The sequence below is a fragment of the Pseudomonas sp. FME51 genome (assembly GCF_014897305.1).
Genome location: NZ_JABUYN010000007.1, coordinates 113,636 through 171,306, shown reverse-complemented (window position 1 = coordinate 171,306; position 57,671 = coordinate 113,636). Strand labels below are relative to the sequence as shown.

Sequence of the window (57,671 nt, the reverse complement as noted above, 5' to 3'; positions counted from 1 at the left end):
GCACCCTGGCAGTCGGCGGCATTCTGGTATATGCCACCTGCTCGGTACTGCCGCAGGAAAACACCCAGCTTATCGAAGCTTTTCTGGCGCACCAATCCGGCGCTCGGCAGCTGCCCATCACCGGTGATTACGGTCTGGAGCAGCCTGCCGGACGTCAATTGCTGCCCCAGCCGGACGGTCATGATGGCTTCTATCTGGCCAAACTGTTGAAGGTCTCCGCCAGTACACCGGCGAGTAGCTACACTGAAGCGGATAACAGGGAAGACGCATGAAAATTATCATTCTTGGCGCGGGTCAGGTCGGTGGCAGCCTGGCTGCCGAACTGGCCAGCGAAGCCAATGACATCACCGTGGTGGATACCGATACGGGGCGCTTGCGGGCGCTGAGCGATCGCCTGGATATTCGCACGGTGCAAGGCCGCGGCTCGCTACCGACGGTGATGCGCCAGGCTGGGGCAGATGACGCCGACATGCTGATCGCTGTGACCAGCAGTGACGAAACCAACATGATCGCCTGCCAGGTGGCCTATACCCTGTTTCGCACCCCCACCAAGATCGCCCGTATCCGCGAGTCGGCTTATCTGGTTCGCGGCCAGCTGTTCCAGAACGAGGCCATTCCGATCGATGTGCTGATCAGCCCCGAGCAGGCCGTCACCACCTATATCAAGCGCCTGATTCAGCACCCCGGCGCGCTGCAGGTACTCGATTTTGCCGGGGGCAAGGTGCAGCTGGTGGCGGTGCGCGCCTACTACGGTGGGCCGCTGGTGGGCCAGGAACTGCGGTACCTGCGCCAGCACATGCCAGGCGTGGAAACCCGCGTGGCGGCGATTTTTCGCCGCGACCGACCGATCATCCCTCAAGGCGATACCATCATCGAAGCCGATGACGAGGTGTTCTTCATTGCTGCCTCGCAGGATATCCGTGCGGTGATGAGCGAGTTGCGGCGGGTGGAAAAACGCAACAAGACCATCATGATTGCCGGTGGCGGCAATATCGGTGAACGCCTGGCCGAAGCCACCGAAAGCAGCTATCGGGTAAAGATCATCGAAAACAACCGCGCCCGTGCCGACTATCTGTCGGAAAACCTGGAGCAGGCCATCGTGCTTTACGGTAGCGCCTCGGACCGCGAGCTGCTGGTCGATGAAAATATCGAGGAAGTCGATATTTTCATCGCGGTAACCAACGATGACGAAGCCAATATCATGTCATCGATGCTGGCCAAACGTTTGGGGGCACGCCGGGTGATGGCACTGATCAACAATCCGGCCTACGTGGATCTGGTACAGGGCGGGCAGATCGATATCGCCATCTCACCATCTCAGGCCACCATAGGCACCTTGCTCGCCCATGTGCGTCGCGGCGATATCGTCAATGTGCACTCCCTGCGCCGTGGCGCCGCCGAGGCCATTGAAGTGGTCGCCCATGGTGATGCCCGCTCGTCCAAGGTGGTTGGCAAGGCGATCAACGAGATCAAGCTGCCGCCGGGGACCACCATAGGTGCGGTGGTGCGCAAAGAGGAAGTGTTGATTGCCCGGGACACCACCATCATCGAGTCTGACGATCATGTCATCTTGTTCGTGGTCGACAAGAAGCACATTCGTGATGTCGAGCGGTTGTTCCAGGTCGGTCTGACCTTCCTCTGACTTTCTATCCGGACAGGTAGCGCAGCGCATGCAGTATTCCCAGATCCAGCGCATTCTCGGCATTCTGTTGATGCTGTTCTCCTGCAGCATGCTGCCTGCAGCGGCTGTCGGCCTGCATTATGGCGAGCATGCTCGTGAAGCCTTTCTGGTGGGTTTCGTCATTACCCTGTGCGTCGGCCTGCTGGTGTGGTTGCCGGTGCGCAAGCGACGTAATGAACTGCGCACCCGCGACGGCTACCTGATCACGGTATTATTCTGGCTGGTACTGGGACTGTTCGGCGCGGTGCCGCTATATCTGCTGGACATGCCCGACCTGACCGTAGCCGATGCGGTGTTCGAGTCCTTCTCCGGCCTCACCACTACCGGGGCCACGGTGATTACCGGGCTGGATACTCTGCCACGCTCACTGTTGTTCTACCGCCAGCAGCTGCAGTGGTTCGGCGGGATGGGCATCATCGTGCTGGCCGTGGCCATCCTGCCCTTGCTGGGTGTCGGCGGCATGCAACTGTACCGCGCAGAAATGCCCGGCCCGCTGAAGGACAACAAGCTGACCCCGCGCATTGCCGAAACCGCCAAGGTGCTATGGTTCATCTATACCGGCCTGACCCTGGCCTGCGCCGGTGCCTATTGGCTGGCCGGGATGTCACTGTTCGATGCCATCGGGCATAGTTTCTCCACCGTGGCTATCGGCGGTTTCTCCACCCACGACACCAGTATCGGCTATTACGATAGTCCGCTCATCGAACTCATTTGCATGCTGTTCATGGTCATCTCGGGAATCAACTTCGCCCTGCATTTCACTGCCTGGCGATTCCGTTCGATCAAGAGCTACTGGCAAGACTCCGAGTGCCGCAGCTATCTGCTGATTCTCGTCGGCCTGTTCATTATCTGCAGCATAATGCTGATCTATTTCCAATATTACGATATTGCCTCGTCGATCCGCTTTGCGGCTTTCCAGACAATTTCCATCGCCACCACCACTGGCTTCGCCGTGACCGACTTTGCCTCCTGGCCGTCAGTGCTGCCGTTCATGCTGTTGTATGCCAGTTTTGTCGGGGCCTGCGCCGGCTCCACCGGTGGCGGCATGAAGGTCATCCGGGTGGTCCTGGTGTTCAAGCAGGGTGTGCGCGAGATCAAACGACTGCTGCATACCAACGGTGTGTTTCCGGTCAAGCTGGGAAGCTCGGCGGTGGGTGATCGGGTGGTGGAAGCGGTGTGGGGTTTCTGCTCGGTGTATGTGTTCACCTTTGCCGTACTGTTTCTACTGCTGCTCGGCACTGGGCTGGACTTCGTTACCGCTTTCTCCGCATTGACCGCGTGCATGAACAACCTGGGGCCAGGGCTGGGCGATGTGACAGCGCACTATGGTGATATGACGGCGACGGTCAAATGGATTCTCAGCTTCGCCATGCTGCTGGGCCGGCTGGAAGTCTTCACCCTGCTGGTATTGCTGACGCCGATGTTCTGGCGGCGCTGAATCAATCTTCGTCGAGAAAGGCCAGGCCCACGCCCTCACCGGCAACGACGCGCTGGATTACCATGCGCAGAACGGGCGCCTCGATCGGCATGTCCTGCACCTGCCCGGTGACCTCATCACCGACTGCCAGCGCTGCCAGATCCGGATGTTCGATGAACACACCGCCGTCGGACAGATCCTTGGTCTGGGCGGTCAGCGAGCCGAAGGCAGGGTGGCTGATCTTGATCCGGCATTTCATCATCGTCCGTGGATATTGCCGTTGGTTGCTCATAGCTTACATTCCTTGTCTTCAAGACTGTTTCAATACCATTTCTTCTCGCCGGCGGGGCGCTTCTTGAAGCGCTTCATGGTCCACATGTACTGGCTGGGCCAGCGCCGCACATAACCTTCAATGGTCGCGCTCATGGCGGCCACCGCGACGTTCTCGTCTTCACTGTAAAGCGCCTCGGGCGCCCGCTCCACTATCACCTTGAAACCACTGTGATCGGGCAAGCGTACGCAATGCAGGAACACACCATTGGCCGATCCGCCCTTGAGCAGGCCGGGAACGAACTTGCTGGTCAATGCCTGAATACCGAAGAAAGGTACGAACAGGCCGCTTTTCAATGCCGGTTCGGGGTCCGCGGGAATACCCACAGCGCCGCCCCGACGCACCTCACGCATGACGCTGATGATGCCTTCCCGAGTGGAGGCGGCCACCTTGTTACCCAGCTGGGTACGCTGCTTCTGCAGCAACTCGTCCACCGCTTTTTGCTTGGGCGGACGGTAAAAGATGATCGGAGAGCATTTCAGGCAGTACCAATGGTTGAGCACTTCCCAGTTGCCCAGGTGGCTGGTGATACCGACCAGCCCCTTGCCTTCGGACAGCGCCTCATCCAGTAGATGCTCGCCCTCCACCTCCTTGATAAGCGCCACGGTTTTCTGTGGGCTCCACATCCAGGCGCAGGCACTTTCGGCGAAGCTGCGGCCGATGTTGAGCAGGGTTTCACCAACCAGTTTTTCCCGCTCCACCTCCGACAATTCCGGCAGGCAGTGGGCGAAGTTGATGCGTACCACCTCACGCGAACGGTTCGGCAGCTTCCACATCAGCCAGCCGACAAAGGCGCCGAGGCGCTGCGCCACACCGAACGGCAGCAGCGAAAACAGCTTGAGAAAACCCACTACAAAAGCGCCTTTGAGCCTTTCCACTCACCACACTCCAGCATTTGAAAACGCCATTGTAGCCTGAGCGCTGGCATCATCCCAACGGTGACGGACAGCTCCACAATTCCACCACCGGTCGCAGCGGGCTCGGCGCGCCCAGCCAATCGGCCAGCGGATGGCAGCCAGTGCCGGTACACAGCTGATAATCACCCGCCGCCGGTGCACTGCTGCGCCCCAGTCGCAAGGGCTGCAGGGCGGGCAGTTGCGGCCGGTAGTGCCAGCTGCCATCCCTCAGCACCGCGTCCTCAGGTATTTCCATCCCCGCGCCACTGCCGCGCACTCTGGCCTCGCGCAATAGCAGACCGGTGGCGTCAATCTGATAGTCTTCTTCCCAACGTATCTTCTCGACGCTGTGATCCCAGGCCAGCGTGAACTCGGCCAATGGCAGCTGCGCCCAGATCACCCCAGCCAAGCCAAGACACAGGGTATTCATGCTGCAGCGGTCATGGCGCGACGTGCACGCCACCAATGCTGCGCCACGAAGACGGCGCCCAACGCGAAACCCAGTTCATCACTGATCGGCAACGCCAGAATCATCAGACCACCCGCGACAAAACCCAGCGGCATTTCCCACCACCTCATGCGCTGCATGAAATAACCGGTGAAAACAATGCCCCACAGGCCGATCGCAAAGGCCGCCTTGAACAGCATGTAAAGCGTCGCTGCCCAGTCACCGCCCTGCATCATCAGCGCTGGATTGTAGACGGCCATGAAGGGCACCACGAAACCGGCCACGGCGATACGTATCGCCCACATGCTGATCTTCAGTCCACTGGCACGGGCGATCGGCGCAGCAGCGAAGCAGGCGAGCGCCACGGGTGGCGTCAGGTCAGCCATGATGCCGAAATAGAACACGAACATGTGCGACACGATCAGCGGTACGCCCAGATCCAGCAGCGCCGGCGCGGCAATGGAGCTGGTGATGATGTAGTTCGGAATGGTCGGAATACCCATGCCCAACAGCAGACAGGTCAGCATAGTCAGCAATAGCGACAGGAACAGATTGTCCTGGCCGATCGCCAGAATATAGCCAGCAAAGGTCGAGGCCACCCCGGTCAGCGAAACAATGCCGATGATCACCCCCACCAGCACACAGGCAATCCCCACAGGAATCGCATGACGCGCCCCTTCCACCAGCGCGTGCAGGCAGATCAGCAAAGTATCGCGGCCACCCTTGATGAACCAGCAAGCCGCCATCAGTACACCGATGACACCGAAGATCACGCCAATGCCCAGCTGAAAGAAGCCGGCGCAGAGCACCCCGAGGGCCATCCAGAAGATGATCCGGATGGCAGTGGACGATACGCGCAAAATCAGCGCCGAACCGAGGATTACGATCGCCGTCAGTGCCAGGCCGATGGTCCCGGCAAACATCGGCGTGCGCCCGGAGAACAACAGCCAGATCAGCACTGCCAGCGGAATCAGCAGGAACCAGCGCTGCTTCACTGCAGCCCAGGCACTGGGGCATTCGTCTTTCGGCAGGCCATTGAGTTTTGAGCGGCGTGCCTCAAGGTGCACCATCCAGAATACCGAGCCAAAATACAACAGCGCTGGCAGCAAGGCCGCCTTGGCCACCTCGACGTAAGGCATGTTGATGGTTTCGGCCATGATGAAGGCCACCGCGCCCATCACCGGTGGCATGATCTGGCTGCCCATGCTCGATGTCGCCTCGACCCCCCCGGCAAATGCCGAGCGATACCCGAAACGCTTCATCAGCGGGATGGTGAACTGGCCGGTGGTCACCACGTTGGCCACGCCGGACCCGGTGATGGTGCCCATCAGCGCCGATGACACCACCGACACCTTGGCCGGTCCGCCGGCCTTGTGCCCGAACAGGCCCATGGCAAAATCAGTGAACAGACGGATCATCCCGGCCTGTTCGAGGAACGAGCCGAACAGGATGAACAGGAAAATATAGGTGGCTGACACATAGGTCGGCGTGCCGTACAGCCCCTCGGTGCCGAAGGACAGCTGATTGACCACCTGGTCCAGATAATAGCCGCGATGGGCCAGGTCGCCCGGCAGGTGATTGCCGAACAAGCCATAGGCAAGAAACAACCCGCAGATGATCGGCAAGGCAATGCCCATTACCCGCCGCGCCGCCTCGAAGACCAGTGCGATCAAGGTAATACCGACCACCATATCGGTGGTCGTCAGATCACCCGAGCGCTGGATCAGATCCGCCTCGAAGTACCACTGGTAGCCAAAAGTCGCCATGCCCGCCAGCCCCAGCACCCACGCCAGGGGTTGCCAGGGACGCGCATTGCCACGCAGTGGATAACTGAGATACACCAGCAACAGCAGAAAACCCACGTGCCCGGCACGCAACACCTGGGTGGATACCGGATGAAAGGCAGCGGTGACAATCTGATAACAGGAAAACAGCAGAGCCACATAAAACAGGGCTCTGGGCCAGTCGGCGGGGCTCGCACTGAGCCCCCGATCTTCACTCATGAGCTACTCCCGTGCATTGCCGAGGCTTATTCCAGAACGCCAGCTTCTCGATAGAACCGTTCAGCCCCCGGATGCAACGGAATCGGCAGGTTGCCCGCCGCGGTCTCCAACTTGATCGCCTTGGCTGCAGCATGGGCATTACCCAACGCATCCAGGTTGTCGAAGATCAGTTTGGTCATCTGGTAGGCAATATCCTCGGGCACCTTATCGTGGCTGACCAGGATATTGGTAATGGCGACAGTGGGCACATCCTCCTCCTGACCGTCGTAGGTACCGGCTGGAATCACCCCGGGCTGATAGGCCGGATTGTTGATTTTCTGCACCACCTCTTCCGGAATCGCCACGAAAGTTACCGGCATGGTGCTGGCCAGATCACGAATGGCGGCCATGCCCAGACCAGACGACTGCAGCGTTGCATCCAGTTGCCGATTCTTGATCAGCTCGACGGATTCGGCGTAGGGCAGGAACTCGACGCGGCGCATGTCGTCGTAGCTCAACCCCGCTGCAGCAAAGATCGCCCGGGCATTGAGCTCAGTACCGGATTTGGGTGCGCCAACCGAGATCCGTTTGCCCTTGAGATCCTCCAGCGTCTTGATACCGGATTCTTCACTGGCCACCACCTGGATGTAATTGCTGTACGTGCCGGCAATCGCGCGCAGACGTTCAAGCGGCGCCTTGAAGCCGGCGTCCTCCACGCCATTCCAGGCATCGGCCACCGAGTCACCGAGCGCAAAGGCCAACTCACCACGGCCGGCTTGCAACAGGTTGAGATTCTCCACCGAAGCCTTGGTCGCCTGCACTGAGGGTTTGGCCTCGTCGATCTGGTTATACAGCTGCGAGATGGCCACCCCGATGGGGTAATACACTCCACTGGTGCCCCCGGTGAGGACATTGATATAGGTCGGCGCAGCAAACACCGCGGCACTGGCGGTCAGCGCCGCGGTAGCGGCCAGCAGACCCAAACGTTTGGTCAGTTGCATGGATGGTCTCCATCGTTATTGTTGTTCAACGGTGGAAGTCCCACCGCCCAATTCCGCGTAGCGGAAACAATTCAGAGTATGGTCCATAACCATACCGGTCGCCTGCATGAATGCATAACAAATTGTCGGCCCGACAAAACTGAAACCGGCTTTCTTCAGTGCCTTGCTCATGGCCTGAGCCTGCGGCGTGATCGCGGGCACCTCGGCATGACTGGCAAAATGGTTGATCAGCGGCCGGCCATCGACAAACTGCCAGAGCCAGGCCGCCGGGTCGGTCCGCTCCACCAGGCTCAGCCAGGACCGGGCATTTTGCCTTGCAGCCTGGATCTTCAGCCGATTGCGAATGATGCCCGGATCCTGCATCAGTGTCTGCAGATCGGCATCGCTCTGCGCCGCCATGAATTGCACATCGAAACCGCAATAGACCTGCCGATAACGCTCGCGCTTCTTGAGTATGGTGATCCACGACAGCCCTGCCTGGAACCCGTCAAGCAGCAGTTTCTCGAATAACCGCTGCGCATCGTATTCCGGCACGCCCCATTCATGGTCGTGGTAGTGCTGATAGACGGGGTCAGAAGAGCACCATTGGCAGCGGGTTATGTCATTGCGTGAGGGGCTCAATGTGCCACTCCTGATTGTCGATCGAAGTGGGTTTTATACTCTGCATGGCGATGAAAGCCAACGCTGCAGAAAGACCCCGTTTGCATTTGCCGGGGCGCGGTAGCGTAAGATGGGGCATCCATTTTCAACGCGGAAGTGATAATGCCAAGACAAGTCGTCAACGTTTCAGTGAGCCCCCGGGGCAGTCTGGAAATCCTGTCCCAGCGTGAAGTCCAGAATTTGAGTCAGTTTGGCTCGGGCAGTACTTATCAGCTGTTCCGCCAGTGTGCGCTGGCGATTCTCAATACCGGTGCCCGCGTCGATAACGCCAAGACCATTCTCGAGGCCTATGCCGATTTTGAAGTGCATATCCATCAGCTTGACCGCGGCGTCAGCCTGGAGCTGCGCAATGCGCCGGCCGATGCCTTCGTCGATGGGCACATGATCTCCAGCACCCGGGAAATGCTGTTCAGCGCCCTGCGCGATATCGTCTATACCGAAAGCGAACTGCGCAATCAGCGAGCGGATCTGAGCAACTCGAATGGCATCACCGATTATGTATTCCACCTGCTGCGCAATGCCCGCACCCTGACGCCCGGCGTTGAGCCGAAGATGGTGGTGTGCTGGGGCGGCCATTCGATCAACACCGAAGAGTACAAGTACACCAAACGCGTCGGCCACGAACTGGGCCTGCGCAACCTGGACATCTGCACCGGCTGCGGACCCGGAGTGATGAAGGGCCCGATGAAGGGCGCGACCATTGCCCACGCCAAACAGCGAGTGACTGACGGTCGCTACCTGGGTCTGACTGAACCGGGCATCATCGCCGCCGAAGCGCCTAACCCCATCGTCAATGAGCTGGTTATCCTGCCGGATATCGAAAAGCGTCTGGAAGCCTTTGTCCGGGTCGGGCATGGCATCATCATCTTTCCGGGAGGTGTGGGTACGGCTGAAGAATTCCTCTATCTGCTGGGAATTCTGCTGCATCCGGACAACAGCGAACTGCCGTTCCCGCTGATCCTGAGCGGGCCGAAGGAATCAGCAGGCTATCTGCAGCAACTGCATGAGTTCGTAGGTGCCACCCTGGGTCCAGCGGCGCAGGCGCGCTACGAGATCATCATCGAAGATCCGGTGCTGGTCGCTCGCAAGATGAAACAGGGATTGGCTGAAGTAGAGCAGTTCCGCCGCGAGCGCAGCGATGCTTTCCACTTCAATTGGCTGCTGAAGATTGAGGAAAGCTTCCAGCGGCCCTTCGATCCGACCCATGAAAACATGGCCAATCTGGAGCTGCGCCGCAGTACGCCACCACATGAACTGGCTGCCAACCTGCGCCGGGCGTTTTCCGGCATCGTCGCCGGCAACGTCAAGGACAAGGGTATCCGCCTCATCGAACAGTATGGGCCTTACGAGATCCATGGCGATCCGGAAATCATGCAGCCACTGGAAGCATTGCTCACTGCCTTTGTCGAGCAGCAACGGATGAAACTGCCCAACGGCTCCGCCTACCAGCCTTCCTACCGCGTCGTCAGCTGATCCCTCGCGGCCCCTGTCGGGGCCGCGGACCAACAATTATCCGGCCGCGCTGTATGCCTTCCCGTCGGGATTGTATACTTCGCCCTTTCTTCACAGTTGACCGGTGAAAACGTGACTCAGACAAATCCCGCCGCCCAAACCTTTCAGGGCCTGATCCTTGCGCTGCAGAACTACTGGGCGCAGCAGGGCTGCGTATTGCTCCAGCCCTATGACATGGAAGTAGGTGCCGGCACTTTCCATACCGCGACCTTCTTGCGCTCCATTGGCCCGGAAAACTGGAACGCGGCCTATGTTCAACCCAGCCGCCGCCCGGCTGACGGCCGCTACGGCGAGAACCCCAACCGTCTGCAGCACTACTACCAGTTCCAGGTGGTGCTCAAACCGAATCCGGACAATATCCAGGAGCTGTATCTGGATTCGCTGCGCCATATCGGCATCGACCCATTGGTACATGACATCCGCTTCGTGGAAGACAACTGGGAATCGCCGACGCTGGGCGCCTGGGGTCTGGGTTGGGAAGTCTGGCTGAACGGGATGGAAGTCACTCAGTTCACCTACTTCCAGCAGGTGGGCGGTATTGAATGCTACCCGGTCACCGGTGAGATCACCTACGGTCTGGAGCGCCTGGCCATGTACCTGCAGGGCGTGGATTCAGTCTACGACCTGGTCTATTCCGACGGTCCGTTCGGCAAGGTCACCTATGGCGATGTGTTCCACCAGAACGAGGTAGAACAGTCGACTTACAATTTCGAGCATGCCAACGTCGAAAAACTGTTCGAACTGTTCAGCTTCTACGAAAGCGAAGCCAACCGGCTGATCGAGGCTGAGTTGCCCCTGCCAGCCTATGAAATGGTGATGAAGGCGTCTCACACCTTCAACCTGCTGGATGCCCGCCGCGCGATCTCCGTGACCGAACGTCAGCGTTACATCCTGCGCGTGCGGACTCTGGCTCGCGCCATTGCCCACAGCTATCTGCATGCCCGCGCCAAGCTCGGCTTCCCCATGGCCAGCCCCGAATTGCGTGATGAAGTACTGGCCAAATTGAAGGAGGCCGAATAATGCTGGCTTTGGATTTTCTGGTTGAACTGGGTACCGAAGAACTGCCGCCCAAGGCTCTGAAGCGTCTGGCCGAAGCGTTTCAGGAAGGCGTGGAAAAGGGTCTGAACGAGGCCGGTCTGCAATATCAGTCGGCACGTTACTTCGCGGCCCCCCGGCGTCTGGCGGTGTTCGTCGAGCAATTGGCAACACAGCAACCTGACCGCACCAGTCAAATGGACGGCCCGCCACTCAAGGCGGCCTTTGATGCCGAGGGCCAGCCGACGCAGGCCGCGCTGGGTTTTGCCCGCAAATGCGGTGTCGAACTGAGTGAGCTGGACCAGAGCGGTCCACGTCTGCGCCATGTACAGAGCATTCCCGGTCAGGCTTCCGCCGACCTGCTGCCGGCCATTGTGGATAACGCCCTGGCCGCGCTGCCGATTCCCAAGCGCATGCGCTGGGGCGCCGGCAAGACCGAATTCGTGCGCCCGACCCAGTGGCTGGTAATGCTGCAGGGCGACAGCATGATCCCCGGCGAGATTCTGTCCCAGCAGGCGGGTCGTACCTCCCTGGGCCATCGCTTCCATCATCCCGGCGAGGTGCGCATCAGCACCCCAGCCAGTTATGCCGATGACCTGCGCCAGGCCCATGTCATCGCCGATTTCGCTGAACGCCGCGAACTGATTCGTCAGCGGGTGGAACAGCTGGCCAGCGAACAGCAGGGCACCGCGATCATTCCCGATGACCTGCTGGACGAAGTGACCGCGCTGGTCGAATGGCCGGTACCGCTGGTGTGCAGCTTCGAGGAACGCTTCCTCGATGTACCCCAGGAAGCGCTGATTTCCACCATGCAGGATAACCAGAAGTACTTCTGCCTGCTGGATGCCAAAGGACGTTTGCTGCCACGCTTCATCACCGTGGCCAATATTGAAAGCAGCGACCCGGCGCAGATCATTTCCGGTAACGAAAAGGTGGTTCGCCCCCGTCTGACCGATGCCGAATTCTTCTTCCAGCAGGACAAGAAACACTCGCTGGAACAGAACAATGAGCGACTGGCCAATGTGGTATTCCAGGCGCAGTTGGGCAGCGTGTATGACAAGGCCGTCCGGGTTTCCCGCCTCGCCGCCTTCATTGCCGAACGCATTGGCGGCGATACGACCAACGCGGCACGTGCCGGTCTGCTGAGCAAATGCGATCTGGCCAGTGAAATGGTCGGTGAGTTCCCTGAGCTGCAGGGTATCGCCGGCTATTACTATGCCCGACACGATGGCGAAGCCGAGGATGTGGCGCTCGCGTTGAATGAACAGTACATGCCGCGCGGTGCGGGTGCAGAGTTGCCGAGCACGCTGACCGGCGCAGCGGTGGCCCTGGCCGACAAACTCGATACCCTGGTCGGCATCTTCGGTATCGGCATGCTGCCCACCGGTAGCAAAGACCCCTATGCATTGCGCCGCGCTGCGCTGGGTGTACTACGCATCCTCATCGAGAAGCGGTTGGAACTGGATCTGCACGCAGCTCTGGAAGCCGCCATTGCGCAATATGGCGACGCAGTAAAAAACGAAGGTCTGGTCGACCAGGTACAGGACTTCATCTTCGACCGCCTGCGTGCGCGCTATGAAGACGAAGGCATCGATGTGGCTGTGTATCAGTCAGTGCGCGCCGTGCACCCTGACTCGCCGCTGGATTTCGATCAGCGCGTACAGGCAGTCCAGGCATTCCGTCGCCTGCCGGAAGCCGCTGCCCTGGCCGCCGCCAACAAGCGGGTGTCGAATATTCTGGCCAAAGCTGACAGCGCGGTGCCAGCCACAATCGAGCCGACGTTGTTGAACGAGACCGCGGAGAAGACCCTGGCCGACGCCGTGCTGGTGGCCGAGGCCAAGGTTGCCCCCTTGGCTGCTGACCGTCAGTACCGCGCCACACTGGAACACCTGGCCTCTCTGCGCGAGCCGGTGGATGCGTTCTTTGACCAGGTACTGGTCAACGCTGAAGATCCACAGGTCAAAGCCAACCGCTATGCGTTGCTGGCCCGTCTACGCGGTCTGTTCCTGGGCGTCGCTGACATCTCGTTGCTCGGATGAAACTGATCATTCTCGACCGCGACGGGGTCATCAACGAAGACTCCGACGCCTTCGTCAAATCAGTGGATGAATGGATCCCCCTACCGGGGTCCATCGATGCCATCGCCCGACTGAGCCAGGCCGGCTGGACGGTGGCCATCGCCACCAATCAGTCCGGTCTGGCACGCGGCTATTTCAGCGAGCAGACATTGCAGGCCATGCACCAGCGGTTGCGTGATCTGGTCACCGAGCAAGGCGGAAGGGTGGACCTGATACGGCACTGCCCGCATGGCCCGGATGATGGCTGCGATTGTCGCAAACCGCTGTCCGGCCTGTTTCAACAGATTGCCGCGCATTACGCTGTTGCTCTTGATGGCGTGCCAACGGTTGGCGACAGTCTGCGCGACTTGCAAGCCGGTGCGGCGATGGGCTGTCAGCCCTATCTGGTACGTACCGGAAAAGGTCGGATGACCGAAGGTAAAAGTCTGCCTGCCGGTACCCGTGTGTTTGATGATCTGGCCGCCGTGGCCAGTTACCTGCTGGAATCCTGATCCATGTCTGTGTTGATGGTCCTGCGCGTCACCCTGTTCTATCTGCTGCTGTCCGCCAGCGCCGCCGTATGGGGTCTGCTGATGCTGATTATCGCTCCGTTTCTGCCATCCCGTATGCGTTTCAAGCTGGTACTGGAATGCTGGTGCCGCTTCGCTATCTGGCTGACCCGCTGGATGGTCGGTATTCGCTATGAGGTTACCGGTCTGGAGAACATTCCCGATCAGCCCGGTGTCATCCTGTCGAATCACCAGAGCACCTGGGAAACCTTCTTCCTGCAACAGATCTTCCGCCCGCAAACACAGCTGATCAAAAAGGAACTGCTGTACGTTCCCTTCTTCGGTTGGGCCTACGCGCTGCTCAAACCCATCGCCATCAATCGCAGCAAGGCGCGTAGCTCTCTACAGCAGCTGAACCGCATCGGTGGCCAACGCCTGCGGGATGGCATGTGGGTGCTGGTGTTCCCTGAAGGCACCCGGGTGCTGCCTGGCAGCCCGATCAAGTTCACTCGGGGGGGCAGCGCCCTGGCCTGCGCCAACAACGCTCCTGTGGTGCCTGTGGCGCACAATGCCGGTGAGTTCTGGCCTCGCAACGGCTGGGGCAAGCGCCCCGGTACGGTACAGGTAAGAATCGGACCGGCAATCTATCCCAAGGGTGCGGACCCACGCTCCATCGTCGAGGTCAACAAGCAGGCCGAAGCCTGGGTGAACAAGGCGATGCAGGAAATGCAGCCCCGCTGAAGCAGAACGCATGAAAAATCCCCGGCAGATCACTCTGACCGGGGATTTTTTATGGCTGAAAGATAGGCAGGAAAAACCCTATTCTCCTGCGTCATCCAGATCGAGGATAACCGGAGGGTTATACGGCTCGTAGCGCTCGGTACAAGTGCTGGCGTTAACCAGTTTCGTGTGGCCCCGCTGATATAACCCGTAGCCCTCATGGATATGGCCGAAAACCACCGCCTTCAGAGATAACTCATCAATCCGCTCAAGGAGATCCCGGCAGCCCACATTGCGGCAAACCATATCTATATCAACCATATCGCCAAACCCTTGTGGCGGTCCGTGGGTGATGAGCACATCGGTAGCTTCCGGAATCAGCGCCCAGGCATCGTGAAGCGGCTGCCCGCGGTCGAGCATGAAGGCCCAGTCCATAAAGGCCGGCGTCCAGGGCGAGCCCCAGAACCTGACACCTTCAATCTCGACACCGCTGTCTTCCAGATAGATCGCATTGCTCAAGGTTTCCCTGGCCAACTCCGGAGTGTCCTGAAACGCCCAGTCATGGTTGCCGGCAATCACTATCTTGTAACGGTGAGGCAAGGTCCCCAGCCAGTTGTTGAGATCCTCAATATTACCCAGCGTGCCTTGGCCCAGGCTGTCTCCAGCATGAATCAGTACATCCCCATCCGGGATGTGCGGGATACCCCAATGCAGGCTGTGGGTGTCGGATATGCATACGAGCTTCATTTTTGTTTCCTTAACAAAAAGGCCCGATAAAAACGCTATCGGGCCTCTCGTCTCGCACGGATCAGCCGTTTAACCTTGGCTGAACCTCTTAACCTGAAAAAACTACACGTCCAGGTTCGATACCGCCAGTGCGTTACGCTCGATGAATTCGCGGCGGGGTTCCACGTGGTCGCCCATCAGCGTGTTGAAGATCTGGTCGGCGGCGATGGCGTCGTCGATGTTGACCTGCAGCATGCGGCGGTTTTCGGGGTCCATAGTGGTTTCCCACAGCTGGTCGGCGTTCATTTCACCCAGCCCCTTGTAGCGCTGGATGGTATGCCGACGTGCCGTTTCGTTCATCATCCATTCCATGCCTTCCTTGAAGAACTTGATCGGCTTCTTCTTCTCGCCACGCTGCATATAGGCACCGTCTTCCAGCAGGCTTTGCAACTTCTCACCCAGGTCGGCCATGCTACGGTAGTCATTACTGGCGAACAGATCACGGTTGAAGGTGATATAGCTGGCCTGACCGTGGGAAATGGTTTCCACCTCGGGCAGCCACAACTGACGCTCCTTGTCCTCGCGCAGACTGACGGTATATTCTTGCCCCGATCGCTCTCCGCTTTTCACCATATTTTCAAATGAAATCAACCAGTTAACCATAAACTCATGGTCCGCCAGGTTTTCCCTGGACAAGCGCGGCAGGTAAATGAAGTGTTCCATCAATTCCTGTGGGTAAAGACGGCCGAGTCGTTTGAGCGTCGCCATCACTCCACGGTATTCATTCACCAGACGTTCCAGACCTTCCCCGGTAATTCCCGGCGCGTGTTCGTTCACATACAGATAAGAATCTTCCAACGCGGATTGGGTGAGATAGTTTTCCAGGGCATCATCATCCTTCAGATATTGCTCCTGCTTACCCTTTTTGATCTTGTACAGCGGCGGCTGGGCAATGTAGATGTAACCTTTCTCGATCAATTCCGGCATCTGACGGAAGAAGAAAGTCAGCAAGAGCGTCCGGATGTGTGCGCCGTCGACGTCAGCATCGGTCATGATGATGATGTTGTGATAACGCAGCTTCTCGATGTTGAATTCATCACGGCCAATACCGCAGCCCAGCGCCGTGATCAGCGTACCGACCTCCTGGGAGGACAACATGCGATCAAAACGGGCTTTTTCCACGTTGAGAATCTTGCCTTTGAGCGGCAGAATCGCTTGAGTCTTGCGGTTACGGCCCTGTTTGGCTGAGCCACCCGCAGAGTCTCCTTCCACAATGTAGAGTTCGGAAAGAGCTGGATCTTTCTCCTGACAGTCCGCCAGTTTGCCTGGCAAACCGGCAATATCCAGGGCGCCTTTACGGCGGGTCATTTCCCGGGCTTTACGCGCGGCTTCGCGAGCCCGCGCTGCATCGATCATCTTGCCAACAACCGCTTTGGCCTCGCTGGGTTTTTCCAGCAGATAATCGCTGAAGAACTTGTTCATCTCCTGTTCAACGGCGGTTTTCACTTCCGAAGAAACCAGTTTGTCTTTGGTCTGCGAAGAGAACTTGGGGTCTGGCACTTTTACTGAAACGATAGCAGTCAAACCTTCACGGGCATCGTCACCAGAGGTACTGACCTTCATCTTTTTCAGCAGGCCTTCCTGCTCGATATAACTGTTCAATGTACGAGTCAGAGCACTGCGAAAGCCCACCAAGTGAGTACCACCATCCCGTTGGGGGATGTTATTGGTAAAGCACAGCAGGCTTTCGTTAAAGCTGTCATTCCACTGCATCGCGATTTCAACTGCAATGCCGTCATCACGCTGGACATTAAAATGAAACACCGAGTTGACTGTGGTTTTGTTGACGTTGAGGTAATCAACAAAGGCGCGCAAACCACCCTCGTATTTGAACAGCTCCTGCTTTCCGCTGCGCTCGTCAACCAGATGAATTCCCACACCCGAGTTCAGGAATGAAAGCTCACGCAGACGTTTGGCAAGAATATCCCAGTTAAAACTGATGCTGGTAAAGGTTTCTGCAGAGGGTTTGAAGTGGATCTGGGTACCAGAGCTATCAGTGTCACCCACCGGCGCCAGAGGGGCTTGTGGGACGCCGTGACGATAAGTCTGCTCCCATACCTTGCCGCCACGGCGAATAGTCATCACCAGCTCCTCAGAGAGAGCGTTGACGACAGAAACCCCTACACCGTGCAGACCACCAGACACCTTGTAGCTGTTATCGTCGAACTTCCCACCGGCGTGTAGCACAGTCATGATGACTTCGGCTGCGGAGACGCCTTCTTCGTGGATATCCACCGGAATACCACGACCATCATCCCTTACCGTAATGGATTCATCAGTATGGATGGTGATGCTGATGTCAGCACAATGTCCTGCCAGCGCCTCGTCAATGGAGTTATCCACCACCTCAAACACCATGTGGTGCAGACCGGTTCCGTCATCCGTATCACCGATATACATTCCGGGGCGTTTACGCACCGCATCAAGGCCTTTAAGTACCTTGATACTTGATGAATCGTAAGCTCTTTCTTCGGTCATTTTATAATCACTCCCAGACGTCATACGGTCTGCACAATGCGTCCATGTTCCACGTGGAACATCGACAATGGTGTATCGTTTTTCCAACAATCCTGCATTTGTTGCGCATCCACGCAGCTGATGAAAACCTGACATTGCAGATCTTCCAGTAAGCTGGACAGCGCTTTTCGGTGTTTCTCATCCAGTTCAGATGGCAGGTCATCTACAAGAAACACACAATTCTGTGCGGCTCCCAGTTCCTGCAGCAAATAGCCCTGGGCGATTTTCAGCGCACATACCACCAGCTTCTGCTGGCCTCGGGACAATATATCAACCGCATTCATGCTTTTGATACGTAGACGCAAATCCGCTCGCTGCGGGCCCGCTTGGGTATATCCCAATTGCATATCGCGCTCAAACTGATCATCAAGAACCTGAATCAGTGGGCGCTCTTTATCCCAACCGCGGTAATAACTCAGGCTGAGGTCATCGAGCAGCACGAGCCGACCCAGTATTTCTTCAAACACCGGCTTCAACCGCAGCAGGTAAGATTGTCTTAATTCATCGATTCTTTCGCCAGCCGCTATGAGCTCTGATTCCCATGGCACCAGCATCGAACGTTGTATTCTACCACGTCGGAGCAAGCTGTTACGCTGTTTCAGGCTTTTTTGCAAACGCTGCCACACAGGGAGGAACTGATGTTCCACGTGGAACACACCCCAATCAAGATACTGGCGACGCTGTTTCGGCGCACCTTCCAGCAATCGAAAGCTATCTGGATTGATCAATTGCAAGGGTAGCGTTTCCGCCAGTTGCGCAGCGCTGCGAATCGTCTGGCCATCGATGCGTATCTGATAATCAGCTTGCTTGCTGCGGGTAATACCTATGGAGCAGGCATTGCCGTTCTTCAACACAGCTTCAGCAAAAACCGTGCAGGCATCCTGGCCGTGCTGGATAACCGGCTGCAATCGAGTACTACGAAAGGAACGGGCCAGCCCGAGAATATGAATAGCTTCCAGCAGGCTGGTTTTACCGCTGCCGTTAGCGCCGGAAATGATGTTGATGCGAGGGGAAGGGTGGAGCGTCACCGGGTGCAGATTGCGCACCGCGGTGACGGAGAGTCGCTTGAGCGGCATCTAGCTCAGAGACGCATGGGCATGACGACATAGAGGCTGTCGTCCGATTCAGATTCCTGAATCAACGCGCTGCTGTTGGCATCGGACAGAATGATCTTGATCTGTTCGTTGCTCAGCACGTTCATGACATCCAACAGATAACTGACGTTGAAGCCTACTTCCAGCGGAGCGCCAGAATAATCAACGGCTGCATCTTCCTCGGCTTCTTCCTGCTCAGGGTTATTCGCCTGGATCTTCAGCAGCGCGTCACTGAGCATCAGGCGGATGCCACGATACTTTTCATTGGAGAGAATAGCTGTGCGGCTGAAGGCATTGCGCAACGCTTGGCGATCGGCCAGGACAATCTTGTCGCCACCACGCGGCAATACGCGCTCGTAGTCCGGAAACTTTCCATCCACCAGCTTGGAGGTAAAGGTGAAGTCGCCAGTAGTCGCGCGGATATGGTGGGTGCCGAGAACGATGTTGATCAGATCGTCAGCTTCACCCAACAGCCGCGCCAGCTCAAGGATGCCCTTGCGCGGCACGATCAGCTGATACTTTTCCTGGTAATCGATATTGGCGTCCACAGTACACATCGCCATGCGATGGCCGTCTGTAGCAACCGCACGCAGTTGGCCATTATTGATTTCCAGCAACATGCCGTTGAGATAATAGCGTACGTCCTGCTGCGCCATGGCGAAGCCGGTTCGCTCAATCAAGCGCCGCAGCTTGTTCTGGCTGACCGCAAAACTCATCGCACCTTCACCGTCTTCCACATTCGGGAAGTCAGCAGCAGGCAGCGTGGTCAGGGTAAAGCGACTGCGGCCGGCCTTGACGATGGCCTTGCCGTCTTCCACTCGGAAATTGATGGTGGACTCATCTGGCAGCGATTTGCAGATATCCATCAGTTTGCGGGCCGGTACCGTGATCTCCCCTGGCTCGGCCTGCTCTTCCAGCGGGATCCGACCGATCAGCTCGACCTCAAGATCGGTGCCGGTCAGCGACAGCGTACTGCCATCAACTATTACAAGAACATTGGACAGCACCGGCAAGGTCTGCCGGCGTTCAACGACACCAGCCACCAGTTGCAGTGGCTTCAACAGGGCTTCGCGCTGGATGGTAAATTGCATTGTCTTCCTTCGACCTCGTGCAGGTTTGGCTGTTTGCTGGGCACCCACACTCAGGTGGTCAGTGTCCGTAATAGGTTCTTGTAATCTTCGCGGATATCCGCATCAATTTCACGTAATTCTGCGATCTTTCGTGTGGCATGGAGCACAGTTGTGTGATCTCGCCCACCGAAGGCATCGCCGATCTCCGGCAGACTGTGGTTGGTCAACTCTTTAGACAGAGCCATAGCCACCTGACGTGGGCGTGCCACCGAACGCGAACGTCGCTTGGACAGAACATCCGCTATCTTGATCTTGTAGTACTCGGCAACGGTGCGCTGGATATTGTCGATACTCACCAGCTTGTCCTGCAAGGCCAACAGATCCTTGAGTGACTCACGGATCAGTTCAATAGTGATGTCACGTCCCATGAAGTGGGCGCTGGCAATGACCCGCTTGAGTGCACCTTCCAGCTCCCGCACGTTGGAACGAATCCGCTGGGCAATGAAAAAAGCCGCGTCATGGGGAAGGTCGATGCGAGACTGCTCGGCCTTCTTCATCAGAATAGCTACCCGTGTTTCCAGCTCCGGCGGCTCAACCGCAACGGTCAGCCCCCAGCCGAAACGCGATTTGAGGCGCTCCTCAAGACCATCAATTTCCTTGGGGTAACGGTCGCTGGTCAGAATAACCTGCTGTCCACCTTCCAGTAAGGCATTGAAAGTATGGAAGAATTCTTCCTGAGAGCGTTCTTTCTTGGCGAAGAACTGAATATCATCGATCAATAGCGCATCAACCGAACGGTAGTAACGCTTGAAATCGTTGATGGCGTTCATCTGCAACGCCTTGACCATGTCGGCAACGAAACGCTCGGAATGCAGATACACAATCTTGGCGGCCGGATTCTTCTTCAGCAGGTGATTACCCACGGCATGCATCAAGTGAGTCTTACCCAGACCGACGCCGCCATATAGAAACAAGGGGTTATAACCATGCCGCGGGTTATCGGCGACCTGCCAGGCTGCAGCCCGAGCCAGTTGGTTGGATTTACCTTCGACGAAATTTTCGAAGGTAAAACTGCGGTTCAGGTAACTGGTATGTTTAACCACCGCATTATTCGCCTGGTCGGCACGTTGCGGTGGCCGGGGATCTTCCTCGTTACGCTTGCCGTAGGGACCCGGCTCAGGTTGAAAGCCTTGGGTGGTGGCCTGGGCGCGCGGCACTGCCGGCGGCGGATTGTCTACCGGGGCCTCGTTACGCGCTGGTATCGGCGCTCTTGCCGCCGCCATCTGCGTGGGGACGGCGGCAGAACTGCTGCGCCGACTGCCAATCAACAGCGAAACCAATGGTGCCTGTCCCTGGGACAGGTCATCCAGCAATTCCTGAATTCGGTTCAAGTACTTGTCGTTGACCCAATCCAGCACAAAGCGGTTCGGAGCGTACAAGCGCAGCTCACCCGGGTCCTCTTCTACTTGAAGTGGACGAATCCAGGTATTGAACTGCTGGGATGGAAGCTCATCACGCAAAAAATCTATGCATTGCTGCCAGAGTACAACGGACACTGAATTCCCCCGACTTCAAGCCTGAGCGGCTCGAGTTGCTTGATGAAAACCTTCCGCAGAACACCTGCCGGCAGCTCTGCGAAAACACCCTGTATTCTAGCCTTTCCCCCCTTACTTATCCACACGCGCAAAGGTAATTGGCGGAGCAGCATCCCAGACAAACCACCTTGTCTTTTCACCTCGCTTTACCGGTGAACCCTTGTATAACAGGTGGCCTGAGCCTTGTGGACAAGATCTGTATCAGTCTGTTGGCAAGCAGGGGTGAAAACCGGGGATAAACCACCCTGTGGATATCCAGCCTCCTTATCCACAGGAGCCGCACAATGGTCAACCCCGTCTGTGAACAAATTACCCACCGGGTTTTACTCTTCGCAAACGACCGGACTACCTGCCCTAGGCTCGCTTATCCACAGAAAACCCCTTCCTCATTAAGATCTACATAAATAATCTTTTAAAAATTTTTTCTTTAGTATTGTTATTTATCTACCGACTGTGAATTCAAATTGACCTCAGGCCACTTCTTCTCTAGAATTCCCGATCCCTTGAAAGGGCTTAGCGGCTCTGTCGTGAATTACTCAGGTATCTGAAGATGAAAAGAACTTTCCAACCCAGCGTTTTGAAGCGCAAGCGTAACCATGGTTTCCGTGCCCGTATGGCCACCAAAAGCGGCCGTGCCATTCTGGCTCGTCGTCGTGCCAAAGGCCGTCAGCAGCTGTCAGCTTAAGATCGGAATTGCAGGTGGATCTCGGATTCAGTCCTGAACACCGGCTATTGACGCCTACACAGTTCAAGAACGTATTCGATGGAGCCACTTGCAAGGCCTCAGGCCCCAATGTTTTGTTGCTGTCACGGCATAACAGCCAGGGACATGCACGATTGGGGCTGGTCATTGCCAAGAAAAATGTCCGGCATGCCGTCGATCGAAACAAGATCAAACGCATTGCCCGTGAATCCTTCAGACACCATCGTGCTGAGCTGGATCACCTGGATATTGTCGTCCTGGCCCGCAAGGGCTTGGGCGAGCTTGACAACGCTGCTCTGCATAGCCTGTTTAAGGATATGTGGCGACGGCTGAACAAGGCCGCTGACAAGTACAATCGCTCCCGCAATTCCGGACCCCCATCATCCAATGCGTAGTATCGCGCTCGGACTGATCAAGGTTTACCGTTACGCTATCAGCCCCATGATGGCCAGTCATTGCCGTTTCTATCCATCCTGTTCCTGCTATGCCCAGGAAGCCATCGAAGAACATGGTTTTCTCAAGGGCAGTCTGCTCAGCGCACGACGCTTGTCGCGCTGTCATCCCTGGAATCCGGGTGGGTATGACCCAGTACCCCTTCAGAACAATCGTTCTTCTCAGATGGCCAATAAACCATGAACATGCAACGAAACATCCTGATAGCTGCCTTGCTCGTGATTACTTATCTCATGGTTCTGCAGTGGAACAATGATTACGGTCAGGGTGAGCCACTACCGGCGAGCGAAACCGAGCTGTCGGCTGGCAATGGTGATTTGCCGACCCTGCAGACGAACGACAATGCGGCCGCCGAAGGAGATGTTCCCCAGGCTGTGGAACCCGATGCAGGGGATATTCCCAGTACGCCGGTGCAGACAGCCGCGGCGACTTCCGACCTGATACATGTACAGACCGATACTCTGCACGTGACGATCAATCCGCTCGGTGGTGATATCGTTTCCCTGTCGCTGCCGGCCTACCCGATGCGCAAAGATCGTCCGGATCTGCCGTTTCAGCTGCTGGAGCAGACCAATAATCGCACCTATATCGCACAAAGCGGACTGGCCGGGCGCAATGGTCCCGATGCCCGCGCCAATGGCCGACCACTGTATGCTGCTGAACAGGCCAGCTACCAGTTGGCGGAAGACAGCGATACCCTGACCGTCGATCTGCGGTTCAGCGAAGCCAACGTCAACTACATCAAGCGTTTCACCTTTACTCGCGGTGATTATCTGGTTGATGTGGATTATCTGATCGACAACCAGAGTGATTCCGCTTGGACCGGCAGCCTGTTCGGTCAGATCAAGCGCGACAAGAGCGGTGATCCCTCCAGTTCAAGTGCAACCGGGATGGCGACTTTCCTGGGTGCTGCCTACTGGAATGCCGATAATGAGTACACCAAGCTCAAATTCGGCAAACTGGATGACAGCCGACTGAAAGAAACCGTCGATGGCGGCTGGATCGCCTGGCTGCAACACTATTTTGTCAGTGCCTGGGTACCCAATCCCGAGCAGCAGCATGTCTATCAGACCCGCAAGGATAGTCAGGGCAATTACATCGTCGGCTTCGTCAGCCCGGCAGTGAATGTATCTGCCGGTGAACAGGCCAGCATCAGCGCCGATTTCTACGCGGGTCCGAAAGTTCAGGATCGTCTGAAGGAAATATCGCCCGGCCTGGAGCTGACGGTGGATTACGGTTTCCTCTGGTGGATCGCTCAGCCGCTGTTCTGGGTGTTGAGCATGATCCAGAGCGTGGTCGGCAACTGGGGCTGGAGCATCATCTTCCTCACCATCCTGATCAAACTGGTGTTCTTCCCGCTGTCAGCCACCAGCTATCGTTCGATGGCCAACATGCGTCGCGTCGCGCCCAAACTGCAGGCACTGCGTGAACAGTATGGTGACGACCGCCAGAAAATGTCCCAGGGCATGATGGAGCTGTACAAGAAGGAAAAGATCAACCCGCTGGGTGGCTGCTTGCCGATTCTGGTACAGATGCCGGTGTTCATCGCCCTGTACTGGACCTTGATGGAAAGTGTCGAGATGCGCCAGGCCGAATGGCTGGGCTGGATCACAGACCTGTCGCTCAAGGACCCCTTCTTCATTCTGCCGATCCTGATGGGCGCGAGCATGTTTATTCAGCAGCAGCTCAACCCGACCCCGCCGGACCCGATGCAGGCCAAGGTGATGAAGATGCTGCCAATCATCTTCACCTTCTTCTTCCTGTGGTTCCCGGCTGGTCTGGTACTGTACTGGGTGGTCAACAACATCCTGTCGATCGCACAACAGTGGTACATTACCCGGCAGATCGAACGGGCTGCGGCAAACGACTGATCGCCGCCAGCAAGCCAAACGCAAACGCCCCGATTTCGGGGCGTTTTGCCATCCATCTTTCGCCGTCAGCACAGGAACGGATCATGAGCCGCAGTTACCACGCCGATACCATTGCCGCCATCGCCACCGCTCCGGGTCAGGGCGGGGTGGGTATTGTCCGGATATCAGGTCCCGAGGCCCTGCTCATCGCCAGGCAGATCTGTCGTCTTGAACCTCGGCCGCGACACGCTCACTACGGCGCGTTCTGGGATCAGGACAACACCCTGGATCAGGGACTGACGCTGTACTTTCCGGGTCCTCACTCCTTCACCGGTGAAGATGTTCTGGAGCTGCACGGGCATGGCGGCCCCGTGGTCATGGATATGCTGCTCAAGGCTTGCCTTACCCTCGGTGCCAGGCCAGCTCGCCCCGGAGAATTCAGTGAACGTGCTTTTCTCAACGACAAACTGGATCTGGCTCAGGCTGAGGCCATAGCCGACCTGATCGAAGCCAGCTCTGAACAGGCTGCGCGCAATGCCGTGCAATCACTGCAGGGCGCTTTTTCACACCGCGTCCATGCACTGACTGAAGCGCTGATCAGCCTGCGTATCTATGTCGAAGCCGCAATTGACTTTCCCGAAGAAGAAATCGACTTTCTAGCCGATGGGCACGTCCTCAGCCAGCTTCAAGCGGTACAGCAACAACTCGCGCAGGTTCGCCGGGAAGCCGGGCAAGGCGCTCTGCTGCGGGACGGCATGACCGTGGTGATCGCCGGACGCCCCAATGCCGGCAAATCCAGTCTGCTGAACGCCTTGGCTGGGCGCGATAGCGCCATCGTTACCGATATCGCCGGCACCACGCGGGATATTCTGCGCGAACATATCCACATCGACGGCATGCCGCTGCATATCATCGATACTGCCGGGCTTCGTGACACCGATGATGTGGTTGAAAAAATCGGCGTAGAACGGGCCATGGCCGCCATCGCCGAAGCTGATCGCATCCTGTTGATGGTTGACGCAACTCAACCCGAAGCAGGCAACCCGGAACAGCTCTGGCCGGAATTTCTGCAGCAGAAACCTGACCCGACCAAGGTCACTCTGATCTACAACAAGGTGGATATCAGTGGCGAAACAACCGGTATGGAAGCTGCCGAAGACGGCAGCGTCAGTTTGCGTCTCAGTGCCCGCAGTGGCGAAGGCGTCGATCTGTTACGTGAGCACCTGAAGACTTGCATGGGCTTCGAGCAGACTGCTGAAAGTCTGTTCAGCGCCCGCCGTCGCCACCTGGATGCCCTGGAAGAAGCCGGAGAGTATCTGCAGCACGGTTATCAGCAGTTGACCCTGGCCGGTGCCGGGGAGCTCCTTGCAGAAGACCTGCGGATGGCCCAGCAGGCGCTGGGCAGTATTACCGGCGAGTTCAGTGCGGATGATCTGTTGGGGCGTATTTTTTCGAGCTTCTGTATCGGCAAGTGAAATCTCGCTTCCCTTTGCAATGAATGGAAGCTTCTCCGCCGTTCAATCTTCCGTCCATCAACGGCTTTTTCTTATCAATCCCTTCCTGAAACGCTGGACGCCCCTGTCCAGCATCTTATTTTTTGAGCTTTTATCGCTGCTGAGCCCTGTGCACAACTCCCCCTAAGCCCTACCCATAACCCTGTGTGTAAGCAGGGCTCAAACCTGCCTGTGGATAACCGGCCGCCTTATGCACAGGAAACACCCCCATCCAGACACTGCCTGTGCCCAAGTGCAGCACAGGGTTATACTTTCTACAAAATATTGAATTCATTAGTCTTTTTGTACTTACCCACAGAAAACGGGTTACTCATTAACAGTATTAACATAAAGCTTTTTAAATCTTTTCTATCTTTAATCTATTAATTGATCGATCCACTGAGTGGTTCTCGGAGGCTGTTCAAAAAATGTTCAGTCAGGGCTGCAATTTTTCTGCCCTGCCCCTATAATCAGCCCCTTTTCCCGACGTCCGGCTCAGCCCGGACAACGAGGTGTACGGTGGATTTCCCAGATCGTTTTGACGTGATTGTGATTGGTGGCGGCCATGCCGGTACCGAGGCTGCCTTGGCGGCTGCCCGCATGGGCGTGAAAACGCTGCTGCTCAGCCACAACGTCGAGACCCTGGGGCAGATGAGTTGCAACCCAGCTATCGGGGGAATCGGCAAGAGCCATCTGGTCAAGGAAATCGATGCCCTCGGTGGCGCCATGGCCAAGGCGACGGATCGTGCGGGTATCCAGTTCCGGGTACTCAACGGTCGCAAGGGCCCTGCCGTTCGGGCTACCCGTGCCCAGGCCGACCGCGTGTTGTACAAAGCGGCGATTCGCTACGCTCTGGAAAATCAGCCCAACCTGTGGATATTCCAGCAAGCTTGTGATGACCTGATCGTTGAACAGGATCAGGTACGGGGTGTGGTTACCCAGATGGGCCTGCGCTTCTTCGCTGATAACGTGGTGTTGACTGCCGGTACCTTCCTCGGCGGTGTTATTCACATCGGTCTGGATAATCACTCCGGTGGTCGCGCCGGTGATCCACCTGCCATCGCCCTCGCCCATCGCCTTCGGGAACTGCCATTGCGGGTCGACCGGTTGAAAACCGGCACGCCACCCCGGATCGATGGGCGTACCGTGGATTTCTCCAAGATGACCGCACAACCGGGTGATACGCCGATTCCGGTGATGTCTTTCACCGGCAGTGCCGATGAACATCCTGAGCAGGTCAACTGTTGGATCACCCATACCAACGAGCGTACCCATGAGATCATCCGCAACAATCTCGATCGCTCGCCGATGTTCACCGGCGTCATCGAGGGCGTCGGTCCACGTTACTGTCCGTCGATCGAAGACAAGATTCATCGCTTTGCCGATAAGGAATCACATCAGGTTTTCATCGAACCTGAAGGGCTGACCACCCATGAGCTGTACCCCAACGGCATTTCCACTTCACTGCCGTTTGATGTTCAGTTGCAGGTGGTGCAGTCGATTCGTGGCATGGAGAATGCGCACATCCTGCGCCCCGGCTACGCCATCGAATACGATTATTTCAATCCGCAGGACCTTAAATACTCGCTGGAAACCAAGGTGATTGGCGGATTGTTCTTCGCTGGGCAGATCAACGGCACCACTGGTTACGAAGAGGCCGGTGCTCAAGGTTTGCTCGCAGGACTGAACGCAGCGCGCCGTGCGCAGGGACTGGACAGCTGGTGTCCGCGTCGCGATGAAGCTTACATCGGTGTATTGGTCGATGATCTGATCACCATGGGCACCCGTGAGCCTTACCGCATGTTCACCTCGCGCGCCGAATATCGTCTGGTATTGCGCGAAGACAATGCCGATCTGCGTCTGACCGAAAAAGGCCGTGAATTGGGATTGGTCGATGATGCCCGCTGGGCGGTATTCAGCGCCAAGCGTGAAGCCATTGAAGCGGAACATCAGCGCCTTCGCTCTACCTGGGTGCAACCGAACAGTGATATCGGCAAGGTTTTTGCCGAGCATTTCAAAACGCCGCTGACCCACGAGTACAGTCTGCTGGATCTGCTGCGCAGACCGGAAGTCGATTATCAGACTCTGACGCAGATCACCGGCGTGGTGGATATTCCGGTCGACGCTGCTGAACAGGTGGAAATTCACACCAAGTACGCGGGATACATCGAGCGGCAGCAGGACGAGATCAATAAGTTACGTCAGCATGAACAAACCCTGCTGCCAGCTGATCTGGATTACGCTGCGCTGAACGGTCTGTCGAAGGAAATCAGTCAGAAGCTGGCGAGCATTCGTCCACAGACACTCGGACAGGCATCACGTATCCCCGGGGTTACCCCGGCCGCAGTCAGTCTGCTGCTGGTACATCTGAAAAAGCGCAATGCGTTGAACGATGGTAAATTGGCCCGGGAGGCATGAGCAGTATGGTTGATCATTCCAGGCAACTGGTCAGCGGTGCAAAGCAGCTGGGTCTGGCATTGACCGAACATCAGGTTGCTCAGTTGCTGAACTACCTGACATTGCTGAACAAGTGGAACAAGGCCTACAACCTGACTGCGGTACGCAACCCGGATGAGATGGTCAGCCGGCATCTGCTCGACAGCCTGAGTGTGCTGCCCTTCGTCAGCGGTTCACGGTGGCTGGATGTGGGCAGTGGCGGTGGCATGCCGGGGGTGATTCTGGCGATCATGCTGCCGGACAGCGATTTCACGCTGCTCGACAGCAATGGCAAGAAGACCCGCTTTCTCACCCAGGTAAAACTCGAGCTGGGACTCGATAATCTGCAGGTGGTCAATAGCCGAGTAGAAGCCTTTACCCCGCCCCAACCGTTTGACGGTATAGTGTCCAGGGCATTCAGTTCGCTGGCGGATTTCACCGGCCTGACCCGACATCTGAGCACGCCGGATACCACCTGGCTGGCGATGAAAGGCTTGTACCCGGATACTGAATTGCAGGGGTTGCCGGATGACTTCAGCGTGCAGCAAAGCGAAGAATTGTTGGTTCCCGGTTGTCAGGCCAGCCGCCATCTGTTGATACTGCGACGCACGGCATAAGCTTCAACCCGAGAGGAGATCGTAGTGGGCAAGGTACTGGCAATTGCCAACCAGAAAGGCGGCGTCGGAAAAACGACCACCACGGTGAATCTGGCCGCGTCTCTGGCGGCAACCAAACGCAAGGTGTTGTTGATCGATCTTGATCCCCAGGGCAATGCGACCATGGGCAGCGGCGTCGATAAAGCGCAGCTGGAAAACTCGGTCTATGAGTTACTCACCGATCGCTGCACTCTGGATGAGGCTTTGCACCAATCCGAACACGGTGGTTACGATCTGCTGCCGGCCAACGCCGACCTGACCGCTGCTGAAGTCGAATTGCTGGATTTCAAGATGAAGGAAAGTCGGCTGCGTTATGCATTGACCAATGTGCGCGACAAGTACGATTTCATTCTCATCGACTGCCCGCCTTCGCTGAATATGTTGACCATCAATTCATTGGTCGCTGCGGATGGTGTGATTATCCCCATGCAGTGTGAATATTACGCGCTGGAAGGTTTGTCGGCGTTGGTCAATACCATTCAACGTGTCAGCTCGGTGCTCAATCCGGCTCTGCAGATCGAAGGGCTGCTGCGGACCATGTATGACCCGCGCAACAGTCTGACCCGTGAAGTGTCCGAGCAGTTGAACAGTCATTTCGGTGAACAGTTGTATCAGACCGTCATTCCACGCAACGTACGTCTGGCCGAAGCGCCCAGTTACGGCATGCCGGTGCTGGTCTACGATAAGCAGTCGCGTGGGGCCGTGGCTTATCTTGCACTGGCCGGAGAACTGGTCAGGCGCACGCGCAAGGCAGCCAAACAGGCTGCCGCTGTAAACGATTAACCGGAAAAAAGGACAGAACAGGCATGGCGGTCAAGAAGCGCGGCTTGGGACGGGGGCTGGATGCACTGCTGGGTCAGGCCACTCCCCATGATAAGACCGAGGGCAGTCAGGATCAGCAACTGCGTGACCTGCCGATTGACCTCATCCAGCGTGGCAAATATCAGCCGCGCCGTGATATGGATCCCCAGGCCCTGGAAGAACTGGCCCAATCGATCAAGGCGCAGGGGGTCATGCAGCCGATAGTGGTTCGTCCCATCGCGGGTGACCGCTATGAAATCATCGCCGGTGAACGTCGCTGGCGTGCCACGCAGCAAGCTGGTCTGGACAGTATTCCGGCGGTAATCCGCGACGTGCCGGATGAAGCCGCCATTGCCATGGCGCTGATCGAGAACATCCAGCGCGAAGACCTCAATCCGATTGAAGAAGCCATCGCCCTGCAACGCCTGCAACAGGAGTTCGAACTGACTCAGCAGCAGGTGGCTGATGCGGTGGGCAAATCCCGGGTGACCATCACCAACCTGCTGCGGCTGATGTCTCTGCATGACGAGGTCAAACTGCTGCTTGAGCGGGGCGATATCGAGATGGGCCATGCCCGAGCGCTACTCGGTCTACCGGCGGATCAGCAGATCGAAGCCGCAAGACAGGTGGTTGCACGCGGCTTGACCGTGCGTCAGACCGAAGCACTGGTGCGTCAATGGCTCAACCCGCGTCCGGATTCCGGAAGCCAGCGCAGCAATCCGGATATAGACAGATTGCAGCAGGATCTTGCCGAACGCATCGGGGCTGAAGTGAAAATACAGCATGGCGCCAAAGGCAAAGGCCGTTTGGTCATCAGTTACAACTCGCTGGATGAACTTGACGGCGTACTCATGCACATTAAGTAACAACTGCGACATTGCGGCGCGCCCCGGAAATCAATACTCGCTGTTGAATCGTCCGGGTAATGCACATATACTCCACGCGCTATTTTGGCTAGGTAAAAAACTGGCCGAGGCAGTGAAAAATACGCGGTTGAAGCTGCAAGGTCTCATCGAGAAGGTCGGAAATGGACGCAAGAACGCCCAACAAATCCCCCCTTTATCGGACGCCTGCCTTCCCGGTGCTTTTACTGCAGCTGATAACGACTCTGGTAGTGGCGATAGCCCTGTGGTTTTTCCGGGGCTGGATAGCCGGCTACTCAGGTCTGTTAGGTGGATTGATCGCTTTTCTGCCTAACAGCTATTTCGCCTTTCGGGTGTACCGCTACAGCGGAGCCCGTTCGGCCCGCGCCATCGTCGGAGAACTGTACTCCGGTGAGGCAGGCAAACTGATACTGACAGCCGTACTGTTCATTGCAGTCTGGCTTGGAGTGAAACCGCTGGAGGTCGCCGCTGTATTCATTGGCTATCTGGTGGTGCTGGCTGTGGGGGCCAGCGCACTTCTTATCGTCAAAAGCTTTCCAAAGCATTAGTTTCTGAGGCAAATATGGCAACCACATCAGCTGAATACATTCAGCATCACTTGCAGAACCTGACCTTCGGTAAACTACCGGCGGGTTATGAGCGGGCTGACGGCAGCATCGTCAATGAAAGCACCTGGACACTGGCCAGAACCGGTACCGAAGCCGCGGACATGGGATTCATGGCGTTGCATCTCGATACTCTGGGATGGGCTGTGTTCATGGGCCTCATCTTCATAGGTCTGTTCCGCTATGTGGCCACCCGTGCCACTGTGGATACCCCCGGTGGTCTGCAGAACTTCGTTGAAATCATCGTGGAGTTCATTCAGGGCATCGTCAAGGACACCTTCCATGGCCGTAACCCGCTGATTGCGCCCTTGGCTCTGACTATTTTCGTCTGGGTGTTCCTGATGAACTCCCTGAAGTGGATTCCGGTGGACTATATCCCTGGCCTGGGCATGGCGCTGGGTCTGGACTACTTCAAGATTGTGCCTACGACTGACCCCAACGCGACCTTCGGCATCTCTATCGCTGTCTTTGCGCTGATCATCTTCTACAGCATCAAGATCAAGGGTGTGGGCGGTTTCACCAAGGAACTGACGCTGACGCCGTTCAATCACTGGGCGCTGATTCCCTTCAACCTGTTCCTTGAGGTTCTCGGCCTGCTGACCAAGCCGCTGAGCCTGGCACTGCGTCTGTTCGGCAACATGTATGCCGGTGAAGTAGTGTTTATCCTGATTGCACTTCTGCCCTTCTACGTGCAATGGGCGCTGAACGTGCCGTGGGCTATCTTCCACATTCTGGTAATTCCGCTGCAGGCCTTCATCTTCATGGTGTTGACTGTGGTGTATCTGAGCGCTGCTCATGAGGATCATTAAGCAGCCGGAAACCTTGTTCAACCAACGATAAACTTGAACGTCAACTTTGAACTCTAGGAGTATTTATGGAACTCGTTATCATCGCTGCCTCTATCATGATCGGTCTGGGCGCTCTGGGTACCGGTATCGGCTTCGCCATCCTCGGCGGCAAGCTGCTGGAATCCACTGCACGTCAGCCTGAGCTGGGCCCGCAGCTGCAAACCAAGACCTTCCTGATGGCCGGTCTGCTCGACGCCGTTCCGATGATCGGTGTTGGTATCGCGATGTACCTGATCTTCGTTGTTGCACCTGGTGTTGCTGGTTAATTTTGACTGGTAACGATGAACGGCAGGGCGCAGGTTCTGCCGTATCAATGTTATCCCCAGGACTCAACGAAATAGCACGAGGTAAATCGCTGTGAATATTAATCTGACGCTGTTCGGTCAAACGATTGCCTTCGCTATTTTTGTCTGGTTTACCATGAAGTTCGTATGGCCGCCGATTACTCACGCCATGCAGGAACGCCAGAAAAAAATCGCCGAAGGCCTGGATGCGGCTGGCCGCGCCCAGCGCGACTTGGGCCTTGCCCAGGAAAAAGCTTCCCAGACCCTGCGTGAGACCAAGGAACAGTCTGCCCAGATCATCGAGCAGGCGAACAAGAGTGCCACCCTCATTGTCGAGGAAGCCCGCGAGCAGGCACGTTCCGAAGGTGATCGTCTGATTGCAGCTGCCAAGGCTGAAATCGAGCAGGAAGTAAACCGCGCCAAGGATCAACTTCGCGCCCAGGTTGCCGTACTGGCCATCAAGGGTGCTGAGCAGGTTCTGGAGTCCGAAGTGGATTCCGCGGCCCACAGTGAGCTGGTCAACAAACTGGCCTCACAACTCTAAGCGAGGCGAGCATGGCTACTATCACTACGCTAGCTCGGCCTTACGCAAAAGCGGCTTTCGAGTTTGCTGACTCTGCCAATTCGCTGGATGCCTGGTCAGGCATGTTGGCATTGGCTGCAGCGGCAGTCTCCGATCCGGCTTTTGCACAGAGGCTACGTAACCCCGGTTTGACCTGGGAGCGCAAGGCCGACGACCTGCTCATGGTGTGTGACGGTCAGGTCGACCAGGCGTTCGGCAATTTTGTCCGGACCTTGGCTGACAATGATCGTCTGTCCCTGATCCCAGTAGTCGCCGAGCTCTTTGAGCAATACAAGGCGGAACACGATCGCAGCATCACAGTAGAGGTGGAATCCGCCTTCGAACTGACTGACGATCAACAGAAAACGCTGGCAACCGCTTTAACCAAGCGGTTAGACCGCACAGTAACTCCTCATGTGACCATCAACCCGGCCCTTATTGGCGGTGTGTTGATTCGTGCGGGTGACCTGGTCATCGACGGTTCGGTCCGCGGCAAGCTTGAAAAGCTGGCCGAGGCGTTGAAATCCTGATTTGAGGGACATGGCATGCAGCAACTGAATCCTTCCGAAATTAGCGAAATTATCAAGCAGCGCATCGAGAAGCTCGATGTGAACTCACAGGCTCGCAATGTCGGTACTATCGTCAGCGTATCTGACGGTATTGTGCGCATTCACGGTCTGGCTGACGTGATGTACGGGGAAATGATCGAATTCCCCGATGGTGTTTACGGTATGGCACTGAACCTGGAGCAAGACTCCGTTGGTGCCGTTATTCTGGGTAACTACCTGACCCTGGCTGAAGGTATGGAGGCCAAGTGCACCGGCCGCATCCTGGAAGTGCCGGTTGGTCCGGAGCTGCTGGGTCGCGTAGTCGACGCACTGGGTAACCCGATTGACGGCAAAGGTCCGGTCAATGCCAAGCTGACTGACGCCGTTGAGAAAGTGGCGCCAGGCGTTATCTGGCGTAAGTCGGTCGACCAGCCGGTGCAGACCGGTTACAAGGCCGTCGACGCGATGATTCCGATTGGTCGTGGTCAGCGTGAGCTGATCATTGGTGACCGTCAGATCGGTAAGACCGCTCTGGCTGTTGACGCGATCATCAACCAGCGTGACAGCGGCATCAAATGTGTTTATGTGGCCATTGGTCAGAAGCAGTCGACCATTGCCAACGTAGTACGCAAGCTGGAAGAGCACGGTGCTCTGGCCAACACCATCGTGGTAGCCGCTTCGGCGTCCGAATCTGCCGCGCTGCAGTATCTGGCTCCTTACGCTGGTTGCACCATGGGCGAGTACTTCCGTGACCGTGGCGAAGATGCACTGATCGTTTATGACGATCTGTCCAAGCAAGCAGTGGCTTATCGCCAGATTTCCCTGCTGCTGCGTCGTCCGCCGGGCCGTGAAGCTTATCCCGGTGATGTGTTCTATCTCCACAGCCGTCTGCTGGAACGCGCATCGCGCATCTCCGAAGAAGCGGTAGAGAAGTTCACCAACGGTGAAGTGAAAGGTCGCACTGGTTCTTTGACCGCACTGCCGATCATCGAAACCCAGGCTGGTGACGTGTCCGCATTCGTTCCGACCAACGTGATCTCGATCACCGATGGTCAGATCTTCCTCGAATCCGACATGTTCAACTCGGGTATCCGTCCTGCGGTCAACGCCGGTGTATCGGTATCCCGTGTAGGTGGTTCGGCACAGACCAAGATCATCAAGAAACTGTCCGGCGGTATTCGTACTGCACTGGCTCAGTACCGTGAACTGGCCGCTTTCGCTCAGTTCGCATCGGATCTGGATGAAGCTACCCGCAAACAGCTGGAGCACGGTCAGCGCGTTACCGAACTGATGAAACAGGATCAGTATGCGCCCATGTCGGTTGGCGAAATGGCAATCAGCCTGTACGCCGCCGAGAAAGGCTTCCTGACCGACGTTGCGATCAACAAGGTCGGCGCGTTCGAGAAGGCCATGCTCGCCTGGTTCAAGCGTGAGCAGTCTGCTCTGCTGTCCCGGATCAACGAGAAGGGCGACTACAACGACGAGATCGAAGCCGGTATCAAGTCTGGCATCGAGAACTTCAAGGCGACCCAAAGCTGGTAAGCCGAGGGCGGGATATGGCGTTGCCATGTCCCGCTTCGTGCGATACGGCCACGGGCTAACCTGAAAGGTGTGACATGGCAGGCGCAAAAGAGATACGCGGTAAAATTTCGAGTATCAAGAGTACTCAGAAGATCACCAGCGCCATGGAAAAGGTGGCGGTCAGCAAGATGCGCAAGGCACAAGCGCGCATGGCTACCGGTCGCCCCTACGCTGAGCGGATTCGTCAGGTTATTGGTCATCTGGCCAATGCCAACCCCGAATATCGCCACCCCTTCATGCAAGAGCGTGAAGTCAAACGGGTTGGTTATATCGTGGTCAGCACGGATCGTGGTCTTTGCGGTGGTTTGAACACCAACCTGTTCAAGGCACTGGTGACAAACATGAAAGAGTGGCGTGACCGTAACGTCGAAACCGAGCTGTGTGTGATCGGCAGCAAGGGTGCTGCGTTTTTCCGCAGCTACGGTGGCAACGTTGTCGCGGCAATCAGCAATCTGGGTGAACAGCCGGCATTGAACGACCTGATCGGCAGCGTCAAGGTAATGCTTGATGGCTACCACGAAGGTCGCATCGATCGCCTGTATCTGGTTTCCAACGAGTTCGTCAACACCATGGTGCAGAAGCCCAAGGTGGAGCAACTGATTCCGCTGGTTCCGTCGGACACGGCAGAGCTGCAGGAGCGTTGGGACTTCGTATACGAGCCGGATGCCCAGGCATTGCTGGATGGCCTGTTGAAGCGGTATATCGAATCGCAGGTTTATCAGGCTGTCGTCGAGAACAGTGCCAGTGAGCAGGCGGCACGGATGATCGCGATGAAGAATGCGACTGACAATGCGGGCGATATCATCGATGACCTGCAGCTGATCTACAACAAGGCACGTCAGGCCGCGATCACCCAGGAAATTTCGGAAATCGTCGGCGGCGCCGCGGCGGTCTGATCATGACCCCGGCCAGACGAAACGGTTTCATACCACTTAGAGGAACCAACAATGAGTAGCGGACGTATCGTTCAAATCATCGGTGCCGTCATCGACGTGGAATTTCCGCGCGATCAGGTGCCGCGAGTCTATGACGCGCTGAAAGTCAGCGGCGCGGAAACCACCCTGGAAGTCCAGCAGCAGTTGGGTGACGGCGTTGTCCGTACCATCGCCATGGGCTCCACTGAAGGCCTCAAGCGTGGCCTCGACGTCAACAACACCGGCAAGGCTATTTCCGTACCGGTTGGCGTTGGCACACTGGGTCGTATCATGAACGTTCTGGGCGAGCCGATCGACGAAGCCGGCCCGGTTGAGCATGATGAACTGTGGGGTATCCACCGTCCGGCGCCGAGCTATGCCGAACAGGCTGGCGGCACCGATCTGCTGGAAACCGGTATCAAAGTCATCGATCTGGTCTGCCCGTTCACCAAAGGCGGCAAGGTCGGTCTGTTCGGCGGCGCCGGTGTCGGCAAGACCGTGAACATGATGGAGCTGATCAACAACATCGCCAAGGCGCACAGCGGCCTGTCCGTTTTCGCCGGTGTTGGTGAGCGTACTCGTGAAGGTAACGACTTCTATCACGAGATGAAGGACTCCAACGTTCTGGACAAAGTAGCGATGGTGTATGGCCAGATGAACGAGCCGCCGGGTAACCGTCTGCGCGTCGCCCTGACCGGTCTGACCATGGCCGAGAAATTCCGTGAGGAAGGTAAAGACGTACTGTTGTTCATCGACAACATCTACCGTTACACCCTGGCTGGTACTGAAGTATCCGCTCTGCTGGGTCGTATGCCGTCTGCGGTAGGTTATCAGCCGACGCTGGCTGAGGAGATGGGGGTTCTGCAGGAACGTATCACCTCCACCAAGACCGGTTCGATCACCTCCATCCAGGCCGTATACGTACCTGCGGATGACTTGACTGACCCGTCGCCAGCCACCACCTTCGCCCACCTTGACGCGACTGTGGTACTGAGCCGTGACATCGCTTCCCTGGGTATCTACCCTGCGGTTGACCCGCTGGACTCCACCAGCCGTTCGCTGGATCCGCTGGTTATCGGTCAGGAGCACTACGACGTGACGCGCGGTGTTCAGTATGTTCTGCAGCGCTACAAAGAGCTGAAAGACATCATCGCGATTCTCGGTATGGACGAACTGTCCGAGGAAGACAAGCAACTGGTAGCCCGCGCTCGTAAGATCCAGCGCTTCCTGTCGCAGCCCTTCCACGTGGCCGAAGTCTTCACTGGTGCGCCAGGTAAGTATGTCTCCCTGAAGGAAACCATCCGTGGCTTCCAGGGCATTCTGAACGGCGACTACGACCATATGCCTGAACAGGCGTTCTACATGGTCGGCACCATCGACGAAGCCATCGAGAAAGCGAAGAACATGTAATGGGCCGCGCCCGCGCAAGCGGGCGCAGAACCGAGGCAACTCAAATGGCTATGACAGTGCATTGCGATATCGTAAGCGCGGAAGAAGAGCTGTTTTCTGGCCTGGTCGAGATGGTCATTGCGCACGGCAATATGGGTGATCTGGGTATTCTGCCCGGTCACACGCCGCTGCTGACTGACCTCAAGCCAGGCCCGGTTCGGGTGATCAAACAGGACAAGAGCGAGGAGGTGTTCTACATCTCCGGCGGCTTCCTGGAAGTTCAGCCGAGCATGGTCAAGATCCTCGCCGACACGGCGCTCCGTGCCGGTGATATTGACGAAGCAGCTGCAGCAGACGCAAAGAAGGCCGCAGAAAAGGCGCTCAACGAGAAGGGTGCCGAGTTCGACTACGGCGCGGCATCAGCCCGCCTTGCCGAAGCAGCAGCCCAATTGCGTACTGTGCAGGAACTGCGCAAGAAATACGGTGGATCGGCGATCAATCGCTGAGTTCATCCATAAAAAGGCAGCCTCGGCTGCCTTTTTTTATTGCTGCCCATTTTCTCCGGGAATCTCAGACAGACTCAGAATATTCATATGTCTGCAGTGAACGCCAGCGTCATCCCGGTAGTCTGAACCCAGGTAGCTAGCGGACAGCTTGCAGTAGACGCTTTCCAGCTTCTATCATCCAAACCCCGTCAACTTTCCAGGATCCGACTTTCATGAATCTGCACGTTGTCATTCTTGCTGCAGGGCAAGGCACCCGTATGCGTTCGTCTCTCCCCAAAGTACTGCACCCGGTAGCGGGCAAGCCCATGCTGGAGCATGTCATCGACAGTGCGCGGGCGCTGCTTCCCGCGGGCATACATGTGGTCATCGGGCATGGCGCGCAGTTAGTGCGCGACACCCTGGAAAGCAATGATCTCAACTGGGTGCAGCAGACCGAGCAGCTGGGTACTGGCCACGCGGTGGCGCAGGCGTTGCCACATATCAGTGATGCCGATCAGATACTGGTGTTGTACGGCGACGTCCCGCTGATCCGGGTTGACACGCTGCGGGCGCTGGTTGACCAGGCGGGTAGCCAGTCGCTGGGCTTGCTGACCGTATTGATGCAGGACCCGACCGGCTATGGCCGCATTATCCGTAACCAGGACGATAAGGTGCAGGCGATCGTCGAACAGAAGGACGCCTCTGCGGGCCAACTGCTGATCAACGAAGGCAATACCGGGATCATGGTATTGCCGGGAGATAAAGCCACCGACTGGTTGTCCAGTCTGTCTAACAACAACGCCCAGGGCGAGTATTACCTGACCGATGTGGTGGCCTTGGCTGTTACCGGTTCGGTACCGGTGGAAGTGGCGCAGGCCGGAGACGAACTGGAGGTACTGGGCGCCAACAATCGCCTGCAGCTGGCGGTGCTCGAGCGTGGTTGGCAGCATCGAGAAGCCGAGCGGCTGATGATTCAGGGCGCCTCGCTGGCTGACCCGGCGCGCCTGGACGTGCGCGGTGATGTGAGCATAGGTCGTGATATCAGTATCGACGTCAACGTCGTCTTGGAAGGCCGTGTGGTGATCGAGGATAACGTGGTTATCGGGCCGCATTGTGTGATCAAGGATTCGGTCATCAAGGCTGGCAGTGTCATCAAAGCGTTCAGCCATCTTGAGGGCGCTGAGGTGGGTGAGCAATGTGATGTTGGTCCTTACGCTCGGCTGCGGCCAGGGACCTTGTTGCATACCCGCGCCAAAGTGGGCAACTTCGTCGAAACCAAGAAGACGGTGCTGGGCGAAGGTTCGAAGATCAATCACCTGTCCTATGTTGGTGACGCCGAGGTGGGCAAGGGCGCGAATATCGGTGCCGGCACCATCACCTGTAATTACGATGGAGTGAACAAGTTCGTCACGCGCATCGGCGATGGCGCCTTTATTGGCTCCAACACCGCGCTGGTGGCTCCGGTAACCGTAGGCAATCAGGCGACCACCGCAGCGGGCTCAACCATCACCCAGGACATTCCCGACGCCAACCTGGGTGTTGCTCGCGGACGGCAGCGCAATATTGCTGGCTGGAAGCGACCGGTCAAGCAGTCCAAGCCCTGAGGTCTGTTGGGGCTAGTACAGGCAAGTTTTGATCCTGTGTCCTATATTGGTGTGATGCCGATGGACACAGGAGATGACGGATGTTTGCGCAATTTTCCGAAACATTGGGGGCGCTTCAGTTGCCCCTGCGGGTGGTGGTCAAGGGCGGACCGACATTGGATCTCGGCCCTGACCCCCGCGTCACGTTGCAAATCAATGATCTGGGGCTGCTGCAGGAAATGCGCAATCCCACTCTGGATAAGCTGGGCGAAGCCTATATCGACCACCGGCTCGATATTCAGGGCAACATCATGGATGTCATTGCAGTGGCGGATCGGCTGAGCAAGGGTTTGCTCGGCGATAAGGCCGAGCCGGCACTTGAGCGTACCGAGCACGACAAACAGATGGATGCCGAAGCCATCTCCTATCACTATGATTTATCCAATGATTTTTATGCCCTCTGGCTGGACCCGCAGATGGTCTACTCCTGTGGATACTTCCATAATCCCGAAGACAGCCTGGCGACAGCACAAACCCAGAAACTCGATCATCTATGTCGCAAATTGCGACTCAAGCCGGGGGAGCGATTGCTGGATGTGGGTTGCGGCTGGGGTGGTCTGGCTCGCCATGCGGCGCGCTTCTACGATGTTCAGGTACATGGCATTACGCTGAGCAAGGCACAACTGGAGCTGGCCCAGGCACGCTGCGATGCCGCAGGATTGTCAGATCAGATAACATTCGAGTTGCTCGATTATCGAGACCTTCCCGGCCGGGAAAATTTCGACAAGATCGTCAGTGTCGGCATGTTCGAACACGTCGGCCATGCCAATCTGGGTGCCTATTTCAAGATTCTGCATGATCAGGTCAAGCCGGGCGGATTGGTGATGAATCATGGTATCACCGCCAAATATATCGATGGGCGTCAGGTCGGCCGTGGGGCAGGCAAGTTCATCGGCCGCTATGTTTTTCCCCATGGGGAGTTGCCGCACCTGTCGATGGCGGTCGCCCGCATGAGCGAGCAGGGTCTGGAAGTGCTGGATGTCGAGAGCCTGCGCCTGCATTACGCACGCACGCTGGAGCATTGGAGTAACAACCTGGAGCAGCATCTGGAGGAGGCCAGCCAGCTGGTGTCCGACAAGGCGCTGCGTATCTGGCGTCTCTATCTGGCCGGCTGTGCCTACGGTTTTCGTCACAATTGGATGAATATTCACCAGATCCTGGCGGTAAAACCCTTACCCGACGGCAATCATCATGTGCCCTGGACTCGCGAGGATATCTATCGATGAAGAAACGGGTGCGTCCTTGCTGGTATGTGATCCTGCTGTGTGTGGTCGCGGCTTTGCCGCTGCAGGCGGGCACCATAGAAGCAAAGCTCGGCGGCCAGGCATACCAGCTGGAACTGGTCGCGGAGCCGGATAGTCGTCGCCAGGGATTGATGGGGCGTACCGAATTGGCGCCGGGCACTGGCATGTTGTTCGATTTTCCTGAGGGTACCCGCCCGGCGATCTGGATGCGTAACATGCAGATGTCCCTGGATCTGTTGTTCGTCGATGAGCATGCTCGACTGGTGCAGGTGTTTTCCGAGGTTCCGCCTTGTACCGCGCCGCCCTGCGCTATCTATCAGGCAGATCAGCCGCTGCGTTTTGTCATCGAGGTCTCACCAGGGACTGCCGAAGATCTGGGGCTGCAGCCCGGTGATCACCTGGATCTGGCCGACCATAACCTGACGCCGCCGCCAGCCTACTGAGCCAGACTCAGGGGCTACGCCACCGGCCTTGACTGAACTGTTCGCAATAGGCCTTCAACACCGGCTCATCGCCCGGTTCGCTGTAATAGTGGATGGACTGCCGATAGGCCACCCCTTCGCTCTGAGCGTCCTCGCAGATGCCATAAGCGCCCTCGGGACACTGCTCAAGGAAGCTGACATCAAAGCTGCGCTCGGCAATCTGCGGCTGACAGAAGCTTTCATTGAACAATTGGGGCGGAATACTTATGTTCTGCTGGCACATGCGAATCGGTAACGTATCGTCGTTGGATTCGATCAGGCAGGCCGCCGCGTGCGCGGCAGCACCGAGGCAGAGCAGAACGAAGGTAAGTAGACAGTGGATCATGTATTCAGTCCCTGAATAAAAACGCTACCTTAATGCCCGATATAGTAGGCGGCAAGCGGGAGCGCCGTACCTTTACGTGTTCCACGTGGAACGAAAAGGAATATAGAGCTGCTTTTTCATAACAGCTCATTGAAGGTAATGTACATTGTCTCGGGGCGGGGGTGGCTCGGGGCCGTCTCCTGGGAACGGGTGCGGCGCCAACTCTATTTTCAGCAGTGCGCTGCCGTGCAATTCAATAAAGCCGGCATAGCGGCGCTCACCAGTTACCGTGAACTCGAACCCATAACGTCGTAGCAGACCCGGCCGGCCATGACGGCCGCGACCCAGACGTAGACGATTAAGCGCGATACTCTCATCCAGCAACTGCACATGGGTGCGCTGGCAATGTTGGCGGACCATACGCAGTGCCTGATCTCGCAATCCCAGGCCGCGCCAGATCCAGGCGCCGACCAGCGCAGCCAGCAGCATCAGTGTTACATGTCCCAGATCAATCATGCCATTTGCTCCACAGCCAGCACGCGGATCCGGTCCGCCTGCGGGTAATGCCAGCGAACATTGATGTCCCAGAAGCGCACACCATACTCCCGATCCGCATCTGGCCTCTGATAGGCGGGCTTGGGGTCCTGCGCCAGACACTGGTCTATCAGCTCGATGACCGGTTGTTGCAAACGCTGTGCCTGTGCGCGTGCCTGCACCAGCGCCGACTCGGTCCAGTCCACTACGAGCTGAGCCGGAGCGGCCTCGGCCAGATTATTGCTGGCGTCAGTCAGGGCGTCGGCGTAGGGAACATAGGGTTTGATATCCAGAATCGGTGTGCCGTCGAGCAGATCTATACCGGATAGCAGCAAGCGTCCCGCTTCGATTCCTTCCAGCCTGACGACTGACTGACCTATGGGATTGGGCCTGTGGGTCGAGCGGCTGGCAAATACACCGATGCGCTGATTGCCGCCCAACCGTGGCGGCCGCACCCGCAGATGTTGTTCGCCTGAGGCGGCAGCGTGAAACACGAACAGTAGCCAGAGATGGCTGACGCCTTCCAACCCAGCCACTGCTTCGGGTTTGTCATAGGGAGAAAATAGCTCGAGCACGCCACGCGCGGCAGGTGCCAGCTGGGGCTGGCGGGGGATAGCGAACTTCTCGGCAAAACAGGAATGCACCAGACCAATCGGCTCGAAGCTATAGGACATGTATCAGTTCCGGATTAACGGTGGTATTGCCTCAGGGTTGTCCAGCAACAGGAAATGGCTGCCCTCAGGCACTTCGATTATCTGCAGGTTTTCGGCCTGCCGGGCGCTGTCCAACATGGCATTGTAGTCCAGTACCCGATCCTTGCCGGGTACCAACACCGCTCCCCGTTTGACGTGACCGTAGATATCTGGCCCGGTGGATTTCATCCAGTCAGTAATATTCTCGACATTGGTCATCAGTACCCGGCTGCGTCGCGGGTTGAACGGCAGAGCCATGATCAACTCCCGCTTGGCGGCATCATCCATCGGGCCCCATATCGGGGTGGACAGTATACTGCTCGGCTTGCGCTGCCATAGTAGATGAAGCAGCGGCATCAGCCAATGGACAATGCGCGAGGCCGGTTGATATGGCTGGCCTTGAGGCAATACGGGAGCCTCCAGTAATACCTCGACCGGTTCGAACAGGTCGGGCCGCTGCCGCGCGGCTTCCAGGGTGACGGCGGCGCCACGGGAATGCCCATGCACCCGGATATTGGATGTGCTGACCAGATGCTCCAGCGCCAGATTCAATACCCGTGCATCGCTGGTGATGGTGCCGGTGACCATCACAGGTGTAGCTTGCCACGGCGGCTGTTGGAACACCGGTGCGTGGAGTGGCAGATGATAGCCGGCACTGGTGAGCATGATCAGCTCGATAGTCGGGTCATCATAATAGCGGGTGAAATACAGCGGGTTTTCCAAAAAGCCGTGCATGACGATGACCGAGCAGATTGGATCATCACAGCGGCGGCGGATAATACTGGCCTCGCCTGCGCGGTAGACCTCGGCATCCATGTGTATCTGCGGGCCTTGTGGCACCGGCCGATTGAGCAGCCAGTTGCGAGCATACCAACCTGCCAGCAATACCAGTGCCAGCCCCCCTGTGAAAAGCCCCATCCTGCCTCCATTGCATGATTCGCTGAGGCCGTGAGCTTAACGGAATGCCCGTTCCAGAGCGCTCACCCGTGTGGGCGATAGCGTAAAGCCAGTGCTACTCGTAGGGGTAATCTTCCACGTTTCCGGCCTGCATCCGATAGCTGGCATCAGCCAATTCATTGCTGGTTTGCGCGACCTGCAACTTCCCGGTCAGCAGCAAAGGCTGGTAGATATCGGCAATGGCAATGCCGGCAGGATAGTCGACCAGGATAATCTGGTTTGGCGGTGGCGGTGGGACATGGATGCAAGCGCCGGGGTAGGGCACCAGGAAGAAACTGATATAGCGGCCCTGCTCGTCGGTTTCCAGGGGGACCGGGTAGCCGCCCAGCTCGATATGCTGCCCGTCCATCTCACTGACCACACGGGTGGAGTACATGACGTCGGGCATATTCCGGTCTTTGGAACGCAGGCTGTTGCTGAAATCACCTGGCTCTTCAGTGCCCCAGTCATGGCTGATCTCGGGCATGTCGAGCATGGCCTGATAATCTTCCTCTGGCAGCAGATCCAGCCAGTCCACCGCTCGCGGTGACGCCAGAACCAGAGTGGGGCAGAGCAGCGCAAGGGTAATCAGCAGACGCAGCATGGAGCCTCCCGGCATGGGCATAGCCCTGATCAGTCGATCAGAGCCTGGACCTGGGCGATGCGTGATTGCAGCACTGCCGCATCGGCACAACGCAGAGTGGCGTGGCCGACCTTGCGCCCCGGTTTGAAGGCTTTGCCGTAATGGTGCAGGTGGCAATCGGCAATCGCGGTGACCTTGGCTACCGGCGGTACCTCACCGATAAAGTTGAGCATGGCACTTTCACCGACCTTGGCAGTGGCGCCCAGTGGCAGCCCGGCAATGGCTCGCAGATGATTCTCGAACTGACTGCACTCGGCGCCTTCGATGGTCCAGTGGCCGGAGTTGTGCACACGCGGGGCGATCTCGTTGGCTTTCAAACCGCCATCCACCTCGAAGAACTCGAAGGCCAGCACGCCGACGTAATTCAGCTTGTCCAGTACGCGGCCGGCATAGTTTTCTGCCTGGGCCTGCAGTGGGTGCTCGGTACTGGCCACCGACAGATGCAGAATGCCCTGCTCGTGCGTATTGTGCACCAGTGGGTAAAAGCAGGTGTCGCCGTCGCGGCCGCGTACGGCAATCAACGAGACTTCCCCAGTGAAAGGCACAAAACCTTCGAGGATGCAGGGGACGTTACCCAACTCGGCGAAGGCATCGGTGACGTCGTCTGCTTGGCGCAGCAGCTTCTGACCCTTGCCGTCGTAACCGAGGGTGCGGGTTTTCATCACTGCGGGCAGGCCAATGCTCTGTACCGCCGCATCCAGGTCAGACTGGGATTGAATATCGGCGAATTCGGGAGTGGGAATGCCCAGTTCCAGGAACATGGACTTCTCAAACCAGCGATCCCGAGCAATGCGCAGCGATTCGGCATTGGGAAATACCGGCACATACTGCTCCAGGAAAGCCACGGTTTCGGCCGGTACACTTTCGAACTCGAAGGTCACTACATCGACATCTTCTGCCAACTGGCGCAGCTGCTCGCGATCGTCATAGGCAGCACACAGATGCACGCCCAGAGCGGCCGCGCAGGCGTCGGGCGCCGGGTCGAGGAAGGCGAACTGCTGACCCAGCGGCGTGCCGGCCAGAGCCAGCATGCGTCCGAGTTGACCACCACCGATGATGCCGATCTTCATGATTGTTCCCCTCAAGCCTGGCGTGGGTCCGGATTATCCAGCACGGTATCAGTCTGCTGGGTACGGAAATCTTTCAACGCCTGATGATACTGCGGATGTTTGGCGCCCAGAACGCTGGCGGACAGCAGCGCGGCATTGATTGCACCGGCCTTGCCGATCGACAGCGTAGCCACAGGCACACCGCCTGGCATCTGCACGATGGACAGCAGTGAATCGACGCCCGACAGCATGGACGATTGCACCGGTACGCCCAGCACCGGCAGGTGAGTCTTGGCTGCACACATGCCCGGCAGATGCGCAGCGCCACCGGCGCCGGCGATGATCACCTCTATACCGCGACCGGCGGCCTGTTCGGCATAATCGAACAGCAGGTCGGGGGTGCGGTGCGCAGAGACTACCTTCACTTCGTAAGGGATACCCAGCTGCTCCAGCATGTCTGCCGTGTGGCTCATGGTGGACCAGTCGGACTTGGAGCCCATGATCACGCCAACCAGTGCGGTCATTGTCGTGCCTCTTAATGACGAAAAACAAAGCCACGCATAGGCGTGGCTCGAAAAGAATGCAGGCCAGGTGGCCATGATCCAGCGATTATAACCCAAAGCGAGCGGCGGACCAGCCGACGTTCGTCAGTAACGCGGGCGCGGCGTCGCCATCGGCAGCGGACCATCACCGATGCGGCGGAATTCACCTTTCTCGGTATCGTAGGCGCGGATCTGGCTGGTTTCGATATCGTAAACCCAACCGTGGATGAACAGATCGCCGCGGGCCAGACGTGAAGCGACCGATGGATGGGTGGCCAGGTGACCGAGTTGGGCAACCACGTTCTCTTCGGTGAGGATACCGAGGGTAGTGTGATCGGCGCAGCCACAGTTTTCCTGCACTACGATCTTGGCCACTTCCGAATGCTGCAGCCAGGACTTTACCGTGGGCATGCCTTTCAGCTGCGCAGGGTCCAATACGGCCTTCATCGCGCCACAATCGGAATGGCCACAGATGATGATGTGCTTCACGCCCAGCGCTACTACCGCATATTCGATGGCCGTGGAGACGCCGCCCATCATCTGGCCGTAGGGCGGTACCACGTTGCCGACGTTGCGGGTGACGAACAGATCACCGGGCGAACTCTGGGTAATCAGTTCGGGCACTACACGTGAGTCGGCGCAGGTGATGAACATCGCCTTCGGGGTCTGCTCGAAAGCGAGTTTCCTGAACAGTTCTTCCTGCTGGGGGTATACCTCTTCATGGAAGTGCATGTAGCCGTCAATGATCTGTTGCAGGGCATTGTCATCATCAGCACTTTTCAGTTTTTTGTAGGGCATGGCTTACGCTCGCTGGTTCAGTATGAGCGGGGAGCCGGCTGACTCCCCGCCTTGCTCAGGCCTCGATCTCGATCAATATTTCGCCGGGGTTAACGCGATCGCCCTTGGCGACATGCACGGCCTTGACAGTACCGTTGATGGCCGCTTGGATCTCGCTTTCCATCTTCATCGCTTCGCTGATCAGCACTGCCTGGCCGGCCTTGACCTTGTCACCTTCGGCCACCAGCACATCGACCACGTTGCCGGGCATGCTGGTGGTGACGTGACCGGGTTTGGTTGCATGCTGACGGGCTTTGCCACCCGCGCCACCGACGAATTGATTGAGTTCTTCGAGAACGACTTCTTCGGGCATGCCATCCACACTGAGGTAGAAATGGCGAGTGCCGTCCCCTTTGACGCCCACACCGGTGATATCGATACGGTAACTTTCACCGTGTACATCAATCATGAACTCGGTGGCCACGCCTGCGGCGGCGGCGGGCTTGCTGTCGCCATCGGGAATGGGCAGCAGGGTTTCCGGTTCTAGGGTGCCGGCGGCGCGTTCTTCAAGGAACTTGCGTCCGATATCCGGGAACATGGCGAAAGTCAGTACATCTTCCTCGCTCTTGGCCAAGCTGCCGATTTCATTGCGCAGCCGGTCCATCTCGGGCTTCAGCAGGTCCGCCGGACGCACGTCGATCACGCTCTCATCGCCGATGCCGCGCACCTGCAGTTCCGAATTGATGGTGCCCGGCGCCTGGCCATAGCGGCCCTGCAGATACATTTTCACTTCATTAGTGATGGTCTTGTAGCGCTCGCCGGCCAGCACGTTGAATACGGCTTGAGTGCCGACGATCTGTGAGGTCGGCGTTACCAGCGGCGGGAAGCCGAGGTCTTCACGCACCCGCGGAATCTCGTCGAACACTTCCTGGATGCGGTTCAGTGCGCCCTGTTCCTTCAGCTGGTTAGCCAGGTTGGACATCATTCCGCCCGGCACCTGGTTGATCTGCACGCGGGTATCCACACCGGTGAAGGGGCTTTCGAACTGGTGGTACTTCTTGCGTACTTCCATGAAGTACATGCTGATTTCCTGGATCAGTTCCAGATCCAGGCCGGTGTCATAAGGCGTGCCTTTGAGCGCAGCGACCATGGATTCGGTGCCGGGATGGCTGGTGCCCCAGGCCATGGAACCGATGGCAGTATCGATGTTGTCGGCGCCGCACTCGATGGCTTTCAACTGACACATGGCAGCCAGGCCAGCGGTGTCATGGGAGTGGATGAACACCGGGAGGCTGGTGGCAGCCTTCAGCGCTTCGACCAGTTCACCGGTGGCAAAAGGCGTCAGCAGACCGGCCATGTCCTTGACTGCGAGGGAGTCGACGCCCATGGCTTCCAGGGTTTTGGCCTGTTCGACAAACAGCTCCACGGTATGCACCGGGCTGGTGGTGTAGCAGATGGTGCCCTGGGCATGTTTGCCGGCCGCTTTGACCGCGGAGATGGCGGTACGCAGGTTGCGCACGTCATTCATCGCGTCGAAGATGCGGAACACATCGATACCGTTGACCGCGGCCTTGGCTACGAAGGCGCGGACCACGTCATCGCTGTAGTGGCGATAACCGAGCAGGTTCTGACCGCGCAGCAACATCTGCAGACGGGTGTTGGGCAGCGCGGCGCGCAGCTGGCGTAGGCGCTCCCAGGGATCTTCCTTGAGGAAGCGAACACAGGAGTCGAAGGTGGCGCCGCCCCAGACTTCCAGCGACCAGTAGCCGACCTCATCCAGCTTCGGGCAGATCGGCAGCATGTCTTCGGTGCGCATGCGGGTGGCCAGCAGCGACTGATGGGCATCGCGCAGGATGGTATCGGTAACGTTGATGCGTTTCTTGCTCATGGTGCATTCCTCATTAGCGGCAAGCGCGCAGCCTGCGGCTGAAATCAAAGACCGGCGTAGGCGGCGATGGCGCCGGCAATGGCCAGGGCCAGGGCTTCAGGTTTGTTCTTGGTCGAGTAGTTGGTCAGCTCCGGATGGGTGTCGACGAAACTGGTGTCGAACACGCCGCTGCGGAAGTCCGGGTTCTTGAGGATCTGCTGGTAATACAGCTCGGTGGTCTTGACCCCGTGCAGGTGCATGTCGTCCAGCGCCCGATAACCCCGGTCCATGGCATCTTCCCAGTTGTTCGCCCAGACGATCAGCTTCAGACACATGGAGTCGTAGTAGGGCGGAATGGTGTAACCGGTATAGATCGCCGTATCCACCCGCACGCCCGGGCCACCCGGTGCGTAATAACGGGTGATCTTGCCGAAGGATGGCAGGAAGTCGTTCTTCGGGTCTTCGGCGTTGATCCGGAACTGGATGGCGAAGCCGCGGTGCTCGATGTCTTCCTGCTTGACTGACAACGGCAGGCCGGAGGCGATGCGGATCTGCTCACGGACGATGTCGATTCCGGTGATTTGCTCAGTGATGGTGTGCTCCACCTGCACCCGGGTGTTCATCTCCATGAAGTAGACTTCATTGTCTGCCAGCAGGAATTCTACGGTGCCGGCGTTCTCATAACCGACTGCCTGAGCTGCACGCACTGCCAGATCGCCAATATAGGCGCGCTGCTCGGGGGTCAGCTGGGGGCTGGGGGCAATTTCGATCAGCTTCTGGTTGCGCCGCTGGATCGAGCAGTCGCGCTCGAACAGATGGACGGTGTTACCGAAACTGTCGGCCAGAATCTGCGCTTCGATGTGCTTGGGATTGACGATGCACTTTTCCAGGAACACATCGGCACTGCCAAACGCCTTGGTCGCTTCGGAAATCACCCGCGGCCAGGCTTGCTCCAGTTCTTCCTTGCTGTTGCAGCGGCGGATACCACGGCCTCCGCCACCGGAGGTGGCCTTGAGCATCACCGGATAACCGACCCGCTCGGCCTCGCTCAGGGCGTCCTGCAGATCTTTCAGGTTGCCTTCGGTGCCGGGGGTGACCGGCACACCGGCGGCAATCATGCTGCGCCGGGCTTCGGTCTTGTCGCCCATGCGGGCGATCACTTCGGCGGAGGGGCCGATGAACTTGATCCCGCGCTCGCTGCAGATGCGAGCCAGATCGGCATTCTCCGACAGAAACCCGTAGCCGGGATGCAAGGCATCGCAACCGGTCTCGACCGCCAGGTTGACCAGTTGGCGAGCATTCAGATAACCGGCAAGGGGGTCACTGCCGACGTTGTAGGATTCATCGGCGCGTTTGACATGCAGCGCATAGCGATCCGCATCCGAATGAATGGCCACCGAGCGAATGCCCATTTCCGCGCAGGCGCGGACAATACGGACAGCAATCTCGCCACGGTTGGCAATCAGGATTTTCTTGATCACATCCCTTTCCTCTGTTGGGTGATCGGGGGTGAACTCAACATACAGCCGCAGCATGAATGATTAAAAATGAATAATTATTGGATAAGCAATAAGTAATAACTTATACATAGATGATTCATCATCAGTGAGGTGCACAATGCGCAAGGAACTGCAGCGTATGACGCTGCGCCAATTGCAGGTTTTCCGCAGTCTGTGTAACACGCTTTCCTATAGCCGGACCGCTGACGAGATGGCCCTGACCCAGCCGGCAGTGAGCTTGCAGATGCGCCAGCTGGGTGAGTTGGTGGGCCAGCCGCTGTTCGAGTATGTGGGCCGTAAGCTGTACCTGACCGAGGCCGGCACCAGCCTGCTGGCGGCCAGCGGTGATATTTTCGATCGGCTGGATATCCTCGATATGCAGTTATCGGCATTGCAGGGCACCTTGCATGGGGAGCTGCGTCTGGCGGTAGCGAGCAGCATCCAGTACCTGACGCCGCATTTGCTGGCCGCTTTTCGCCAGCGCCACCCCGGAGTCAGCTTCCACCTGGAAGTCGGCACCCGTGCCGAGGTCATCCGCCGGTTGCGCGACAACCTGGATGATGTGGTGCTGATGGGCATGGTCCCGGCCGATCGGGCCCTGGACTTCTTTCCTTTTCTCAATAATCCGGTGATCGCCGTGGCGGCGCCGGACCACCCGCTGGTCGGTCGTCATAAACTCAGTCTGACCGAGCTGGAATCGCATATGGTGCTGCTGCGCGAGGTCGGGTCGGGGGTCCGCAAGGCCTGCGACGAGTTCTTCCAGCAAAAGCGGGTGCACCTGCAGCAGGTGATGCAGATGGGCTCGGGCGAAACGGTGGTGCAGGCGGCGATTGCCGGGCTGGGTATCGGTCTGGTCTCGGCGCACAGCGCATCGGCCTGGTTGCAGAATGGTCAGCTGGTGCAGCTGGATTTCACTGATCTGCCGCTGTTTCGCAGCTGGTGCGCGGTACATGCCCGGGGCAAACGATTGAGTCCGGTGGCGGAAGCCTTCCTGGCCTTTCTGCGCGAAGAGCGGGCACTGATCAAGCAGCTGGCGGAACCCTTCGGGCAGGGTTGAAGAGCAGACGCTGCAAACCCTGACGAATTTCAACAGGATGCGAAAGCCTGTGCTTGAATGATTCTTAGCCTGTCAATCACCGGCTAAATATCCAATAATGGCGCCCATTGGTTGGGTACGAATGCTACTCAGCCACGGTTCTGCCCCCCACACTTATAGGAAGCACGATAATGGGTCTGGTCCTGATACTGGTCGCACTGGTTGTCTTTATCGTCCTGGCGACAACGCGATTCAAGCTGCATCCCTTCCTGGCCCTGCTCGGCGCTGCGCTGCTGGCCGGTTTTGCCTACCAATTGCCAACGTTGGAGATCGCCGGGCATATTGCCCGCGGCTTTGGTGGCATCCTTGGTTACATCGGTATCGTTATTGCCTTCGGTACCATCATCGGCATCATTCTCGAACGCAGTGGCGCGGCCATTACCATGGCGGAGACGGTGATCCGCCTGCTGGGCGAGCGCTTTCCCACGCTGACCATGTCGATCATCGGTTATCTGGTATCGATACCGGTGTTCTGCGACTCCGGTTACGTCATCCTCAACTCGCTGAAGAACGCCCTGGCTGCGCGCATGAAGATCTCGGTAGTGGCAATGAGTGTGGCGTTGGCGACAGGTCTATATGCCACGCACACCTTTGTGCCACCGACGCCCGGACCGATTGCCGCTGCCGGTAACCTGGGACTGGAGTCGCGTCTGGGCTTGGTCATTCTGGTCGGCCTGTTCGTGGCCTTCGTTACCGCCATGGCCGGGATGCTCTGGGCCAATCGCTTCATTGGCAAAGATATCGAACTGGAAGATAACGGCGCGCCGATCCTGGACAGCAATGATTACCAGGCCATGCGTGACAGCTATGGTGAGCTGCCGAGCGCGACCAAGGCCTTCGCACCGATTTTTGTACCTATTGCGCTGATCTGCCTGGGTACCATTGTCGCCTTGCCGGGCCGCCCTCTGGGAGAAGGCTGGCTGTACACCCTGCTCGCCTTCCTCGGGCAGCCGGTCTTTGCTCTGGCCATTGGTCTGGCACTGGCCTGCACCTTGCTCAAGTCCGACAACAAGCGTCAGGAGTTCCATGATCGGGTGGCCGAAGGTATTGTCGCTTGCGCACCGATTCTGCTGATCACCGGTGCTGGTGGTGCCTTCGGTACTGTTCTCAGCGCTACGCCTCTGGGTGGTTATCTTGGCGAGACTCTGTCTTCTCTGGGTATCGGCCTGTTCATGCCCTTTGTCGTTGCGGCCGCACTGAAGACCGCTCAGGGTTCCAGTACGGTATCGCTGGTCACCACCTCGGCCCTGGTGGCGCCGATGCTTGGCCAGTTGGGGTTGGACAGCGAAATGGGCCGTGTACTTACGGTAATGGCCATCGGTTCCGGCGCCATGACTGTATCCCACGCCAACGACAGCTTCTTCTGGGTGGTTACCCAGTTCAGCCGCATGAAAGTTGCGACAGCATACAAAGCCCAGACCATGGCCACGCTGATTCAGGGTGTGGTCGGCATCATCACCGTATGGCTGCTGAGCCTGGTGCTGCTCTGATGAAACTGGTCATTGCTCCCGACTCGTTCAAGGAAAGTCTCAGCGCCGAGGATGTGGCCCTTGCTATTGCCCAGGGCTGGCGTACTGTCTATCCCGAGGCGGATATTCAGCTGTGTCCGATGGCCGACGGCGGCGAAGGTACCGTGGATGCGGTGCTGGCCGCCAGCGGTGGGCAGCGGCGTGAGCGGCAGGTGTGCGGCCCGCTGGGGCAATCGGTATTGGCTCATTGGGGGTGGCTGGAAGACGGCCAGGCCGTGATTGAAATGGCTGCCGCCAGCGGGTTGCACTGGGTTGCGCCGGCGCAGCGTGATGCCTGCGTCACCACCAGCTACGGTACCGGCGAACTGATTCTGGAGGCGCTGGATGCCGGCGCCAGCCGTATCATTCTGGGTATCGGCGGCAGTGCCACCAATGACGGTGGCGCCGGGTTGCTGCAGGCATTGGGTGTGCGTCTGCTGGACGCCAATGATCAGTCGCTGGCACCCGGTGGTGCGGCGTTGCTCGATCTGCAGCGCATTGATCTGGATGGCCTGGATCCGCGTCTGGCGAAGGTCGAAATCCTGGTGGCCGCAGATGTGGATAACCCGCTGTGTGGCCCGCGTGGCGCGTCCCATGTGTTTGGGCCGCAGAAGGGTGCCTCGCCCGAGCAGGTGCAGTTATTGGATCGGGCGCTCGGGCATTTTGCCGATGTGCTGGCCGCTGCCCTGGGTGACGATCATCGGGATGTGCCGGGTGTCGGTGCTGCCGGTGGTCTGGGCTTTGCCGCTCGCGCGGTGCTGGGTGCGAGCTTTCGTCCGGGCATCGAACTGGTGGCGGAGCTGTCCGGATTGGCTGAGGCAATGCAGAATGCCGACCTGGCTATCACTGGTGAAGGCCGGTTGGACGGGCAGAGCCTGCACGGCAAGACGCCCGTCGGTGTTGCGCGGGTCGCCCAAGCGGCTGGCGTGCCGGTTATAGCGCTGGCTGGCAGCCTCGGTGAAGGCTATCAGCGGCTGTACGAGGTGGGTATCGAGGCGGCTTTCAGTCTCGCCCCAGGGCCGCTCACGCTGGAGCAGGCCATGCGCGACGCGGCGACGGAGTTGACTGCGCGGGCGGCCGATCTGGCGCGCTTGTGGTGCTTGGCCCGCCGCTAGACATTATCGAGAGATAACCATAAAAAAGCCCGGCGCAAGGCCGGGCTAACTGGATGCAGCGCCGAATATATCCTCCTACATACCCAGCCACTCGGGCAGCGCCAGAGATATGAATGGCACGTAGGTGACCAGTATCAGGAACACCAGCATCATCAACAGCCACGGCGATACTGCGCGGATGACCCTGGTCAGCGGCATGCCGGTGACTGCTGAGGCGACGAACAGGTTGAGTCCGGTCGGCGGCGTGATCAGGCCGATTTCCATGTTCACCACCATGATGATGCCCAGGTGGATAGGGTCGATGCCCATCTGCATGGCAATCGGGAACAGGATCGGTGCCAGGATCAGGATGATCGCCGACGGCTCCATGAAGGTGCCGGCGACCAGCAGCACGATGTTGACCACGATGAGGAACTCGATGGGGCTGAAGCCCTGTTCCACAACCCAGGCGGTGATCGCCTGTGGAATCTGCTCGGTGGTCAGTACGTGGGCGAAGAGCATGGCGTTGGCGATGATGAACATCAGCACCACACTGAGCTTGCCAGCATCGATGATCACTTTGGGGCATTCGCGGAAGGTCATGTCCCTGTGGATCAAGACCGCCACGAAGGCTGCGTAGATTGCCGCCACCGCTGCCGCTTCGGTAGGTGTAAAAAGACCGGAATAGATGCCGCCGAGAATGATCACGATCAGCAATAGGCCCCAGATGGCGCGACGGCCAGTGCGTAGCACTTCAGCCAGCGAAGCCCGCGGCAGTGACGGCATGTTCTTGATGTGGGCCAGGATGTAGATGGTCACCATCAGAAACACGCCGAGCAGCACGCCTGGGACCACACCAGCCATGAACAGCTTGCCGACCGAGGTCTCGGTGGCTGTGGCGTAGACCACCATGACGATGGAGGGCGGGATCAGGATGCCCAGGGTGCCGGCGTTGCAGACGATGCCGGTAGCGAAGTCCTGCTTGTAGCCGGAGCGCACCATGCCGGCGATGACGATCGAGCCAACCGCCGCTACCGTGGCTGGCGACGAGCCGGACAGGGCCGCGAACAGCATGCAGGCAAGAATGGCGGCGATAGCCAGTCCGCCCTTGATATGGCCAACGCAGGCATTGGCAAAATCGATCAGCCGGTGGGCCACACCACCGGTGGTCATAAAGGCGCCGGCCAGCAGGAAGAACGGAATCGCCATCAGGGTGTAGTGTTCACTGGTCTCGAACAGCTTGATCGACAGGGAGCGAACTGAGTCGTTACTGAACAGCAGTATGGTCAGGGCCCCGGACAGACCGAGGGAGATCGCCACCGGAATGCCGATGAACAGCAGCGCGAACAGGGCGATGAACAGGAAAGCAATGGTCATCGTCTGGGCTCCTCAGTTTGGGTTTCGCCGGCCAGTTTCAGGGCGTCTTCGGTTTCACTGTGCCCCCCCAGCCCAAGTTGCTGACCGCGCAGGATACGCAGAAACAGCTGCAGGAAGCGCAGGAACATGAGGCTGAAGCCGATCGGTACGATCAGCGTGATATGCCATTGCATGACGCCAAAACGATCCAGGTCTTCGGCGCCGATACCGGCCCGGAACAGGGCGGCGACCCACTCCTCACTGGAGTAGGCCATCAGCAGGCAGTAACCCAGGCAGATGCCGACGGCAATCAGAGCGACTATCTTCTGCAATGCCGGGGTGAAGTTGCGGACCAGCAGATCGACACCGATATGGGCATTGATGCGCACTCCCCAAGCGATGCCGATGAAGATCAGCCAGCCGAACATCGCCTTGGACAGAGCGATACTCCAGGTCATTTCCTGGGCCAGGTAGAGGATGCTGTCGCCGATGGAAAACAATGCGTTTTCGGCGAACGGGAGGGTATCGGCGAGAGAGTAGAACGCCGCGTAGAGGTTGTTAAGCACCACGTAGATGAAGGTGACCAGAGTCATCCCTGCAAGCAGGAAGACCACCAGCACCTCCTCTAACTGGTTCCAGGCACGAGCGACAGGGTGCATGTGGACGTCTCCGTCAGTGGAACGGTCAAAGAGAGAAGGGGGAGAGCCCGAAGGCCAGCGGCGCTTCGTCGCACTCGGACGAAGCGCCGACAATCCGGGTTCAGTCGGCTTGGTTGGCCTGTTCAGCGGCTTGGATCAGGTCAGCACCGATCTCATCTTCGAACTTCTTCCACACCGGACGCATGGCTTCGCGCCACAGTTCGCGCTGCTCCGGAGTCAGGGTTATGATCTCGGTGGTGCCGGCCGCGAGGATGCGCTGCTTGTCGCCCTCGTTCAGCTCCCCTGCACGCTTGTTCACTTCCACCGTGACCTCGGCAAGGATGTCGCTCAGTTCGCTGCGGATATCCTCAGGCAGGTCGTTCCAGAATTTGGTATTGGTGATCACCATGTAGTCCAGTACGCCGTGGTTGGACTCGGTGATGTATTCCTGCACTTCGTGCATCTTCTGGCTGTAGATGTTCGAGTAGGGGTTCTCGGCACCGTTGACTACGCCGGTTTGCAGGCCCTGGTAGACCTCAGCGAAGCTCATCTTGCGCGGTGCAGCGCGCAACGCCTTGAATTGCTCATCGAGTACGGCGGAGGCCTGTACTCGGAATTTCAGGCCGCGCGCGTCCTTGGGTTCATGCAGCGCCTTGTTGGCTGACAGCTGCTTCATGCCGTTGTGCCAATAGCCAAGGCCGGTAATGCCCTTGTCCTGCATGGAGTTCAGCAGCGCCAGGCCTTCCGGGCTTTGCTGGAAACGGTCGACGGCCTGGATGTCATCGAACAGGAACGGCAGGTCGAAGATCTGAATTTGCTTGGTGTAATGCTCGAACTTGGCCAGCGAGGGGGCGATGATCTGAACGTCGCCAAGCAGCAGTGCTTCCATTTCCTTGCCGTCGCCGAACAATGAGGAGTTCGGGTAGACCTGAACGGTTACCTGGCCGGGCAGACGCTCTTCGACCAGTTTCTTGAACAGCAGTGCACCTTGGCCCTTGGGCGTGTTCTCCGCCACCACGTGGGCAAACTTGATGGCAATGGGATCGGCCTGAACCAGACCGGCTAAGCTCAGCGACAGGGCGCAAGCCAGCGCCTTGGCAGTCAGTTTGAACATGAGAGTATTTCCTTTTATTTTTAGTGGCATCAAGCGCCGTAGCGCTGAAACGTCTAGGGCGAACAAGAGCGGATTCAGGCAACCTGCCGGGAAACGGCCGTCGACGGAAGTGGTCGCATGAACGGACTTGATGATTGCACCCAATAAAAGTCAAAAGCAAGGGTTGTGCCAGTCTGCTGATGCTGGCTTGGGAAACCCGGGTGCAAGGGCCACAGGCCTAGAAAAATCTGGACTGGGGCGACTTGTTGGGGGCGTCAGGGGGCTGCTCTTTGGCATGGATACCGGGCTGTTTGGCGGAAATCCGCCGATCAGTCGGGCTCGTCTGGCGAGCTTCCGCCAGTATGGGCAAAGGTCAGCCCATGTTTGCGCAACTTGTCGTGCAGAGTCTTGCGCGGTATGCCAAGCGCCTCGGCGAGACTGCGCAGGGAGTTATGCGGGCGGCCCAGTTCAGCGGCGATCAACGCGCGCTCGAAGGCCTCTACTTGTTCGCCCAGGTTGCCATTCAGCGTGACGCTGTCAGCCAAGTCGTCCTGGTCCGTCTCCAGATCGAGATCCAGACCCAGGGCGAAGCGTTCGGCGGCATTCTGCAATTCGCGCACATTGCCCGGCCAGGCGTGCCGCAGCAGCAGGGCGCGCTGACCTGCCTGCAGCTCGCGCTCTGGCAGGCTGTGGCGAGTGCTGGCGCTGGTGGCAAAGTGCTGGAATAGCAGCAGCGCGTCTTCGCCACGCTCGCGCAATGGCGGAATACGCAGCGGCGCGACATTCAATCGGTAATACAGGTCGGCGCGAAAGCGGCCCTGATCGGCGGCCTGGCGCAGGTCTTCCTTGGTCGCAGCGATGACCCGGATAT

The 57,671-nt window shown here is 57.9% G+C and carries 57 protein-coding genes (2 of these 57 running past the window's edge); 32 read left to right on the top strand and 25 right to left on the bottom strand.

What is annotated here, in order from left to right; all coding sequences use genetic code 11:
* The 3 genes in view from rsmB to INT39_RS13945 are tightly spaced (at most 28 nt apart) and all read left to right on the top strand, a layout consistent with a single transcriptional unit that may run on beyond the window.
* Positions 1–272, top strand: partial view of a 16S rRNA (cytosine(967)-C(5))-methyltransferase RsmB gene (gene rsmB / locus INT39_RS13955; protein WP_193074593.1) — the 3' end only. It extends 1,078 nt beyond the left edge of the window; the window shows 272 of its 1,350 coding nt (coding positions 1,079–1,350); its start codon lies beyond the left edge, outside the window; it ends in the stop codon at positions 270–272.
* The gene (gene trkA / locus INT39_RS13950; RefSeq protein ID WP_193074592.1) at positions 269–1,642 is read left to right on the top strand and encodes a Trk system potassium transporter TrkA; all 1,374 of its coding nucleotides are present in this window, start codon (positions 269–271) and stop codon (positions 1,640–1,642) included. The genes rsmB and trkA overlap by 4 nt, the downstream gene beginning before the upstream one ends.
* 28 nt (positions 1,643–1,670) lie before the next feature.
* Complete coding sequence (locus INT39_RS13945) at positions 1,671–3,119, top strand: TrkH family potassium uptake protein (protein WP_193074591.1); 1,449 nt, start codon at positions 1,671–1,673, stop codon at positions 3,117–3,119.
* Position 3,120: 1 nt separating this feature from the next.
* On the opposite strand, the gene INT39_RS13940 is transcribed toward INT39_RS13945, so the two are convergent.
* From INT39_RS13940 to INT39_RS13915, 6 genes are read right to left on the bottom strand one after another with little or no spacing between them, the layout of a single operon-like run.
* Complete coding sequence (locus INT39_RS13940; protein WP_193074590.1) at positions 3,121–3,390, bottom strand: PilZ domain-containing protein; 270 nt, start codon at positions 3,388–3,390, stop codon at positions 3,121–3,123.
* A 29-nt stretch (positions 3,391–3,419) separates the two neighbouring features.
* Positions 3,420–4,307 (bottom strand): lysophospholipid acyltransferase, encoded by an 888-nt coding sequence (locus tag INT39_RS13935; RefSeq protein WP_193074589.1) that lies wholly within the window; start codon positions 4,305–4,307, stop codon positions 3,420–3,422.
* Between the two features lie 49 nt (positions 4,308–4,356).
* Positions 4,357–4,755, bottom strand: coding sequence for a DUF1850 domain-containing protein (locus INT39_RS13930; protein WP_193074588.1), 399 nt, complete (start codon positions 4,753–4,755; stop codon positions 4,357–4,359).
* Entirely contained in the window at positions 4,752–6,776 is a 2,025-nt protein-coding gene (locus INT39_RS13925; protein ID WP_193074587.1) for a TRAP transporter permease, read from the bottom strand. The genes INT39_RS13930 and INT39_RS13925 overlap by 4 nt, the downstream gene beginning before the upstream one ends.
* 26 nt (positions 6,777–6,802) lie before the next feature.
* Positions 6,803–7,756, bottom strand: coding sequence for a TAXI family TRAP transporter solute-binding subunit (locus INT39_RS13920; protein ID WP_193074586.1), 954 nt, complete (start codon positions 7,754–7,756; stop codon positions 6,803–6,805).
* Positions 7,757–7,771: 15 nt separating this feature from the next.
* A complete protein-coding gene (locus INT39_RS13915; protein WP_193074669.1) occupies positions 7,772–8,356 on the bottom strand; it encodes a DNA-3-methyladenine glycosylase I in 585 nt (194 codons plus the stop codon).
* Positions 8,357–8,518: 162 nt separating this feature from the next.
* On the opposite strand from INT39_RS13915, the gene ppnN reads away from it, so the two are divergent.
* The 5 genes from ppnN (at position 8,519) to INT39_RS13890 (ending at position 14,270) form a co-directional block, all read left to right on the top strand.
* Positions 8,519–9,889, top strand: a complete 1,371-nt coding sequence (gene ppnN / locus INT39_RS13910; RefSeq protein WP_226944785.1) for a nucleotide 5'-monophosphate nucleosidase PpnN — start codon at positions 8,519–8,521, stop codon at positions 9,887–9,889.
* Between the two features lie 111 nt (positions 9,890–10,000).
* Positions 10,001–10,948, top strand: coding sequence for a glycine--tRNA ligase subunit alpha (gene glyQ, locus INT39_RS13905; protein ID WP_193074585.1), 948 nt, complete (start codon positions 10,001–10,003; stop codon positions 10,946–10,948).
* Positions 10,948–13,002, top strand: coding sequence for a glycine--tRNA ligase subunit beta (glyS, locus tag INT39_RS13900; protein ID WP_193074584.1), 2,055 nt, complete (start codon positions 10,948–10,950; stop codon positions 13,000–13,002). Before glyQ ends, glyS begins: the two co-directional genes overlap by 1 nt.
* Positions 12,999–13,532 carry a D-glycero-beta-D-manno-heptose 1,7-bisphosphate 7-phosphatase gene (gmhB, locus tag INT39_RS13895; RefSeq protein WP_193074583.1) on the top strand — a complete coding sequence of 178 codons (534 nt, stop codon included), beginning with the start codon at positions 12,999–13,001 and terminating at the stop codon, positions 13,530–13,532. The genes glyS and gmhB overlap by 4 nt, the downstream gene beginning before the upstream one ends.
* A gap of 3 nt (positions 13,533–13,535) precedes the next feature.
* Entirely contained in the window at positions 13,536–14,270 is a 735-nt protein-coding gene (locus INT39_RS13890; RefSeq protein ID WP_193074582.1) for a lysophospholipid acyltransferase family protein, read from the top strand.
* A gap of 78 nt (positions 14,271–14,348) precedes the next feature.
* Here the strand turns inward: INT39_RS13890 and INT39_RS13885 are convergent, their stop codons facing one another.
* The 5 genes from INT39_RS13885 to dnaA form a co-directional block, all read right to left on the bottom strand.
* Positions 14,349–14,996: a metallophosphatase domain-containing protein gene (locus INT39_RS13885; RefSeq protein WP_193074581.1), complete on the bottom strand. Its 648-nt coding sequence runs from the start codon at positions 14,994–14,996 to the stop codon at positions 14,349–14,351.
* Positions 14,997–15,098: 102 nt separating this feature from the next.
* Complete coding sequence (gene gyrB, locus INT39_RS13880) at positions 15,099–17,513, bottom strand: DNA topoisomerase (ATP-hydrolyzing) subunit B (RefSeq protein WP_193074580.1); 2,415 nt, start codon at positions 17,511–17,513, stop codon at positions 15,099–15,101.
* Positions 17,514–17,533: 20 nt separating this feature from the next.
* Positions 17,534–18,628, bottom strand: a complete 1,095-nt coding sequence (gene recF / locus INT39_RS13875) for a DNA replication/repair protein RecF (protein ID WP_193074579.1) — start codon at positions 18,626–18,628, stop codon at positions 17,534–17,536.
* A gap of 5 nt (positions 18,629–18,633) precedes the next feature.
* Positions 18,634–19,737 carry a DNA polymerase III subunit beta gene (gene dnaN / locus INT39_RS13870; protein ID WP_193074578.1) on the bottom strand — a complete coding sequence of 368 codons (1,104 nt, stop codon included), beginning with the start codon at positions 19,735–19,737 and terminating at the stop codon, positions 18,634–18,636.
* Between the two features lie 50 nt (positions 19,738–19,787).
* On the bottom strand, positions 19,788–21,272 hold the full coding sequence (gene dnaA / locus INT39_RS13865) for a chromosomal replication initiator protein DnaA (protein ID WP_193074577.1): 1,485 nt from the start codon (positions 21,270–21,272) through the stop codon (positions 19,788–19,790).
* A gap of 589 nt (positions 21,273–21,861) precedes the next feature.
* On the opposite strand from dnaA, the gene rpmH reads away from it, so the two are divergent.
* The 21 genes from rpmH to INT39_RS13760 all read left to right on the top strand — a co-directional run bounded on the left by rpmH (position 21,862) and on the right by INT39_RS13760 (position 41,133).
* Positions 21,862–21,996 (top strand): 50S ribosomal protein L34, encoded by a 135-nt coding sequence (rpmH, locus tag INT39_RS13860; protein WP_193074576.1) that lies wholly within the window; start codon positions 21,862–21,864, stop codon positions 21,994–21,996.
* 14 nt (positions 21,997–22,010) lie between these two features.
* Entirely contained in the window at positions 22,011–22,409 is a 399-nt protein-coding gene (rnpA, locus tag INT39_RS13855) for a ribonuclease P protein component (RefSeq protein WP_193074575.1), read from the top strand.
* Positions 22,402–22,650 carry a membrane protein insertion efficiency factor YidD gene (gene yidD / locus INT39_RS13850; RefSeq protein ID WP_193074574.1) on the top strand — a complete coding sequence of 83 codons (249 nt, stop codon included), beginning with the start codon at positions 22,402–22,404 and terminating at the stop codon, positions 22,648–22,650. Before rnpA ends, yidD begins: the two co-directional genes overlap by 8 nt.
* Positions 22,647–24,338: a membrane protein insertase YidC gene (yidC, locus tag INT39_RS13845; protein ID WP_193074573.1), complete on the top strand. Its 1,692-nt coding sequence runs from the start codon at positions 22,647–22,649 to the stop codon at positions 24,336–24,338. Before yidD ends, yidC begins: the two co-directional genes overlap by 4 nt.
* An 83-nt stretch (positions 24,339–24,421) precedes the next feature.
* A complete protein-coding gene (gene mnmE, locus INT39_RS13840; RefSeq protein ID WP_193074572.1) occupies positions 24,422–25,792 on the top strand; it encodes a tRNA uridine-5-carboxymethylaminomethyl(34) synthesis GTPase MnmE in 1,371 nt (456 codons plus the stop codon).
* A gap of 537 nt (positions 25,793–26,329) precedes the next feature.
* A complete protein-coding gene (mnmG, locus tag INT39_RS13835; protein WP_193074571.1) occupies positions 26,330–28,228 on the top strand; it encodes a tRNA uridine-5-carboxymethylaminomethyl(34) synthesis enzyme MnmG in 1,899 nt (632 codons plus the stop codon).
* The gene (gene rsmG, locus INT39_RS13830; protein WP_193074570.1) at positions 28,225–28,863 is read left to right on the top strand and encodes a 16S rRNA (guanine(527)-N(7))-methyltransferase RsmG; all 639 of its coding nucleotides are present in this window, start codon (positions 28,225–28,227) and stop codon (positions 28,861–28,863) included. Before mnmG ends, rsmG begins: the two co-directional genes overlap by 4 nt.
* A gap of 24 nt (positions 28,864–28,887) precedes the next feature.
* Complete coding sequence (locus tag INT39_RS13825; protein ID WP_193074569.1) at positions 28,888–29,685, top strand: ParA family protein; 798 nt, start codon at positions 28,888–28,890, stop codon at positions 29,683–29,685.
* 23 nt (positions 29,686–29,708) lie between these two features.
* Positions 29,709–30,569 (top strand): ParB/RepB/Spo0J family partition protein, encoded by an 861-nt coding sequence (locus INT39_RS13820; RefSeq protein ID WP_193074568.1) that lies wholly within the window; start codon positions 29,709–29,711, stop codon positions 30,567–30,569.
* Between the two features lie 161 nt (positions 30,570–30,730).
* Positions 30,731–31,135 (top strand): F0F1 ATP synthase subunit I, encoded by a 405-nt coding sequence (locus INT39_RS13815; protein WP_193074567.1) that lies wholly within the window; start codon positions 30,731–30,733, stop codon positions 31,133–31,135.
* A gap of 14 nt (positions 31,136–31,149) precedes the next feature.
* Complete coding sequence (gene atpB / locus INT39_RS13810) at positions 31,150–32,001, top strand: F0F1 ATP synthase subunit A (RefSeq protein ID WP_193074566.1); 852 nt, start codon at positions 31,150–31,152, stop codon at positions 31,999–32,001.
* 65 nt (positions 32,002–32,066) lie between these two features.
* Complete coding sequence (gene atpE, locus INT39_RS13805) at positions 32,067–32,306, top strand: F0F1 ATP synthase subunit C (RefSeq protein ID WP_036991621.1); 240 nt, start codon at positions 32,067–32,069, stop codon at positions 32,304–32,306.
* A gap of 91 nt (positions 32,307–32,397) precedes the next feature.
* Positions 32,398–32,868 carry a F0F1 ATP synthase subunit B gene (locus tag INT39_RS13800; protein ID WP_090275339.1) on the top strand — a complete coding sequence of 157 codons (471 nt, stop codon included), beginning with the start codon at positions 32,398–32,400 and terminating at the stop codon, positions 32,866–32,868.
* A gap of 11 nt (positions 32,869–32,879) precedes the next feature.
* Positions 32,880–33,416 (top strand): F0F1 ATP synthase subunit delta, encoded by a 537-nt coding sequence (locus tag INT39_RS13795; RefSeq protein ID WP_193074565.1) that lies wholly within the window; start codon positions 32,880–32,882, stop codon positions 33,414–33,416.
* A 15-nt stretch (positions 33,417–33,431) separates the two neighbouring features.
* Positions 33,432–34,976: a F0F1 ATP synthase subunit alpha gene (gene atpA / locus INT39_RS13790; protein WP_193074564.1), complete on the top strand. Its 1,545-nt coding sequence runs from the start codon at positions 33,432–33,434 to the stop codon at positions 34,974–34,976.
* Between the two features lie 74 nt (positions 34,977–35,050).
* On the top strand, positions 35,051–35,911 hold the full coding sequence (gene atpG / locus INT39_RS13785; RefSeq protein WP_090275333.1) for a F0F1 ATP synthase subunit gamma: 861 nt from the start codon (positions 35,051–35,053) through the stop codon (positions 35,909–35,911).
* 51 nt (positions 35,912–35,962) lie between these two features.
* Positions 35,963–37,339, top strand: coding sequence for a F0F1 ATP synthase subunit beta (gene atpD, locus INT39_RS13780; RefSeq protein ID WP_193074563.1), 1,377 nt, complete (start codon positions 35,963–35,965; stop codon positions 37,337–37,339).
* A 44-nt stretch (positions 37,340–37,383) separates the two neighbouring features.
* Positions 37,384–37,824 carry a F0F1 ATP synthase subunit epsilon gene (locus INT39_RS13775; protein WP_193074562.1) on the top strand — a complete coding sequence of 147 codons (441 nt, stop codon included), beginning with the start codon at positions 37,384–37,386 and terminating at the stop codon, positions 37,822–37,824.
* 212 nt (positions 37,825–38,036) lie between these two features.
* Positions 38,037–39,407: a bifunctional UDP-N-acetylglucosamine diphosphorylase/glucosamine-1-phosphate N-acetyltransferase GlmU gene (glmU, locus tag INT39_RS13770; protein WP_193074561.1), complete on the top strand. Its 1,371-nt coding sequence runs from the start codon at positions 38,037–38,039 to the stop codon at positions 39,405–39,407.
* 80 nt (positions 39,408–39,487) lie between these two features.
* The gene (gene cfaB, locus INT39_RS13765; protein ID WP_193074560.1) at positions 39,488–40,672 is read left to right on the top strand and encodes a C17 cyclopropane fatty acid synthase CfaB; all 1,185 of its coding nucleotides are present in this window, start codon (positions 39,488–39,490) and stop codon (positions 40,670–40,672) included.
* The gene (locus INT39_RS13760; RefSeq protein WP_193074559.1) at positions 40,669–41,133 is read left to right on the top strand and encodes a DUF192 domain-containing protein; all 465 of its coding nucleotides are present in this window, start codon (positions 40,669–40,671) and stop codon (positions 41,131–41,133) included. The genes cfaB and INT39_RS13760 overlap by 4 nt, the downstream gene beginning before the upstream one ends.
* Positions 41,134–41,140: 7 nt before the next feature.
* On the opposite strand, the gene INT39_RS13755 is transcribed toward INT39_RS13760, so the two are convergent.
* The 10 genes from INT39_RS13755 to INT39_RS13710 all read right to left on the bottom strand — a co-directional run bounded on the left by INT39_RS13755 (position 41,141) and on the right by INT39_RS13710 (position 49,997).
* The gene (locus tag INT39_RS13755; RefSeq protein WP_193074558.1) at positions 41,141–41,497 is read right to left on the bottom strand and encodes an NADH:ubiquinone oxidoreductase; all 357 of its coding nucleotides are present in this window, start codon (positions 41,495–41,497) and stop codon (positions 41,141–41,143) included.
* Between the two features lie 126 nt (positions 41,498–41,623).
* Positions 41,624–41,992, bottom strand: a complete 369-nt coding sequence (locus tag INT39_RS13750) for a DUF3301 domain-containing protein (RefSeq protein WP_193074557.1) — start codon at positions 41,990–41,992, stop codon at positions 41,624–41,626.
* On the bottom strand, positions 41,989–42,684 hold the full coding sequence (tsaA, locus tag INT39_RS13745; protein WP_193074556.1) for a tRNA (N6-threonylcarbamoyladenosine(37)-N6)-methyltransferase TrmO: 696 nt from the start codon (positions 42,682–42,684) through the stop codon (positions 41,989–41,991). Before tsaA ends, INT39_RS13750 begins: the two co-directional genes overlap by 4 nt.
* Before the next feature lie 3 nt (positions 42,685–42,687).
* On the bottom strand, positions 42,688–43,620 hold the full coding sequence (locus INT39_RS13740) for an alpha/beta hydrolase (protein ID WP_193074555.1): 933 nt from the start codon (positions 43,618–43,620) through the stop codon (positions 42,688–42,690).
* Positions 43,621–43,714: 94 nt separating this feature from the next.
* The gene (locus tag INT39_RS13735; protein ID WP_193074554.1) at positions 43,715–44,242 is read right to left on the bottom strand and encodes a DUF3299 domain-containing protein; all 528 of its coding nucleotides are present in this window, start codon (positions 44,240–44,242) and stop codon (positions 43,715–43,717) included.
* A gap of 29 nt (positions 44,243–44,271) precedes the next feature.
* Complete coding sequence (locus tag INT39_RS13730; protein ID WP_193074553.1) at positions 44,272–45,351, bottom strand: 5-(carboxyamino)imidazole ribonucleotide synthase; 1,080 nt, start codon at positions 45,349–45,351, stop codon at positions 44,272–44,274.
* A gap of 11 nt (positions 45,352–45,362) precedes the next feature.
* Positions 45,363–45,854, bottom strand: coding sequence for a 5-(carboxyamino)imidazole ribonucleotide mutase (gene purE, locus INT39_RS13725; protein WP_193074552.1), 492 nt, complete (start codon positions 45,852–45,854; stop codon positions 45,363–45,365).
* 123 nt (positions 45,855–45,977) lie between these two features.
* Complete coding sequence (locus INT39_RS13720; RefSeq protein ID WP_413468929.1) at positions 45,978–46,604, bottom strand: carbonic anhydrase; 627 nt, start codon at positions 46,602–46,604, stop codon at positions 45,978–45,980.
* A gap of 121 nt (positions 46,605–46,725) precedes the next feature.
* Positions 46,726–48,537, bottom strand: coding sequence for a sodium-extruding oxaloacetate decarboxylase subunit alpha (gene oadA, locus INT39_RS13715; protein WP_193074550.1), 1,812 nt, complete (start codon positions 48,535–48,537; stop codon positions 46,726–46,728).
* 44 nt (positions 48,538–48,581) lie between these two features.
* Complete coding sequence (locus tag INT39_RS13710; RefSeq protein ID WP_193074549.1) at positions 48,582–49,997, bottom strand: acetyl-CoA carboxylase biotin carboxylase subunit; 1,416 nt, start codon at positions 49,995–49,997, stop codon at positions 48,582–48,584.
* Positions 49,998–50,133: 136 nt separating this feature from the next.
* Here INT39_RS13710 and INT39_RS13705 point away from each other — a divergent pair, with 136 nt between their 5' ends.
* The 3 genes from INT39_RS13705 to INT39_RS13695 all read left to right on the top strand — a co-directional run bounded on the left by INT39_RS13705 (position 50,134) and on the right by INT39_RS13695 (position 53,734).
* On the top strand, positions 50,134–51,072 hold the full coding sequence (locus tag INT39_RS13705; protein WP_193074548.1) for a LysR family transcriptional regulator: 939 nt from the start codon (positions 50,134–50,136) through the stop codon (positions 51,070–51,072).
* Positions 51,073–51,242: 170 nt separating this feature from the next.
* A complete protein-coding gene (locus INT39_RS13700) occupies positions 51,243–52,601 on the top strand; it encodes a GntP family permease (protein WP_193074547.1) in 1,359 nt (452 codons plus the stop codon).
* A complete protein-coding gene (locus INT39_RS13695) occupies positions 52,601–53,734 on the top strand; it encodes a glycerate kinase (RefSeq protein WP_193074546.1) in 1,134 nt (377 codons plus the stop codon). The genes INT39_RS13700 and INT39_RS13695 overlap by 1 nt, the downstream gene beginning before the upstream one ends.
* A 75-nt stretch (positions 53,735–53,809) precedes the next feature.
* Here INT39_RS13695 and INT39_RS13690 read toward each other — a convergent pair whose 3' ends face one another.
* The 4 genes from INT39_RS13690 to INT39_RS13675 form a co-directional block, all read right to left on the bottom strand.
* The gene (locus INT39_RS13690) at positions 53,810–55,090 is read right to left on the bottom strand and encodes a TRAP transporter large permease (RefSeq protein ID WP_193074545.1); all 1,281 of its coding nucleotides are present in this window, start codon (positions 55,088–55,090) and stop codon (positions 53,810–53,812) included.
* The gene (locus tag INT39_RS13685; RefSeq protein WP_193074544.1) at positions 55,087–55,728 is read right to left on the bottom strand and encodes a TRAP transporter small permease; all 642 of its coding nucleotides are present in this window, start codon (positions 55,726–55,728) and stop codon (positions 55,087–55,089) included. The genes INT39_RS13690 and INT39_RS13685 overlap by 4 nt, the downstream gene beginning before the upstream one ends.
* 100 nt (positions 55,729–55,828) lie before the next feature.
* On the bottom strand, positions 55,829–56,821 hold the full coding sequence (gene dctP / locus INT39_RS13680; RefSeq protein WP_193074543.1) for a C4-dicarboxylate TRAP substrate-binding protein DctP: 993 nt from the start codon (positions 56,819–56,821) through the stop codon (positions 55,829–55,831).
* A 308-nt stretch (positions 56,822–57,129) separates the two neighbouring features.
* Positions 57,130–57,671: the end of a sigma-54-dependent transcriptional regulator gene (locus INT39_RS13675; RefSeq protein ID WP_193074542.1), read on the bottom strand. 847 nt of this gene lie beyond the right edge of the window; 542 of the gene's 1,389 nt are visible here — the last part of the coding sequence; its start codon lies beyond the right edge, outside the window; the stop codon is at positions 57,130–57,132.

Coding starts and splice junctions, on each gene's coding strand:
- trkA (WP_193074592.1), top strand. CDS start 269: ATGAAAATTATCATTCTTGGCGCGGGTCAGGTCGGTGGCAGCCTGGCT.
- INT39_RS13945 (WP_193074591.1), top strand. CDS start 1,671: ATGCAGTATTCCCAGATCCAGCGCATTCTCGGCATTCTGTTGATGCTG.
- INT39_RS13940 (WP_193074590.1), bottom strand. CDS start 3,390: ATGAGCAACCAACGGCAATATCCACGGACGATGATGAAATGCCGGATC.
- INT39_RS13930 (WP_193074588.1), bottom strand. CDS start 4,755: ATGAATACCCTGTGTCTTGGCTTGGCTGGGGTGATCTGGGCGCAGCTG.
- INT39_RS13925 (WP_193074587.1), bottom strand. CDS start 6,776: ATGAGTGAAGATCGGGGGCTCAGTGCGAGCCCCGCCGACTGGCCCAGA.
- INT39_RS13920 (WP_193074586.1), bottom strand. CDS start 7,756: ATGCAACTGACCAAACGTTTGGGTCTGCTGGCCGCTACCGCGGCGCTG.
- ppnN (WP_226944785.1), top strand. CDS start 8,519: ATGCCAAGACAAGTCGTCAACGTTTCAGTGAGCCCCCGGGGCAGTCTG.
- glyS (WP_193074584.1), top strand. CDS start 10,948: ATGCTGGCTTTGGATTTTCTGGTTGAACTGGGTACCGAAGAACTGCCG.
- gmhB (WP_193074583.1), top strand. CDS start 12,999: ATGAAACTGATCATTCTCGACCGCGACGGGGTCATCAACGAAGACTCC.
- INT39_RS13890 (WP_193074582.1), top strand. CDS start 13,536: ATGTCTGTGTTGATGGTCCTGCGCGTCACCCTGTTCTATCTGCTGCTG.
- INT39_RS13885 (WP_193074581.1), bottom strand. CDS start 14,996: ATGAAGCTCGTATGCATATCCGACACCCACAGCCTGCATTGGGGTATC.
- gyrB (WP_193074580.1), bottom strand. CDS start 17,513: ATGACCGAAGAAAGAGCTTACGATTCATCAAGTATCAAGGTACTTAAA.
- recF (WP_193074579.1), bottom strand. CDS start 18,628: ATGCCGCTCAAGCGACTCTCCGTCACCGCGGTGCGCAATCTGCACCCG.
- dnaN (WP_193074578.1), bottom strand. CDS start 19,737: ATGCAATTTACCATCCAGCGCGAAGCCCTGTTGAAGCCACTGCAACTG.
- rpmH (WP_193074576.1), top strand. CDS start 21,862: ATGAAAAGAACTTTCCAACCCAGCGTTTTGAAGCGCAAGCGTAACCAT.
- yidD (WP_193074574.1), top strand. CDS start 22,402: ATGCGTAGTATCGCGCTCGGACTGATCAAGGTTTACCGTTACGCTATC.
- yidC (WP_193074573.1), top strand. CDS start 22,647: ATGAACATGCAACGAAACATCCTGATAGCTGCCTTGCTCGTGATTACT.
- mnmE (WP_193074572.1), top strand. CDS start 24,422: ATGAGCCGCAGTTACCACGCCGATACCATTGCCGCCATCGCCACCGCT.
- rsmG (WP_193074570.1), top strand. CDS start 28,225: ATGAGCAGTATGGTTGATCATTCCAGGCAACTGGTCAGCGGTGCAAAG.
- INT39_RS13820 (WP_193074568.1), top strand. CDS start 29,709: ATGGCGGTCAAGAAGCGCGGCTTGGGACGGGGGCTGGATGCACTGCTG.
- INT39_RS13815 (WP_193074567.1), top strand. CDS start 30,731: ATGGACGCAAGAACGCCCAACAAATCCCCCCTTTATCGGACGCCTGCC.
- atpB (WP_193074566.1), top strand. CDS start 31,150: ATGGCAACCACATCAGCTGAATACATTCAGCATCACTTGCAGAACCTG.
- atpE (WP_036991621.1), top strand. CDS start 32,067: ATGGAACTCGTTATCATCGCTGCCTCTATCATGATCGGTCTGGGCGCT.
- INT39_RS13795 (WP_193074565.1), top strand. CDS start 32,880: ATGGCTACTATCACTACGCTAGCTCGGCCTTACGCAAAAGCGGCTTTC.
- atpA (WP_193074564.1), top strand. CDS start 33,432: ATGCAGCAACTGAATCCTTCCGAAATTAGCGAAATTATCAAGCAGCGC.
- atpG (WP_090275333.1), top strand. CDS start 35,051: ATGGCAGGCGCAAAAGAGATACGCGGTAAAATTTCGAGTATCAAGAGT.
- atpD (WP_193074563.1), top strand. CDS start 35,963: ATGAGTAGCGGACGTATCGTTCAAATCATCGGTGCCGTCATCGACGTG.
- INT39_RS13775 (WP_193074562.1), top strand. CDS start 37,384: ATGGCTATGACAGTGCATTGCGATATCGTAAGCGCGGAAGAAGAGCTG.
- glmU (WP_193074561.1), top strand. CDS start 38,037: ATGAATCTGCACGTTGTCATTCTTGCTGCAGGGCAAGGCACCCGTATG.
- cfaB (WP_193074560.1), top strand. CDS start 39,488: ATGTTTGCGCAATTTTCCGAAACATTGGGGGCGCTTCAGTTGCCCCTG.
- INT39_RS13760 (WP_193074559.1), top strand. CDS start 40,669: ATGAAGAAACGGGTGCGTCCTTGCTGGTATGTGATCCTGCTGTGTGTG.
- INT39_RS13755 (WP_193074558.1), bottom strand. CDS start 41,497: ATGATCCACTGTCTACTTACCTTCGTTCTGCTCTGCCTCGGTGCTGCC.
- INT39_RS13750 (WP_193074557.1), bottom strand. CDS start 41,992: ATGATTGATCTGGGACATGTAACACTGATGCTGCTGGCTGCGCTGGTC.
- tsaA (WP_193074556.1), bottom strand. CDS start 42,684: ATGTCCTATAGCTTCGAGCCGATTGGTCTGGTGCATTCCTGTTTTGCC.
- INT39_RS13740 (WP_193074555.1), bottom strand. CDS start 43,620: ATGGGGCTTTTCACAGGGGGGCTGGCACTGGTATTGCTGGCAGGTTGG.
- INT39_RS13735 (WP_193074554.1), bottom strand. CDS start 44,242: ATGCTGCGTCTGCTGATTACCCTTGCGCTGCTCTGCCCCACTCTGGTT.
- INT39_RS13730 (WP_193074553.1), bottom strand. CDS start 45,351: ATGAAGATCGGCATCATCGGTGGTGGTCAACTCGGACGCATGCTGGCT.
- purE (WP_193074552.1), bottom strand. CDS start 45,854: ATGACCGCACTGGTTGGCGTGATCATGGGCTCCAAGTCCGACTGGTCC.
- INT39_RS13720 (WP_413468929.1), bottom strand. CDS start 46,604: ATGCACTTCCATGAAGAGGTATACCCCCAGCAGGAAGAACTGTTCAGG.
- oadA (WP_193074550.1), bottom strand. CDS start 48,537: ATGAGCAAGAAACGCATCAACGTTACCGATACCATCCTGCGCGATGCC.
- INT39_RS13705 (WP_193074548.1), top strand. CDS start 50,134: ATGCGCAAGGAACTGCAGCGTATGACGCTGCGCCAATTGCAGGTTTTC.
- INT39_RS13700 (WP_193074547.1), top strand. CDS start 51,243: ATGGGTCTGGTCCTGATACTGGTCGCACTGGTTGTCTTTATCGTCCTG.
- INT39_RS13695 (WP_193074546.1), top strand. CDS start 52,601: ATGAAACTGGTCATTGCTCCCGACTCGTTCAAGGAAAGTCTCAGCGCC.
- INT39_RS13690 (WP_193074545.1), bottom strand. CDS start 55,090: ATGACCATTGCTTTCCTGTTCATCGCCCTGTTCGCGCTGCTGTTCATC.
- INT39_RS13685 (WP_193074544.1), bottom strand. CDS start 55,728: ATGCACCCTGTCGCTCGTGCCTGGAACCAGTTAGAGGAGGTGCTGGTG.
- dctP (WP_193074543.1), bottom strand. CDS start 56,821: ATGTTCAAACTGACTGCCAAGGCGCTGGCTTGCGCCCTGTCGCTGAGC.